This window comes from Dactylosporangium sp. NPDC051485, assembly GCF_040682015.1.
Taxonomy (GTDB): domain Bacteria; phylum Actinomycetota; class Actinomycetes; order Mycobacteriales; family Micromonosporaceae; genus Dactylosporangium.
Map to the genome: position 1 here is coordinate 1 of NZ_JBFAZW010000023.1, position 57,671 is coordinate 57,671.

Genomic DNA, 57,671 nt, shown 5'->3' on the forward strand with positions numbered 1-57,671 from the left:
TCCGCTTCGCGCAGGATGCCACCAGCCGGCGGCAGAAGGACCAGCTCGACCAGGACGCCCGCGACGGCAAGATCGCGGTCCTGGTCGGCAGGCGGCGTCGTCGGGCGCTGCCGGCCGCTGCGCGGCACGTTCGGGCTCATCTTGTCGGCGAGCACGGCGACCAGGGCGGCGGCCGCGGCGTCGCTGGCCCGCACGGCGGCGACCGACTGCCGGATGGTCTCGGCGATGGCCGTGTTCACGGCCCGGTTGACGCTGGTGCGGCGGGGGGTCTCGGCGATGGCGACCCGCAGGGCGGTGATGGCCTCGCCCAGCGTGTCGGCGTCGGCGACCCCGGCCCGGGCCAGGTCGGCCACGACGGCCGCGTCGCCCTTGCGGCCGTTGGCGCCCCCGCCGAGGATGCCCGGCTCGGGCAGCGCGTCGAGGATGGCCAGCGGGATGGCCTCGGCCGGGTCCGGGTAGGCCCGCAGGGCGGCCGGGTAGAGCTCGCGGAGGACCTCGCGCAGCGTGGCCGCGGTGCCCTGCCGGCCGGCGACGACCGCGGCGTGCGCGGCGAGCACCGGCTTGAGCGGCAGCATGTCGCGCGGCGGGCTCTGCCCGACGGCGGAGAGCACGCCGGCCTGCAGCGCCCGGGCGAGGCCGACCGCGCGGCGCTCGGCCGCGTTGGACTGGATCTCCTCGGGGGACTCGTCGTCGGCGAAGCGCTCGGCGTAGTCGTCGGCCGAGTCGTCGTCGGTGAAGGCGAGGTTCCGGCCGGCCGCGGTGAGCAGCTGGGTGACGACGTGGTCGTCGCTCTCGGCCGCGACCGCCACGGCGGAGGTGCCGCCGGAGCGCTGCGCGAGCAACGCGCTGAGTTCGGCGTAGCCGCCGGCGTCGTCACTCACCTCGCAGATGTCGATGAGTCGGCCGGCGTCGTCGACGACCGCGACGGTCAACCAGATGTCGGAACCCGACTGCGGCTCGGCGAGGTCAGCCGACGCCAGACCGCAGTACACCCGAACGAGCGCCACCGCGTCGTCCTCCTCTCGGGACATCGAGTTGAGCTTTCATCACGTCGGCGGGGACTGTCCCGGCTCCTCGCCGACGTGTTGCCGCAGGTCAAACTGAACGTCCTCTAGTGAACAGGTTGACGGGCGGTGACGCGATCCGCCGTTTCGGCTGAATGCCGCGCTGACTGATCGTCGTCCCCCGCCGCCATCCGTCCGGCTAGGGGCCGGGTTGGGCCCGCCGTGCCAAAATGCCCACGGCTTAGATCCTGTCGGTCACAAATCAATCACGCCAGTCCACGGCGGCAGAAATCTTGCCAATAATCGTCCGCCAGCCCAGGGCCGCCTGTTGTGCCCCGATTTTCTTCAGCCGGCGCTTGGCGAAGAAGCCGCCGACACCGCCCGCCGCCGCAGCTCGGAGGCCCTCGTCGAGGTCGTCGAGGGGCGAGCCCGCGTTGAGCGCGGTGCGGACCGGCTCGAGCCGCAGGGCGTAAGCAAGGTCACGCGCGACCTCGCCGGCGGCGAGCAGCAGATCGGTGTCCCACGCGTCCTGGCCGCCGCGGAGGTTCTCGACCACGAGGTCGAGCTCGAAGCGGTTCTCGTCGGTGGGCACGACCGCGGAGGCGCTGATCCGGGACTGGAGGCTCGACCAGGTGTCGAGCTGGACCATGTCGTGCTCGGCGTCGGACTTCACGAACTCGACGAGACCCTCGACGCTGCGGAAGAGCAGGAGCTTGCCGTGGTGGCTGAGGAAGGCGGGAACCTCCTCGGGCTCCTCCTCCTCTTCGTCCTCTTCCTCTTCCTCTTCTTCGGACTCGTCCTCGGCCTCGTCGGACTCCTTGTCAGACTCCTTGTCCTCGTCCGACTTCTCGGACTTGTCGGAACCCTCCGGCTCGTCGGCCTCGTCCGCGTCGTCGTCCTTGTCCGCGGTCTTCTTGCGCTTCTTCGCGGCCGGCTCGGCGGCGACCGGCTCGGGCTCGTCCTCGAACAGCTCGGCGTTCTCGAGGATCACGACGCGTTCGTCGTCCTCGTTCTCGTCCGCGCGGCGGTGGAGGATCGCGAACTCGTCCTCCTCCTCTTCCACCTCGGTCGGGGTCAGCTCGGTCGACAGGCGGTAGGCGCGCAGCGTGTAGCCGACGCCCTTGACCAGCGCGATCTCGACGGGCTCGATCCTGACGTCGCTCCACATCGCGTCGGCCTGGGCCGAGCGCTCGCTGCCGCCGTCCTCCTCGTCGAAGTCGGCGTCGTCGTCGAGGTCGGCCTCGACCTCGGCGTCCTCGGCGTCGACGTCCTCGACGGCGTCGAGGGCTTCCTCCACCTGCTCGGCCTTTTTGGCCGGTCGCGACGACGCGGACCGGGAAGACTGGGAAGACTGGCGGGCCACTGTGACCTCCGTAGTCGGGCTCGGCGTGCGGGCACACTAGGGCGTGATGTGGCCTCGCGCACAAACACCCTAGTGTGCCCGCTCTGCGGCGGTCAGACCCCCTTGGGGTGCCAGACCGTCTTGATCTCCAGGAGCGAGAGCATCCGGCCGAGGCCGGGGTCGGCCTGCCAGTCCGGATCGCTCGGGCGGATCACCCGCTTCAGGTTCTCCGCGGCGGCGACCTCGAGCTCCCGCGCGAGTGTGGAGTCCGTCACACCGGTGAGGTCGACGGCGTTGACGTCCATGTGGGCCGCGAGCCACGGCGCCATCTCGGCGACCGAGCCGGTGAGCAGGTTCACCACCCCGCCGGGCAGGTCGGACGTCGCCAGTACCTCACCCAGCGTAACCGCCGGCAGCGGCCGGTCGGTCGAGGCGAGCACGACGACCGTGTTCCCGGTCACGATGGCCGGGGCGATCACGCTCACCAGACCCAGCAGCGACGACCCGGCCGGCGCGACGATCCCGACCACGCCGGTGGGCTCGGGGGAGGAGAGGTTGAAGTAGGGCCCGGCGACGGGGTTGGCCCCGCCGTGCACCTGGGCGAGCTTGTCGGACCAGCCGGCATACCAGACCCAGCGGTCCACGGCGGCGTCGACGAGCGCGGCCGCCTCGGCCGGCGGCAGGCCCTCGGCCGCGGAGACCTCCGCGGCGAACTGCTCGCGCCGGCCCTCGAGCATCTCGGCGACCCGGTAGAGGATCTGCCCGCGGTTGTAGGCGGTGGCGCCGGACCACTTGGCCACCGCCGACCGGGCCGCCTTCACGGCGTCGCGGACGTCCTTGCGGGAGCCGAGCGCGGCGTTGGCGAGGAAGTCGCCGGAGGCCGAGTGCACCTGGTAGGACCTCCCGGACTCGCTGCGGGGGAAAGCGCCGCCGACGTACAACTTGTAGGTTTTCCGCACGGCCAGGCGCTGGGACTCAGTGCTCAAGGTAGGCCTCCAGCCCGTGGCGGCCACCCTCGCGGCCGTAGCCCGACTCCTTGTACCCGCCGAACGGCGAGGCCGGGTCGAACTTGTTGAACGTGTTGGCCCAGACGACCCCGGCCCGCAGCCGGTCGGCGATCTGCAGGATCCGGGAGCCCTTCTCGGTCCACACCCCGGCCGACAGCCCGTACGGCGTGTTGTTGGCCTTCTCCACGGCCTCGTCCGGCGTGCGGAACGTCAGCACCGACAGCACCGGCCCGAAGATCTCCTCGCGGGCGATCCGGTGGGCCTGGGTCACCCCGGTGAAGATCGTCGGGGCGAACCAGAACCCGCGGTCGGGCAGCTCGCACGGCGCCGACCAGCGCTCGGCGCCCTCCTGCTCGCCGACCTGGGACAGCTCGCGGATGCGGACCAGCTGGGCGGCCGAGTTGATCGCGCCCACGTCGGTGTTCTTGTCCAGCGGGTCGCCGACGCGCAGCTGGGCCATGCGCCGCTTCAGGGCGGCCAGGAACTCCTCGGCCACCGACTCCTGCAGCAGCAGCCGGGAGCCGGCGCAGCACACGTGGCCCTGGTTGAAGAAGATGCCGTTGACGACGCCCTCGACCGCCTGGTCCAGCGGCGCGTCGTCGAAGACGATGTTGGCGGCCTTGCCGCCGAGCTCCAGCGTGAGGCGCTTGCGCGTGCCGGCCACCGCGCGGGCGATGGCCCGGCCGACCTCGGTCGAGCCGGTGAAGGCGACCTTGTCGACGCCCGGGTGCTCGACGAGCAGCCGCCCGGTCTCCCCGGCGCCGGTGATGATGTTCACCACCCCCGGCGGCAGGTCGGCCTGCCGGCAGATCTCGGCGAACAGCAGTGCGGTCAGCGGCGTGGTCTCGGCCGGCTTGAGCACCACCGTGTTGCCGGCGGCCAGCGCCGGGGCGATCTTCCAGGCCAGCATCAGCAGCGGGAAGTTCCACGGGATGACCTGGCCGGCCACGCCGAGCGGGCGCGGATCGGGGCCGAAGCCGGCGTACGGCAGCTTGTCGGCCCACCCCGCGTAGTAGAAGAAGTGCGCGGCCACCAGCGGCAGGTCCACGTCCCGCGACTCGCGGATCGGCTTGCCGTTGTCCAGCGACTCGAGCACCGCGAACTCACGGGAGCGCTCCTGGATGATCCGGGCGATCCGGAAGAGGTACTTCGCCCGCTCCCGCCCCGGCATCGGCCCCCAGACGGTGTCGTAGGCGTGCCGGGCCGCGCTCACCGCGGCGTCGACGTCGGCGGCGTCGGCGCAGGCCACCTCGGCCAGCTGCTCCTCGCTGGCGGGGTTGATCGACTTGAACGGCTCGCCCTTGCCGTCGACGAACTCGCCGCCGATGAACAGCCCGTAGGACGAGCGGATGTCGACGATCGAGCGGGACTCGGGCGCCGGCGCGTATGAGAAGTCCATGGCTGCCTCAGTCCAGGGTGAAGTAGTCGGGGCCGCTGTATCGGCCGGTGGCGAGCTTGGTGCGCTGCATGAGCAGGTCGTTGAGCAGCGTGGACGCGCCGAAGCGGAACCGGTCCGGGTCCAGCCAGTCCGGCCCCGCGGTCTCGTTGACCATCACGAGGTACTTGATGGCGTCCTTGGCGGTTCGGATGCCCCCGGCCGGCTTCACGCCGACGATCCGCCCGGTCTCGGCCCGGAAGTCGCGCACCGCCTCCAGCATGACCAGCGTCACCGGCAGCGTGGCCGCGGGCTGCACCTTGCCGGTGGAGGTCTTGATGAAGTCGGCGCCGGCCAGCATGGCCAGCCACGAGGCGCGGCGCACGTTGTCGAGGGTGGCCAGCTCGCCGGTCTCCAGGATGACCTTGAGGTGGGCGTCGCCGCAGGCCTGCTTGACCGCCGCGATCTCGTCGTGCACCTGCGCGTACCGCCCGGCCAGGAACGCGCCGCGGGAGATCACCATGTCGATCTCGTCGGCCCCGTCGGCCACCGCCGCCCTGGTGTCGGCCAGCTTGACCGCCAGGGGCGCCTGCCCGGACGGGAAGGCGGTGGCCACGCTGGCCAGGTGGACGCCCGTGCCGCGCAGCGTCTCGGCGGCCACCCCGATCATCGCGGGGTAGACGCACACGGCGGCGGCGCTCGGGCAGGTGCCGTCGGCCGGGTCCGGGCGGACCGCCTTGGCGCACAGTGCCCGCACCTTGCCGGGCGTGTCGGAGCCCTCCAGGGTGGTCAGGTCGACCATGCGGATGGCCAGGTCGATGGCCTGGGCCTTGGCGGTTGTCTTGATCGAGCGGGTGCCCAGCATGGCGGCGCGCTGCTCGGCGCCGACCTGGTCGACTCCCGGGAGGCCGTGGAGGAAGGTTCGCAGGGCGCCTTGTGAGCGCGCGACCTCGGCGGTGAGGGTCATGTCCCAAATATTAGGCTGTCCGTTCGTGGACGTACTCGTGGTGGATCACCCTCTGGCCAAGTCGCGGCTGACCGCGCTGCGCGACGAGCGCACCGACAACGGGGCGTTCCGTGCCGCGTTGCACGAGCTCACGACGATGCTGGTGTACGAGGCCGCCCGGTCCTTCGCCACCGAGCAGTTCCCCGTGAAGACGCCGGTCGCGACGACCGAGGGCACGCGGCTGGCCAACCCGCCGCTGCTGGTGCCGGTGCTGCGGGCCGGCCTGGGCATGGCCGACTCGGCCCTGGCGCTGCTGCCGGAGTCCTCGATGGGCTTCGTGGGGCTGGCGCGCGACGAGCTCACCTATGAGCCGCGGGCCTACATGGAGTCCCTGCCGCGCGACCTGTCCGGTATCCCGGTGCTGGTCCTCGACCCGATGCTGGCCACCGGCGGCTCGCTGGAGCACTGCGTGCGGCTGCTGGTCGAGCGCGGGGCGAGCGACATCACCGTGCTGTGCGTGCTGGCCGCCCCCGCCGGCATCGAGCGGCTGGCCAACTCGGGCCTGCCGATGCGCCTGGTCACCGCGTCCATCGACGAGCGGCTCAACGAGCACATGTTCATCGTCCCGGGCCTCGGCGACGCCGGCGACCGGCAGTTCGGCGGCATGCCCCGCTTCGGCGACTCCTGAACTTCAAGGTTCGCTTAATTCCGGTCGCCGTAACGGGGGATTACGGCGGCCGTGGCCTTGAACGGGTGAACGGGTCCGGGCTTACGTTGGCCCGCGATGACATACCGAAAGCAACTGCTCCTGCTCGCGACGGCCGTGATCGTCCTGGGCGCCTCGGGCGCGATCGCCTCGACCGCGCTGGAGCCGCGCGCGCCCCAGCCCGACGGCGAGGCTCACCTGGGTCAGGCGCCCGCCGCCGTTGTTGCCCGGACGGGGACCAAAGCGCCGGAGAAGCAGAAGCCGTGCGTCGTGGACGCCAAGTTGGTGCCGACCTGCGGGCTGCTCTGGGGCGTGGCGCCCGGCGCGTTCACCACGTTCACGCCGGGCCAGGCGCTGCGCAACTTCGAGGGCACCACGGGCCGCCCGGCCGACATCCTGCACTCCTACCACCGCGGCGACGAGGCCTTCCCGACCGCCGAGGAGATTTCCGCGGTACAGCAGCCAAGAAAACGGATCCTGTTCGCCAACTGGAAGGTCGCCTGGAACACCACCTGGGCCGACGTCGCCGAGGGGCACCAGGACGCGCGGATCGACCGCGAGGCCGCCCGGCTGAAGGCGTTTCCCGGCACGATGTTCCTCGCGCTGCACCACGAGCCGGAGAACGAGGTGCGCGCCGGCGGCGGGATGACCGCCCGCGACTATGCCGCCATGTTCCGCCACACGGTGCAGCGGCTGCGGGCCGACGGGGTGCGCAACGTCGTGTTCGTGCTCGTGTACATGGCCTACCAGCCGTGGTGCGTGAAGGACTGGTTCGCCGACCTCTACCCGGGCGACGACGTCGTGGACTGGATCGGCATGGACCCGTACCTCTACGCCAAGCCCGGCGGCTACGGCTTCGGCGACTTCAGCTACCTGGTCGACCACACCTCCGACCCGGACCGCTGGCCCGGCTTCTACACCTGGGTGACCCGCGAGCACGGCAACAAGCCGCTGATGGTGGCCGAGTGGGGGGTCTACGAGCACGCGGCCGACCCGGCCCAGAAGGCGTGGATCTTCTCGACGGTGGCCCAGCAGATCGGGCGGTTCCCGGCGATTCGGGCGCTGGTGTACTTCGACTCGCCGAACGCGCCGAAGGGCGACACGCGACCGGACTCGTCGCAGCCCGCGCTGGGCGAGTTCCGCAAGCTCGCCGAGTCCGGCCTGTTCTCGGTGACGCTCTGAAGCGGCCGGCTGGCCTGTAGGCGATCAGCCGGGCGGCTCAGTCCAGGCCCAGGGCGACTGCGGTCTCCGCGCGCAGGGCGGCCAGCGCCGCCGCGGCGCGCTCCCGGGCCCCCGCCAGGTCCGAACCGTTCACCACCGGCTCGACCACCTCGAGGTACGCCTTCAGCTTCGGCTCCGTCCCGGAGGGGCGCACCACGACCCGCGTCGTGCCGGCCCGCAGGATCAGCACGTCCGCCTCGGGCAGGCGGTCCTCGATCGAGCTCACCGGCTCGTCGAGCAGCTCGACCGGCGGCCGGGCGCGGATCGTGGCCATCGCCTCGGCGATCTCGCCGAGGTCCTCGACCCGCACCGAGAGCTGGTCGGTGGCGTGCACCCCGTACCGCAGCGCCAGCTCGTCGAGCCGGTCGCCCAGCGTGCGCAGCTCGGCCCGCAGCCCGGCGGCCAGCTCGCAGACGAGCAGCGCGGCGGTGATGCCGTCCTTGTCGCGCACCATCTCCGGGGCGACGCAGTAGCCGAGGGCCTCCTCGTAGCCGTACACCAGGTCGTCCCCGGCCCGCACGATCCACTTGAAGCCGGTCAGGGTCTCGCCGTACGGCAACCCGCGCTCCCCGCACATCCGCGACAGCAGGGTGGAGGAGACGATGGTGGTGGCGTAGCGGCCGTGCACCCCGCGCCGCATGAGGTGGTCGGCGAGCAGCACCCCGACCTCGTCGCCGCGCAGCTGCCGCCACACCCCCTCGCGGCGGTAGGCGACCGCGCACCGGTCGGCGTCGGGGTCGTTGGCGATCGCGATGTCGGCGCCCACGCGGTCGGCCAGCGCGAGGAGCCGGTCCGTCGCGCCGGGCTCCTCCGGGTTGGGAAACGCCACGGTGGGGAAGTCCGGGTCGGGCTCGGCCTGCTCGGCCACGACGAACGGGGTGCCGTAGCCGGCCGCCTCCAGGGTGGCGACGAGGACGTCCCGGCCGACGCCGTGCATGGGCGTGTAGGCGACGGCGAGCTCGCGCGGCACCTCGGGGTCGAGCACGCCGAGGGCGGCGTCGACGTACTCGCCGACGATGGCCTCGTCGAGCACCTCGCCGGCCCCGCCCAGCGGCACGTCGGCGAGCGGCCCGACGCCGCGGATGGCCCGCTCGATCTCGGCGTCGGCCGGCGGGACCAGCTGGGCGCCGTCGGCGAGGTACACCTTGTAGCCGTTGTCCTGCGGAGGGTTGTGGCTCGCGGTGACCATCACCCCCGCCGCGGCGCCGTGGCGGCGCACCGCGTAGGCGAGCACCGGGGTGGGCAGGGGGCGCGGCAGGAGCAGCGCCCGGCGGCCGGCGCCGGTGGCCACCCGGGCGGTCTCGATCGCGAACGCGTGCGAGCCGTGCCGGGCGTCGTACCCGATGACCAGCGGCCGGTCGGCGGCCTCGGGCTGCTCGGCGAGCCAGCGCACCAGGCCCGCCGCGGCGCCCCGCACCACGGCGAGGTTCATCCCGTTGGGGCCGGCCCGCAGCGGGCCCCGCAGCCCGGCGGTGCCGAACTGCAGCGGCCCGGCGAACCGGTCGGCCAGCTCGCCGGGGTTGCCGAGCACGGAGCGCAGCTCGGCCTGGCTGGCCGGGTCCGGGTCGTCGGCGATCCAGGCCTCGGCCGCCCTACGAAGGGCCAGATCTCCGCCCAACGCGGCCGATGCACCAACAGCGCCGTGCTCCGTGGAGGTCATCTGCCCTTCATAACACGGCTCAGGGGCCCGTCGACGGGGGAGTCAGCTTGAAGGAGCCGACCATCTCGTCGAAGATCGCCTTGCTCTCCTCGAAGCGGGTGTCGGGCACGGTGACGAAGAAGTGGTACGCCTTGCCGCCGACCACGACCGCGTTCCACAGCGCGTGACGCAGGTGCTCGCCGGAGCCACAGGTGTACTCCAGCACCGCCCCGGCCTGCCCGTCGAGCTTGTTGTCGCTCATGTTGACGTGGGTGTATGGCGGCTCGCAGCTCGACGCCGTGGACTTGAGCCGGTTCTCGGCCGACTCGAGGAAGGTCCGCGGGCTGGCCGAGGCCTTCTCGACGTTGATCCGGATGCGCCGGTTGCTGTCGGCCGGGTCGGTGATGTCGAAATACGGCGCCTCGGCCTTGCCCTGCCTGATCTGCTTCCAGCCCTTGGGCACGTTGACCGTGATGCCGCCCGGGTGCGTGAACGCCTCGACCTCGAAGGCCGGCTTGGCCGGGCCGCTGGAGGTGGTGCTGGTCGGCTTCTGGCTCTGCGGGGCGCCCCCGGAGAACAGTCCGGCGGCCGCACCGATGCCGAGGAACAGCACCACGGCGAGGCCGGCCGCGACGGCGCCCTTGGCCCAGGTCGGCGCCGCCTTTGCCTTGCCCACGAACTGCCGGGCGAGGTCGCCGGTGCCGGGCTTGGCCGGTGGGGCGGGCGGGGCCTGGGTCCAGTCGTCCTGGGTGTACTCGGGCGCGTACGCGTTGTACTGGTCGGCGCCGGTGCGCTCCAGCTCGGCCGCCGGCACGTTGGAGGCCGGCGGGTTGGCGGCGGGGGCGTCCGAGTGCATGCGCCGCAGCGCGCCGCTGACCGTCTCGCCGGGGGCCATCATGGCCCGGCCGCCGATCTGGCCGGGCGGCTGCTGCGGGTGGACCACCGTCGGCTGGTGGACCGGGCGGACCACCGCGTAGGGGTCGGTCATGTGCGCCGGGGCATTGCTGGCCAGCGGGCCGGCGAGCAGGTCGCGTAGCACGGCCCGGCCGGTCTCGATGTTCCAGCGCCGGTTCGGGTCCTTCTCCAGCAGCCCGTAGAGCACGCCGGCGAGCGGCCCGGCGCGCATCGACTGCGCCGGCGGCTCCTCGACGACGGCCCGCATGGTCTCGAACGGGTCCCGCTTGTCGAAGGGCGGGCGCCCCTCGACCGCGGTGTAGAGCGTGACGCCCAGCGAGAACAGGTCGCTCGGCGGCCCGAACTTGGCGCCGATCGCCCGCTCCGGAGAGATGAAGTGCGGCGAGCCGAGCACCATGCCGGGCGTGGTCAGCTCGCTGTCGGTGGGCATCCGGGCCACGCCGAAGTCGGTGAGCACGCAACGGCCGTCGCCGCAGATGAGCACGTTGGCCGGCTTCACGTCGCGGTGCAGCACGCCGGCGGCGTGGGCCACCTCGAGCGCGCCCAGCAGCGCGATGCCGATCTTGGCCACCGCCCGGGCGGCCAGCGGCCCGTCCTCGACGATCATCTCGGCGAGGCTGCGGGCCTGTAGCAGTTCCATGACGATCCACGGCCGGCCGGCCTCGGTGACGACGTCGTACACCTGCACGACCGACGGGTGCGACAGCGCCGCCGCCGCTCGGGCCTCGCGCAGGGTCCGCTGGTACATCGAGTCGCGGTCGCTGGGGGCCAGTCCAGGCGGGAGGATCACCTCCTTGACGGCCACGTCGCGGCGCAGCAGCGTGTCGCTCGCGCGCCACACGGTGCCCATGCCGCCGTGTCCGATGGCGGTGCGCAGCGCGTAGCGCCCGCCGATCACCACTCCGGGGGCGGCGCGCTGCCCCGGCACCGGCGGCGAGGTCGAGCCCGGCTCGCGGGTGGGGACGCCCGGCTCGCGGGCGGGGACGTTGGAAGTTGCGTCGGGGCCGCGCGCAGGATCGCGCCCGGCTCCGGCTGAAGCCAGAGCACCGGTGGGTGGCTGGGGCTCGCCATGCCACGTCGGAAGCTGAGTCACAGGCAGTAAACCGTCACGGGAGGGGAAGGTTGACTTCTCGCCCCACTATCTTGCGTGCTCGTGCTCGGTTAAGAAAGGTGGGGTTCGCCCCTTCACCGTACCGTGACCCACGACCAACCGATCGTGATGATCTTGTCGCCCTGCGGACGGGCGGAGGATTGATTTCGTTCATCCGGGGAACCTTGGCAGGCGGTCGAAGCGTCTGGACAGGTGACGGAAACGCCGGGAAACGCGTCCGGAACATCGTCGAACTAGGTTTCCTGGATTTCCGAGTCCGCTCGCCGATGGTCGGACGAGGGGTGCGTCGCCGGGTCTCGGGATCATGCCACCCTGCGACATCTCTCGTCACTGTGTGTTGAACGGTGGCGACTCCACTGTACGGCGCCGCTGCGAAAAGTTATCGCGACAGCACGTGACCGTGGCGCCAGTCACCCGTTAAGAGGAGGTGAGGGGTACGTGTCTGGGGCTGAACCCGCCATCCCGGCCGTGCCTGCTGCTTTGCGCCTTCCTGAGGGTTTGAGTGACGCTCAGCTATATCAACATCACGAGAATGATGTTGCGCTCTGTCACCTTGACCCGGTTAGTCTGTCCATGGCACGCATGGGGCGGGCCGCTCCATTAGACCGAAATAGAGAACTCACCGTGACGAGAGCGCTGACGCTCCCCGAAGCCGCCGCCACGACGGCGCGAACGGGTGGCAGATTGACGTCGTCCGGGTCGTCCAAGGTCGAGCAACTGTCCGAAGGATGGCCCGAGACCCCGCCCGGGGCCGATCCGCTACCGGGTCAGCTCGACCGCTGGCTCGCCGCCCGCGGCGCCGAGCTCGTGGCCATCCGGCGTCACATCCACGCGCACCCGGAGCTGTCCGGCCAGGAGTTCGAGACCGCCGCGCTGGTCGCCCGCGAGCTCACCCGGGCCGGGCTGTCGCCCCGCATGCTGCCCAAGGGCAACGGCCTGATGTGTGACATCGGCTACGGCGAGCGCGTCATCGCGCTGCGGGCCGACCTGGACGCGCTGCCGCTGCCGGACACCAAGGACGTGCCCTACCGCTCCACCGTCGACAACGTCTGCCACGCCTGCGGCCACGACGTGCACACCACCGTCCTGCTCGGTGTCGGGCTGGCCCTGGCCCAGCTGGCCGAGCGCGGCGAGCTGCCGGGCCGGGTCCGCCTGCTGTTCCAGCCGGCCGAGGAGACCATGCCCTCCGGCGCGCCCGAGGTCATCGCCGCGGGCGGGCTCAAGGACGTCGCCGCCATCTTCGCGCTGCACTGCGCGCCGCACCTGCCCGTCGGGCTGGTCGGGGTGCGCTCGGGGCCGTTCACCGCGGCCGCCGACAAGATCGAGGTCCGGCTGACCGGCCGGGGTGGGCACACCGCGCGCCCGCACCTGACCGCCGACCTGGTGCACGCCCTCGGCCGCATCCTCGTCGACGTGCCGTCGCTGCTGGACCGCAAGCTCGACGCGCGGGCCGGGGTCTCCATGGTGTGGGGCGCGGTGCGGGCCGGCGAGGCCGCGAACGCCATTCCGATCGAGGGGATTGCCCGCGGCACGATCCGCGTCCTGTCCCGCGACGCCTGGCGCGACGTGCCCGAGCTCGTCACCAAGCTGGTCCACGACGTCATCGCGCCGACCGGCGCCGAGTGCGAGGTCACCTACACCCGGGGCGTCCCGCCGGTGGTCAACGACCGGCTCGCCACCGCGATCATCGCCGGGGCGGCCGGCGCCGCGCTGGGCCCCGACCGGGTGGTCGAGGCCGAGATCAGCATGGGCGGCGAGGACTTCGCGTTCTACCTCGACGGCGTGCCCGGCTCGATGATCCGCCTCGGCGTCGGGGTGCCCGGCGCGGAGACGAAGTTCGACATCCACCAGTCCTCGTTCGACGTCGACGAGCGGGCCATCGGCCACGGCGTGCGCGTCATGGTGCACACCGCGCTCGCGGCGCTCGGGGCGGGGGCCTTCTAACGCCGCCCGGGACGTTTCCAGCAACTTTTCGGACTGCGGAATCGACGCGCCTCTGGTAACTCAGAGGCGTGGTCACCGAGCTGCGCGTGCACGGCGTCACCGGCTCCCCGGCCGAGGACGTCCTGGACCGACCGCTGCTGCGCCGGGTCGCCGGCGACACCGACGCGGGCTTCTTCCGCCCACGCGCCGAGTACGGCGCGGTCACCGGCCCCGGCGGGGCGATGCTGGAGGCGTACCGGTGGGGCAACCTCACCGCCGGCGCCGCCGCCCGCGCGCTGTGGCTGCTGCTCCTGCCGTTCATGCTCGCCAACGTGGCGATGTGGCTGCGCCCGGCCACCGGGCCCGGCCCGCGGGCGGTCATCCGCGCGCTGACCCGCGTCTACGCCCTGAGCATGACCGGCTCGTTCGCGCTGTCCTTCGTCCAGGTCTCGATGGACCTCGTCGGGTGGCAGTGCGCGGCCGTGCCCCGCTGCCTGCAGGACCGCTGGTGGCTGGGTCTCTTCGCCGACGGGTTCTTCGCCACCACCTCCCGGCGGCTGGCCCTTGCCGCGCTGCTGCCGATCCTCGCCATCGCGTTGCTGTGGTTCCTGGGGCGGCGGACGTGGGTGCGGTACGAGGCCTTCCCCGCCCAGACCGAGGGCGACGGCGACGGGCTCGCCCACCCGTACTTCTGGAACGGCAAGCCGCTGGTCGGGCGGCTGCGCTCGATCCACATCGCCTTCGCCTACGGCTCGCTGGACGCGGTCCTGCTGGGTGTGCTCGTGCCGCAGGACCGCGACCGTGGCTACGGCCCGGCCGGCTGTGCGCTCGCCGTCGCGGTCGCGGCGGTCCTGGTGCTCTGCGTGGTCGCGGTGACGGTCACCCCGGTGGTCGACCGGGACAACCCGGCCCGCTGGGCGCGGCCGTTCACCCGGCTGCTGAGCCACCTCTCCGTCGCGCTCACCGCGCTCGTGCTCGGCTACGCGCTGCTGGCCCGCGACCCGTGGCCGGCGGCCGGCAAGATGCCGGTCCTCGGCGGCACGGTGACCGGGCTCTTCGCGGTGCAGGTGGTGCTCATGCTGGTGCTCGGCGCCGTGGTGCTGGCCAGCCGCCCGCGCGGCACCTACCTGCAGGGGCTGGCCGCCCCGCTGGTCGCCAGCGCCGGCCTCGGCGTGGCGGTGGCGTTCTCCGCCGGGCTGTCCTACCGGGTCGCCGACTACCTCGACCGCCGCTCCCAGCCGTCCACTCCGGACTACGCGAGCTGGCAGCCGCTGCAGCCGCCGGCCGCCTACGAGTGGGGCGCCGGCGGCTTCGTGCTGCTGCTCCTGCTGGTCGTCCTGGTCGCCCTGATCGGCGGGCTGCCGCTGGTGCGCCGGCTGCGCCGCGACGCCCGGGCGGTCACCGCCGCCGACTTCCCCGGCGGCCGCGAGCGCAACGCCGAGCAGGCCCGCCACGTCGACCACGCCGTCGCCGACGCGCGCGTCACCGACCACATCGGACGGATGCTGGTCTGGGTGTTCATCCCGGCCGCCGTCGCCGCCGTGATCGCGACCGGCTTCGCGCTGGCCGGGCGGCGCCCGATCCGGCTGGCCCCGTCCGGCTCGCCGGCGGCCGAGGTCATCTCGTTCGTGGTGAATCTCGGGACGTACCTCATCGGCCTCTCAGCGGTGCTGCTCGTCCTCGTGGGCGTGCTCGCGTACCGCTACCAGCGCTTCCGGCGCATCGTCGGGGTGCTGTGGGACCTGGGCACGTTCTGGCCGCGGGCCGCGCATCCGCTCGCGCCGCCCTGCTATGCCGAGCGGGCGGTGCCGGAGCTGGCCCGCCGGGCCGCGTGGCTCGCCGCCGAGGAGGGTGGGGTCATCCTGTCCGGGCACAGCCAGGGCAGTGTGCTCGCCGCCGCGACGGTCCTGCAACTGCCGCCGCAGGTGCGGGCCCGCACCGCGCTGCTGACCTACGGTTCGCCCTTGCGGCGGCTGTACGCCCGGTTCTTCCCCGCCTACGTCAGCGACACGCTGCTGGAGCAGGTCGGCGCGGTGCTGGCCCAGCCCCGGCAGGAGCTGGGCCAGCACACCCCCCGTTGGGTCAACCTGTGGCGAGACACCGATCCGATCGGCGGCCCGGTGGAGTCGGCGGCGGCCCGTGACGAGCGGCTCGTCGACCCGCCGGAGTTCGACATGCCGCCGGGCGACACGGTGTTCCCCAAGGTTGACGGTCATTCCGGCTACCAGTTGCGGCCGGAGTTCGGTGCGGTGATCAGCGGGCTGACGGCAGCTCTGACGGAGCCTCAGGTGCCCGCGTAGGCTCCGCCTCTGCCCCCTCGGCGACGGCTGAAACCGGCGGTTTGCGCGGCGTTGCGCGGTACCGCCGCCAGATCCAGGTCAGCAGATAGATCGGAAGCCCGAGGAAGACGATCCAGGGCAGCAGCCAGCCGAGCACCGTCAGCGCCACGCGCAGGGAGGCCACGAAGGCGCCCCAGCCGTTGCGCAGGCCGACCGTGATGCCGGTGTCCTTCGTGGACACCGCGGGCGCCTTCGGGCCGTGCAGGACCACGGTGATGGTGGACAGTGCGGTCAGCCCGTCGAGGCGGCGCTTGCGGGCCTGCAGCGACTCGAGGTCGGACTCGCGCCGGGCCAGCTCCGACTCCAGCGAGGTGATCTCGCCGATGGTCTGCGCCTTGGCCATGAGCTCCCGGATGCGGTTCACGCTGGCCTGCGCGGTCTTGAGCCGCGACTCGACGTCGGCGACCTGGTCGGTGACGTCCTGTGCGGACAGCTGCCGGTTCTCCTCCTCGCCGATCGTTTTGACCTGCTCCAGCGTGCTGTTGAACTTCTCCGCCGGCACCCGCAGGATCAGCGTGGCGGTCGAGCCGTCGCCGTCGATCTGACGGTTGTCGCTGCCCACGAAGCCGCCGGCCGCGGCGGCGAAGGCGAGTGCTTTCGTCGCCGCGTCGTTGACGTTCTTCGCCTCCAGGGTGATCGTGCCGGAGTAGATGATCGCGCGGTCGTCGGCGATCTCGGGGGCCTTCTGCTGGGCGGGATCCTGCTGCTGCCGGGGTACGTCCGCCGCTGGGCCGGCACCGGCGGCCGCATTGACCTCGGTGCCCTGTTGGGGGGCCGCCGCGCCGCTGCTGGGGGTGTCGCTGCTGGCGGCGGAGCAACCGCCCAGCGCAAGCACCGCCAGCACCGCCGCCGTGAGCAACAGGCCGGTGCGCCTGACTGACATGACGCCTCCTGGGTAGTGTCGATCCGGAACCCGGAACTGCCACCTCGGACGCGGGCCGCCACCGTTGTGGTTCCATCCACCCGGGTCACGGTTGTGCCACGAGGAGGTCACCGGATGCGCATCACGAAGTACACGCACGCCTGCCTGCGGCTCGAGCACGAGGGCGGGGTGCTCGTGATCGATCCCGGGGTGTTCAGCGAGCCGGAGGCGCTGCAGGACGCCGACGCCGTGCTCATCACCCATGAGCACATGGACCACATCGACATCGACCGGCTGCGCGCCGCGGCCGCCCGCCGCCCCACGCTGACCGTGCACGCCCACCCCGACGTCGAGGCGCAGATGACCGACCTCGACGCGGACATCTTCACGGCCACGCCGGGCGAGCAGTTCGTGGCCGCGGGCATGACCGTGCGGGCCCACGGGGGCCAGCACGCGATCATCCACCCCGATATCCCGCGGATCGTCAACATCGGCTTCGTGATCGAGTCGCCCGACGGCCCGATCTACCATCCGGGCGACTCGTTCCACGTGCCCGATGAGGAGGTCGCCACCCTGTTCGTACCGGTGTCCGCGCCGTGGCTCAAGCTGGCCGAGGCGATCGACTTCGCCCGGGCGGTCAAGCCGGAGCGGGCCTTCGCGCTGCACGACAGCCTGCTCGTGGACGCCGGCCAGCAGATGGTGACCGGCCACATGACGCGCCTGTCGGGCACGCACTACGAGCGCTTGGATCCCGGTACCTCGATCTGATGGACGACGTGATCGCCCGTCTCTACGCCGCCCCGCCCGAGGACTTCATCCGGCTGCGGGGCGAGGAGGTCGCCAAGGCCCGGCAGGCGCGGGACACGGGCCTCGCGGCCGCGCTCGGGAAGCTGCGCAAGCCGACCGTCGCGGCCTGGCTGGTCAACCGGCTGGCCCACGAGCGGCCGGATCTCGTGTCCTCCCTGCTCGAACTGGCCGAGCAGCTGCGCTCGGCCCAGCGCGAGCTGCGCGGGGCCGACCTGCGCGAGCTCTCGGTGCGCCGCCGCTCCACCGTCTCGGCGCTGGCCCGGGAGGCGGTGCGGCTGGCCGGGCCGGGGCGGGGCAACCTGCCGGTGACCGAGGTGGAGGCGACCTTCGCCGCAGCGCTCGCGGATGCGGAGGTGGCCGCGGCGGTACGGCAGGGGCGCCTGACCAAGGCCCTGGAGTACACCGGCTTCGGGGAGACCCCGCGGCCCAGCCTGCGGCTCGTCCAAGGCGCCAGCAGCGGCTCCATTGCCACCGGCTCCACCGCCACCGTCACCCCGATCCGCTCGGCGCCCGACGCGCAGGAGAAGGAGCGGCGGGCCGAGGCGCGGCGCCGGGAGGAGGAGCGGCGGCGGGCCGAGGAGGAGCACGCACAGGCGGTGAAGCAGGCGCGGCGCGAGCTGATGACGGCCCTGCAGCAGCTCTCCGACGCGGAGGCGGCCAAGGCGGAGGCCGAGCGGGCGGTGGCCGCGGCCGCGAAGGCCATCACGCAGGCCGAGAAGCGGGTCAAGCTCGCGCAGGACGCCTTGGCCGATCTTGGCTGACCTCAGCTGATCCGTCGGTCTGCGCTCTCACACGGTTACTCCTCGAATGGGTGCCTTCACCGTGATCCATGGTTGGCGGCAGAATGAGCCGGGTGACTCCCGAGCAGGCGGCCGCCGCGGCGAAACAGGCGGTGCTGTCCCTGGGCGGCGCCTTCAGCGACGACCCGAAGACGATGCGGCGCGCCCGCCAGATCGGCCTCACCGGCTGGGCGTTCTACGTGGCCGGCCGGGGCGGCGCCCTGGGCGAAGTGCGGGCCGACACCGTGGCCGCCGCCCTTGGCTTCATCGCCCCGGAGGCCGTGCAGGACGGCTGGGACGCCGCCCGCAAGGTGGCCCCGCCGGAGCAGATCGCCGCCGACAACCTCGAGGAGTGCTGCCGGTGGGGCCGGGAGCACCTCGAGAGCTTCTACGCCCTGCCGAAGCTGGTCGAGCTGTCCGAGCGGGTGGTGGTCAGCGCCGAGACGGCCGGGATGCCGCTCTTCGCGGCCTGGCGGGCGATGCCGCTGCCGGACGACTCCCCGGGCGCCCGCGCCGCCGTCCTGGCCCACCTGCTGCGCGAGCACCGCGCCGCCGCACACCTGCTCGCCGTCCGGGCCAGCGGCCTGACCCCGCTGGAGGCAATCATCTCCGGGCCGGACGGCGAGGCCGAGGCGACGGCCTTCGGGTGGCAGCCGCCGTTTCCGCCCTTCGAGCCGCTGGTGCGCCGCCGCAGCTGGGCCGAGGCCCTCACCGACCGCATCGCCGGGGAGGCCTTCCGGGCGCTGGCCCCGACCGAGCGGGCCGAGCTGGTCAACCTCCTCGAGGCGGCGGTGGAGTCGGTGAAGGAGGCGCTGCCGTCGTGATTTCTGTCGTACTCGGGCCATAGGCTCGGTGGCATGACGGAGCTGCTGGTCCGGGGTGTGACGTTGCGGGATGTGGCCGCGATCCTGACCGTCACGCGGGCCAGCGACATCGCGGCCCTCGGGGAGCCGGACTGGACCGAGGACGAGGTGGTCGCCACCCTGACGGCGCCCAACCATGACCCGGCGGTGGACTCCTGGCTGGCCTCCGGGCCCGACGGGGCGCCGCTGGCCTGGGCCTACGTGGACAATCCCACCCGCGGGCCGCGGGACAACGTCGAGGTCTACGCGGTGCCCGGCGTCGCCGCCCACGGCACGCTGCTCGACCTGGCGCTGCCCCGGGTCGCCGAGCGGGCCCGGGCGGCCGGCCGCGCCGAGGTGACGCTGCGGGCCGGCGTGGTGCCCTCCGAGACCGCCTACGTCGAGGCGCTGGTCGAGCGCGGCTTCGCCGTCCGCAAGCGGCATGCCCGGATGACCCGGGAGCTGACGGGGCAGGAGCGACCGGCGGAGGGGGTCCGGGTCGCGCGGGCCGCGGAGATGCGGCGGTTCCACGAGGTGCTGCAGGCGGCGTTCGCCGACACCCCCGACTTCCAGCCGGTCTCCTACGAGGACTGGCGCTCGTCGCTGCCGGCGAGCAGCCCGGACGAGTGGCTCGTGGCCGAGGACGACGGCCGGATCGTGGGGGTGCTGCAGTCCTCCGACCAGGGGCTGGAGCGGGGCGAGGGATGGGTGAAGAACCTCGCCGTGCTGCGGGAGCATCGCCGGCACGGGGTGGGGGGAGCGCTGCTGCGCACGGCCTTCTCGATCTATGCCGCCAAGGGGCGCACGACCGCCGGGCTGGGGGTCGATCTCACCAATCCGACGGGGGCGTATTCGCTCTACACCGGCGCGGGGATGAGCGTGGCCTTCGCGGTCGACGTGTACGAGCGGGTGCTGCCCGCCGCGGACTAGGGCCGCCAAGGGGCCAGGGCCGTCGGCCGGCGAGGCTGCTCGCCGGCCGGGGTCGGTCGGCCGGTTAAGGCATGGCCGTCTTGGTCGGGCGGGCGCGCAGGGCCTCCAGGTAGTCGGCCGGGGCGCCGGCCTTCGCGGCGGCGTTGGCGATCTCCGCGAGGTACCAGGCGGTGGGCAGGCCGCCCTCGTACCCGTTGAAGACGTAGACCCAGGCGGTCTCCTCGCCGTCCAGGGTGGCCACCCGCAGGTGCAGCTTGCGGTAGGTGCCGGCCAGCGCGCCCTCGACCTCGTCGAGCTGCTTCTCGTCGTTGGGGTGCACGTCGTAGAGCGCCACGAAGACGCGGTCGCCCGGGGACTCGACGATCGTCGTGACAGAGCCTTCCCAGCCGAGCACGTCCTCCCCGGCGAAGGTCAGCCGCCAGCCTTCGAGCCAGCCGGTCCCGATCATCGGCGAGTACGGACAGTAGGCCCGCATGCGGGCAGGGTCCAGGTTCGAGCCATACGCGGCGTAATGACGCACGGCGATGACGATAAACCCGACCGGGTGTGCGAGAGAATACTGCGGTGCGTGTCGGATTCGGATCCACTCGTCGGCGCGGCATGCACCGTTCGGATGGGGTGAGGCCGGGGTGGGGTCCGGGCGGCCCGGCGGGACGAGGGAGAATGGGTTGCGGATAGCCGGGAAGGGGTGGCTGGCGTGGGCCGGATCGTGATCATCGGAGGTGGCCCGGCGGGCTACGAGGCGGCGCTCGTCGCGGCGCAGCTGGACGCTCAGGTCACCGTGATCGAGGCCGAAGGGGCCGGTGGGGCGTGCGTGCTGCACGACTGCGTCCCCTCGAAGACGTTCATCGCCAGCTCATCGGTGGTCACGGCGCACCTGGACACCGAGGAGTTCGGGGTGATCGGGCCGGCCGGGCCCGACGTGCGGGTGGACGGGCCAGCGGTGCACGAGCGGGTCAAACGGCTCGCGCACGCCCAGTCCGGCGACATCCACGCCAAACTGGTCAAGGCCGGCGTCGAGTTCGTCACGGGCACTGCGCGCCTCGGTGAGGATACGCTCGGTCACACTCACGCGGTGCAGGTGACCCCGGCCGACGGTGACGCTCCGTATGCGATTGCCGCCTCGACGGTGTTGATCGCCACCGGTGCGACGCCCCGCGTGCTGTCGACGGCGGCCCCGGACGGCGAGCGGATCCTGGACTGGCGCCAGGTGTACGACCTGCCGAAGCTCCCCGAGAAGCTCATCGTGGTCGGCTCGGGCGTGACCGGGGCCGAGTTCGCCTCGGCGTATCTGGCCATGGGCGTCGACGTGACCCTCGTCTCCAGCCGCGACCGGGTCATGCCGCACGAGGACCCCGACGCCGCCATGGCGATCGAGCGGGTCTTCCGCGCCCGCGGCATGACGATCCTCAACAACTCCCGGGCCGCCGCCGCCCGCCGCACCGCCGACGGCGTCGTGGTCGAGCTGGCCGACGGGCGGTCGGTGGAGGGCTCCCACGTGCTGATGTGCGTGGGTTCGGTACCGCAGACCAGGGCCCTTGGCCTCACCGAGTACGGCGTCGAGGTGGCCCCCGGCGGCTACGTGACGGTGGACCGGGTCTCGCGCACGAACGTGCCCGGCATCTACGCCGCCGGCGACTGCACCGGCCTGCTGCCGCTGGCCAGCGTGGCCGCCATGCAGGGGCGCATCGCGATGTGGCACGCGCTGGGCGAGGCCGTGGCCCCGCTGAAGCTGCGCACCGTGGCCGCCAACGTCTTCACCGACCCGGAGCTCGCCTCGGTCGGCATCACCCAGTCCGACATCGACAGCGGCCGCGTGCCGGCCCGCGCCGTGATGCTGCCCCTGGCCGGCAACGCCCGCGCCAAGATGGACGGCCTGGACGACGGCTTCGTCAAGATCTTCTGCCGCCCGGCCTCGGGTCTCGTCGTCGGCGGTGTGGTGGTCGCCCCGAAGGCCAGCGAGCTCATCATGCCGATCGCGATGGCGGTGGAGAACCACCTGAGCGTCGACCAGCTGGCCCACACCATCACGATCTACCCGTCCATCTCCGGCTCGATCGCCGAGGCCGCCCGCCAGCTCATGCAGCACGAGGAGGACTGACCGCCGCCGGGTGGTAGGTCCGGAGCCCCGGCGGGCGGGCCCGCGGCCGATCAGGGGATCTCGTGGAAGATGTCCCGCGCGTAGTCGGCGACGGCCGCGCGGGTCACCGTGGCCTCGATGGGCAGGGACTCCAGGCAGCGGCGAAGCGCCTCGGTCAGCAGCGGCCGTGGCACCCGCATCGACACGGTCGAGTGCGGCACCCACTCGCCGGGTGTGTAGAGCGGCAGCGACGCCATGCCGGCCGCGGTCAGCAGGCCGTGGACCCGGGACTGGTGGGCGACGAGCTCCGGCGTCGGGGCCGGGCCGAGGAAGACCACGCGGCCGACGAAGACGCCGGCGTACTGGAAGTTGATCCGCAGCGGCTCGGCCACCCGCACGCCGGCGAGGGCCTCGGCGACCGCGTCCGGGTCGAGCTGCCGGGCCACGGCCAGGGTCACGTGCGGGCGGTGCCGGCCGTCGTGCGGGGTGCGCAGCGACTGGACCCCCAGCTCCTCCAGCTGGTCCCACAGCACCCGGATGCGCCGGGAGGAGCGCTCGTCGAGGTACATCTCGACCGAAGCGACCATCAGCGGGCCTTCTGGCAACGGGGGCACCAGTAGGCGTTGCGGGCGTTCAGCTGCGCCGTGCGCACCGGGGTGGCGCAGACCAGGCACGGCTGCCCGGTCCGGCGGTACACGTAGACCTCGCCCCCGTGCCGGTCGACGCGCGGCGGGCGGCCCATGGCCTCGGGGGTGTGCGCGCTGCGGACGGTGTCGATGCGGCCCTCGGCCACGCCGGCCCGCATGAGGACCCGCAGGTCCTGCCAGATCTCGTTCCACTTGCGCCGGCCCAGCCTCGTGCCCGGCGTGGTCGGTGGCAGGCCCGCGCGGAACAGGGACTCGGTCACGTAGATGAGCCCGGCCCCGGCGACGACGGACTGGTCCATGAGCAGGGCCATGAGCGGGCGGCTGGAGTCCTTGATGATGCGGTACGCCGACCCGCCGTCGCTGCCCTCGTCCAGCGGGTCGGGGCCGAGGCGGGCGCGCAGGGCGTCCAGCTGGGCCGGGTCGAGCGGCTCGCAGGCCGCAGGGCCGCGCAGGTCGAGCCAGTGCTCGCCGTTGGCCATCCGCATGCGGATCTCGCCGACGGGGGCCGGGGGCTGTCCGTCGCCGTCGGAGAACTTGCCGTACAACCCCAGATGGACGTGGATCGTCGGGCCGTCCTCGTAGTGGTGGAACAGGTGCTTGCCGTGGGCGGAGGTGTCCTGGAGCACGCGCCCGTCCACGCGCGGGGCGTCGGCGGCGAAGCGGCCCTGCGGGCTGGAGACCTCCACCGGGCGGCCCGCGAACAGCTTGCGGTGGCGCTCGGCGAGGCGGTGGATGGTGTGACCTTCGGGCACCGGGCATTTATACCCGGCCCTCCGGCGGGCGCCGAGCTATTCTTGCGGGCGTGAGTCGCAGCGCACTGTTCACGACGACGCCGGGCCTTCCCCGGCGGCGCTGATCGACGTCAGCATTCTTCGCTCCGGGGCGCCGCGCTCCGGAGCTTTTTTTGTGCCCCCGACGCGCGCTCCGCACCGTTAAGGAGTCCGTCATGCAGGATCACCGCAAGCTCGGCCGTGAGCTCGAGCTCTTCCACTCCGACCCGCTCGTCGGCGCCGGGCTGCCGATCTGGCTGCCCCGGGGCGCGGCGGCGCGGCGGGCGGTCGAGGAGTACCTGCTCGATCTCGAGCGCCGGCACGGCTACCAGCACGTGTACTCCCCGCCCCTGGCCAAGGCGGAGATGTACTACCGGTCCGGCCACCTGCCGCACTACGCCGACGACATGTTCCCGCCGATGGTCCTCGGCGACGACGACGCCTTCGTGCTCAGACCGAGCCTGTGCCCGCACCACGCGGCCGTGTTCGCCGCCCGCGGGCGCTCCTACCGCGAGCTGCCGCTGCGCATCGGCGAGATCGGCGGGCAGTACCGCGCCGAGCGCTCCGGCGTGCTCGGCGGCCTCTCCCGGGTGCGGGCCATCTCCCTCAACGACGGCCACGTCTTCTGCGCCGAGGACCAGGTCGAGGCCGAGATCCTGGCCGCGCTGCGGGTCATGCGGGAGGCCCACGCGGCGCTGGGGTTCCAGCCCGCGTCGTGGCGGCTCTCGCTGCGCGGGGAGGGGCCGAAGTACGTCGACGACCCGCCGATGTGGGCCCGCGCGACCGCCGTGCTGCGCGGCGCCCTGGAGGCGGCCGGCGTCGCGTACGTCGAGGCCGAGGGCGAGGCCGCGTTCTACGGCCCGAAGATCGACATCCAGCTGCGCGACTACGCCGGCCGGGAGAGCACCCTCGCCACCGTCCAGGTCGACTACTTCATGCCGGCCCGCTTCGACCTGTCCTATGTGGACGTCGACGGGTCCCGGCGCCGCCCGGTCATGGTGCACCGCAGCGCGGCCGGGAGCATGGAGCGGCTGTTCGCGCACCTCATCGAGGTGCACGACGGGGCGTTCCCGGCCTGGTTCGCGCCCGTGCAGGTGGAGGTGCTCCCGGTCGGCGAGGCCTCCGGGCGGGCCTTCGCCGACGAGTGCCGCGCGATCGGGATCCGGGTGCGGGATTCGTACTCCGGGAGCCTCGCCGCGCGCATCCGCGAGGCGTCGCTGCGCCGGGTGCCGTTCGTGGCCGTCCTGGGGGCGAACGAGCTGGCCTCCGGCTCCGTCTCCCTGCGCTCGCGGGACGGCTCGGTCTCATCGCTGCCGGTCGCCTCCGCGCTGGCGTTGCTGAGCGCCGCCTGCAGCAGCCCTCAACGTCCGGCGAGGAGGTGATGCGGCAGTCCTAAACGTCCGGCGGCGGAAGGCTCGTCTGTCCCCGTGTGAGCGTCCTTCGTATTCTCGGCGCGGGGCTTGCGGTGCTCAGCCTGGCCGCCTGTTCCGCGCCACCCGCGCATGCGTTGCCGGAAGCGCCTGCACTTGCGGAAGCGCCGGTGCCGTCCGCGTCCTCGGTGCCCGCCTCCCGTCCGCCCGTGACGGTCGCCATCCCGCCGATCACCTACCCCGCGGCCGGGCGTGGCGGCTACGAGTACGCGCCCGCCGGTGGGCCGGTCGCCGGGGCCGGCGGGCAGCTGCTGACGTACCGCATCGCGGTGGAGCGGGACATCGCCGGGATCTCGGCCGCCGGGTTCGCCGACGCGGTCGAGACCGTCTTCGCCGACCCGCGCAGCTGGCCGGGGACCGGGCAGTGGCGGCTGCGGCGGGCCGGGGCGGGGGAGCGCTCCGACTTCACCATCTACCTGGCCACCCCGGCGACCCGCGACGTGCTCTGCCACAGCTCCTACGACCGGTACACGAGCTGCCGCAACGGCGACAGCGTCGTCGTCAACGTGGCCCGCTGGGTCCGCGGGGTGCCCGACTACGGGGCCGATCTGGTGACGTACCGGCAGTACGTCATCAATCACGAGACCGGACATCGGCTCTATCACGGGCACGAGCTGTGCCCCGGCCCCGGCCACCCGGCGCCCGTCATGCAGCAGCAGACCCTCGGCCTGCACGGCTGCGTGGCCAACGCCTGGCCGATCGTCGACGGCCGGTCGTACACCGGCCGCTCGGGCCAGTACGACGACCCGACCCCGCGCGACCCGTAAACGCGACGGCCCCCGCCCCTCGTCTAGGCGATTGGGATCGTTCGCGCGATGGGGAGGCCTATGAGTGGCGTCGAGTTCACCGAGTTCGTGCTCGGCCGGTCGCCGGCGCTGCTGCGCTTCGCGTACCTGCTGACCGGCGACCGCCACCTGGCCGAGGACCTGACCCAGGAGGGCCTGGTGCGGGCGCATCGGCGCTGGTCGGGCATCGTCAGCGCGGAGGGGCCGGAGCCGTACGTGCGCAAGGCCATCCTGCGGCAGTACCTCTCCTGGCGCCGGCGCCGCTCGTTCGCCGAACGGCCCGTCGCCGAGCCGCCCGACGCCGTCGCCGCCGACGCCACCGGCCGCTTCGACGAGACCGACGCGATGTGGTCCCTGCTCGCCACCCTGCCGCGCTCCCAGCGCGCCGTCATGGTCCTGCGCTACTACGAGGACCTTCCCGACGCGGAGATCGCCCGCCTGCTGGGCTGCTCCGCCTCGACCGTTCGAGTCCACGCGTTCCACGCCCTGCAGAAGCTCCGGGCGGCCCTGGCCACGACCAGGGAGCCCGCCCCCGCGCCGGGAGGCCAGCCATGAACACCGACGACATCGAGGACCGGCTCCGCGAAGCCATGCTGCTGCACGCCGCCGAGGCCCCGCCCGGCGCCGCCATGCTCTCCACCATCACCACCGAGTCGGCCCGCCGTGGCCGCCGGGCCCGTCTCACGTCCCTGTCCGCCGGCGTCGCCGTGCTGGTCAGCCTGGGCCTGGCCCTGCCCTTCGCCCTGCGCTCCGGCGGTCCGCACGGCGACGACCACGTCGTCGCCGCCCCTCCGGCCGTCGCGGCCTCCCCGTCGCCCGCTCCCACGCTCGTCCCCGCGACGGTGCCCGCCGCGATCACGTTCCCGTTCACGCCCTCCGCGGCCTACGGTGCCCCGGCGGTCATGCTCGCCGGCGGCCACCCGACGGCGATGCAGCGCCACGCCGGCGGCACCGCGACCCTGACCCTGCTCGACGCCCGCCCCGCCGCCCCGAGCTCGAAGACGTTCGCCACCCCGTCCGAGGTCGGCGGGCGGCCGGCGACGCTCTACGAGTGGCACTACTCGGACGACGATCCCGGCCTGCCGTACACGGACCTGCAGCGCACGCTGGTCTGGCAGCCCACCCCCACGACGTGGCTGACCCTGCGGATGACCCCGACGCCGCCGGCGACCGACCTGGTGTCGTACGCCGGCGCCGTGCGGCCGGGCGCGCTGTCCTCCCCGTCCCCGTTCGCGTTCGGCCTCATGCCCGCCGGCTGGACGGTCGACAACATCTCGGCCGCGGCGGTGACATTCCGCCCTCCCGGGGTAGAGCCGGGCGAGGGTTACGACAACAAGATTGCCGTCATGCTCGACGAGTCGCCCGCCACCGAGCCGCCCGCCGGGGACGTGCCCGCCGCCCGGGTGAAGGTCGGCCAGCGCACCGGCTGGCTGACGACGACCCCGGACGTGCAGTTCCTGCGCGTCCCGACCGGCGACGGCCACTCGCTGCTGCTGCAGGTCGCCCCGAAGGCGTCACTGCCGCAGGACGAGCTGATCCGCTTCGCGGCGGCGATCACGGTGAGCCCGGCCGCCGAGGTGAGCCGGGGCTGACGGGGCTACTTCGCGCCGGGGGCGCGGGTCAGGTAACGGATGATTCGGGCCAGATCGCCGCGAAGCCCCATATATCTGCATACGATCATTTCGTGCTGGTAGTAACGACTGAGGGCCTCCCCGGGTACGAGATCACCCACGTGCTCGGTGAGGTGCTGGGGGTGGTCGCCACCTCACGAAACCCGTTCGCCGCGGGCATCCGATCGACGGAGGGCGGCCCGGGCCAGGACATGTCACAGTTCCTGGTGCAGACCCGGTCCCGCGCGGTGGGGCAGATGGTGCAGGCCGCGGAGCACCGTGGCGCCAACGCCATCGTCGGCATGCGCTTCGACCACCGCGATGTGACCAATACCTGGGTGGAGCTGTGCGCGTACGGCACCGCGGTGGTCGCCGTGCCCATACACGCCCGCACCGGCGCCCACGCGGCGGCCTGACCGGCCCGCCGCCGGGAGCTACTTGATCTCGGCGACGACCGTCCCCGCCGAGACGACCTCGCCCACCTGGGCGGCCAGGGACGTCACCTTGCCCGACTTGTGGGCGTTCAAGGGCTGCTCCATCTTCATGGCCTCCAGCACGACGATCAGGTCGCCCTCGCTGACCTCGTCGCCGTCGGCCACGGCGATCTTCACGATGGTGCCCTGCATGGGGCTGGTCAGGGCGTCGCCGCCGGCCGCGCCCGACTGCTTCTTGGCCGCGGTGCGCTTCCTGCCGGGGGCGGGAGCGGCGGCGGGCGAGGCCGAGGACAGGCCGGCCGGCAGGGTCACCTCCAGGCGCTTGCCCGCCACCTCGACCACCACCGTCGTGCGCGGGTCCGGGTCGGACAGGGCGCCCGCCGCGGCCGTGAACGGTGCGACGTCGTTGGTCCACTCCGTCTCGATCCAGCGGGTGTGGACCCGGAACGGGGCGTCGGTGAAGGACGGGTCGCGGACGACCTTGCGGTGGAAGGGCAGGGCGGTGGCCATACCGTCGACCACCATCTCGTCGAGGGCGCGGCGGGCGCGCTCCAGGGCCTGCTCCCGGGTCTCGCCGGTGACGATGAGCTTGGCCAGCAGGGAGTCGAAGTTGCCGCCGATCACGCTGCCGGACTCGATGCCCGTGTCCACCCGGACGCCGGGGCCCGTCGGGAGGGTCAGCACCGTCACCGCGCCGGGGGCCGGGAGGAAGTTGCGGCCCGGGTCCTCGCCGTTGATGCGGAACTCGATGGAGTGCCCGCGCGGGGTGGGGTCGGCGTCGAAGCGCAGCTTCTCGCCATCGGCCACGCGGAACTGCTCCCGGACCAGGTCGATGCCGGTGGTCTCCTCGCTTACCGGGTGCTCCACCTGGAGGCGGGTGTTGACCTCCAGGAAGGAGATGGTGCCGTCGTTGCCCACGAGGTACTCCACCGTGCCGGCGCCGTGATAGCCCGCCTCGCGGCAGATGGCCTTGGCGGACTCGTGGATCTGGCCGCGCTGGGCGTCCGTGAGGAAGGGGGCGGGGGCCTCCTCGACCAGCTTCTGGTGGCGCCGCTGCAGGGAGCAGTCCCGGGTCCCCACGACGATGACGTTGCCGTGCTGGTCGGCCAGGACCTGGGCCTCCACGTGGCGGGGCTGGTCCAGGTAACGCTCCACGAAGCATTCGCCGCGGCCGAAGGCGGCCACGGCCTCCCTCGTCGCGGACTCGAACAGGGCCGGGATCTCCTCCAGGGTGCGGGCGACCTTCAGGCCGCGGCCGCCGCCGCCGAAGGCGGCCTTGATGGCCACCGGGAGCCCGTGCTCCTGCGCGAAGGCGACGATCTCGGCGGCGTCGGCGACCGGCTCCGGCGTGCCGGGGACCAGCGGGGCGCCGGCGCGCTGGGCGATGTGGCGGGCCGTGACCTTGTCGCCGAGGTCGCGGATGGCCTGCGGGGTCGGGCCGATCCACGTCAGCCCGGCGTCCATGACGGCCTGGGCGAAGTCGGCGTTCTCCGACAGGAAGCCGTAGCCCGGGTGCACGGCGTCCGCGCCCGACTTCGCCGCGGCGTCGATCAGCTTGTCGATGCGCAGGTAGGAGTCGGCGGCCGTGTCGCCGCCCAGGGCGTAGGACTCGTCGGCGAGGCGGGCGTGCAAGGCATCGCGGTCCGAGTCGGCGTAGACGGCCACGCTCGCCAGGCCCGCATCGCGGCAGGCCCGGATGACGCGGACGGCGATCTCGCCCCGGTTGGCGATGAGTACCTTGCGCACTGAACGCTCCTTTGGTCGGCCCCTCGGAGTCTATGCCCAGCTTCTGAAGCGGTTCTTGCCAACAAAGTCACTGGACGCATTAGTCAAGTTTTCCTATTACGCTTGTGACGTGTCCACTACGCGTCTTCTCATCCTCGGGCTGGTCTCCTACCTGCAGCCGGTGCACGGCTACGACATCCGCAAGGAACTGGTCAGCTGGCACGTCGAGAGCTGGGCCAACGTGCAGCCGGGGTCGATTTACCACGCCCTGCGCAAGATGTCCGAGGAGGGGCTGCTCGACGAGGTCGGCACCGAGCAGGTGAACAACCGGCCGGCCCGCACGCAGTACCGGCTCACGCCGGTGGGCACCGCGCAGTACCAGGAGCTGCTGCGTAAGTACTGGTGGGAGTACCAGGAGCCGACCGACCCGTTCCTGGCGGCGTTCGCGTTCCTGCCGGAGCTGCCCCGGGCGGAGGCGGTGGGCGCGCTGCGGGCCCGGGCCCGGCTGCTCGAGGGCTGGAATGCAACCTATCGCGATAGTGCCGAGGACTGGACGCAGTACAAGCCGCCGCACGTCGGCTGGCAGTTCGAGCTCACCATGGCCCGCTGCGAGGCGGAGGCCCGCTGGTGCCACGACATCGCCGCGCGGATCGAGGCCGGGGAGGGTTGGCACGTCAACGAGGAGGGCGACGGCACCAGCGCGGAGGACTGGCGCATGGCGATCCGGGCCGAGTACGGCGAGCCCGTCGACGACGAAGACGAGTAGTACGCGACATACTAAAACTTGACCGCCAAAACTATATCGCGTTATGGTCTCCCTGCTGATACACCAGACAGGGGAGACGGACATGATCGAGACGAGGGGGCTGCGGAAGTTCTTCCGCTCCCGCGCCGGTCGCGAGACGAAGGTCGTCGAGGCCGTGCGCGGCGTCGACCTCTCCGTCAAGGAGGGGGAGATCTACGGGTTCCTCGGGCCGAACGGCGCAGGCAAGACCACCACGCTGCGAATGCTCGCCACGCTCATCACGCCCGACGGCGGTGAGGCCCGCATCGCCGGCGCCGACCTGCTCAAGGACCCGGGCGAGGTGCGCCGGCGCATCGGCTACGTCGCCCAGGGCGGCAGCACCTGGGACGAGAGCACCGCGCGCGAGGAGCTGGTGCTCCAGGCGCGGTACTACGGCATCGCCAAGTCCGACGCGCAGCGCCGGGCGGTCCGGGCGCTGGACGCGTTCCAGCTGACGGAGTACGCGGACCGGCGCTGCAAGACGTACTCGGGCGGCCAGCGCCGCCGGGTCGACATCGCGCTCGGGATCATCCACGACCCCAAGGTCGTCTTCCTGGACGAGCCGACCACCGGGCTCGACCCGCAGAGCCGCGCCCACATGTGGGACGAGGTGCGCCGGCTGCGCGAGGAGGGGATGACCGTCTTCATCACCACCCACTACCTCGACGAGGCCGACGCGCTGTGCGACCGGATCGCGATCATGGACCACGGCGAGATCGTCACCGAGGGGACCGTGGACGCGCTCAAGCGCGAGGTCGCCGGGGACGTGGTCACGGTCGGCGTCAACGGGAGCCTGGAGACGGCCGAGGGGCTGCTGACCAACCAGGACTACGTGCGCAACGTCGAGAGGGTCGAAGGGCGCCTGCGCCTGTACGTCACGGACGGCGCCACCGCGATCCCGCACATCCTGCGCCTGCTCGACCACGCGGGCGTGACGCTCGGCGAGATGGAGCTGCACCGGCCGAGCCTCGACGACGTGTTCCTCACCAAGACCGGCCGTTCCCTGAGGGAGAGCTGAGCGATGAAATTCTTCCGCGACACCTGGCTGGTCTTCCAGCGCCAGATGCAGCTCATGCTGCGCAACCCGGTCTGGCTGATCGTCGGGATCATCCAGCCGCTGTTCTACCTCCTGCTGTTCGCCCCGCTGCTCAAGCCGGCCCTGGGCGTGAGCTCCAACGCCGACGCCTACAAGCTCTTCGTGCCGGGCCTGCTGGTGCTGCTGGCGATGTTCGGCTCGCTGTTCACCGGCTTCGGGCTCATCGCCGAACTGCGGGCGGGGGTCATCGAGCGCAGCCGGGTCACGCCGGTCAGCCGGTTCGCCCTGCTGGTCGGGCGCTCGCTGCGCGACGTCGTGTCGCTGCTGTTCCAGGCGCTGCTCATCGTGCTCATCGCGGTCGCCTTCGGGCTGAAGGTCAACGTGCTGGACATGCTGGGCGCGTTCGCCCTCATGGCCGTGATCTCGCTGATGCTGTCGGCGTTCTCCTACGCGATCTCGCTGAAGCTGCGCAGCGAGGACGCGCTGGCGCCACTGCTGAACACCATCTCGCAGCCGCTGCTGCTGACCGCCGGAATCCTGCTGCCGCTGACCTTCGCGCCGAAGTGGCTGAAGACCGTCTCCAACTGGAACCCGTTCTCCTGGGCCGTCGACGGGGTGCGCGCGCTCTTCGACGGCCACCCCGGCGCGGACTCGGTGTGGCAGGCCGCGGTGGTCATCGGCGGCCTGACGATCATCACCGTGATCTGGGCGTCCCGGGCCTTTGCCAAGGGCGTCCGGTAACGACCGTCACCGCAACGGCCCCTTCCCCTGCGGGAGGGGCCGTGACAGCGTGCTGGGGTGCCGAGACTCGTTCGTGACCGCCCCACCTGGGTGATGTACGTCCAGCTGGCCCTCTGGGTGTACTTCCTCTACGGCTTCGGGCCGGTCGCCCCGCTCCTGCGCGACGAGTTCCACGTCAGCCGCACCCTCACGAGCCTGCACGGCACCGCGTTCGCGGCCGGGGGCGTGTTCGGCGGCGCGGTCCTGCCGATGCTGACCCGCCGGCTCGGCCGTCATCGGCTCATCTGGGGCGGGCTGGGGCTGATCAGCCTCGCCGCGATCGGCATGTTCGCGGCCCACCACATCGCGCTGACCCTGACCTGCGCGCTGCTGGGCAGCCTGGGCGGGGCGATGGCGGTCAACGCGATCAACGCGGCGCTCACCGACCACCACGGCACCGCCGCGCCCGCCGCGATCAGCGAGGCCAACGCGGCCGCGGCCGGGGTCGGGGTGGTCGCGCCGCTGATCGTCGGTGCGACCTACGCGGCCGGGTGGGGCTGGCGCTCCGGGCTGGTCCTGGTGGTCGTGCCGGTGCTGGTCCTGGCCTGGTACGCCCGCACGGCGGCGGTCCGCCCGCCGGAGCCGGCCCGCCCGGGCGGCCAGCACGCGCCGCGCCGGCCGCTGCCGCAGACCTTCCCGCTGGCGCTGGCCAGCCTCTTCGCCACCGGCTCGATCGAGATCTGCCTGGCCCTGTGGGGCAGCGAGGTACTGCGCGACCACGCCCACGTCTCGGCCGGCGTGGCCACCGCCGCGGTCTCGACGCTGATCGCCGGCATGCTGTTCGGCCGGCTGCTGGGCGGCCGGCTGGTGCTGCGCTTCCGGCCGACCCGGATGCTGCTGGCGGCGCTGGCGGTGACGCTCGTCGGCTTCGCGCTCTTCTGGGCCGCGACCCAGCCGGCGCTGGCGATGGCCGGGCTGGTCGTGGCCGGGCTGGGGATGGGGCTGCACTATCCGCTCGGGATCGGCCTGGCGCTGGCCCACTCCGACGGCCAGCCGGACCTCGCCGCGGCCCGGTCGTCGTTCGCGGTCGGCATCGCGTTCGCCGTCGCGCCGTTCGTGCTCGGCGCGCTCGCCGACCGGGTCGGCCCGCACGCGGCCTTCCTCCTGGTGCCTGCCTTCGCGCTCGTGTCGGCCCTGGCGATCGTCCGCCTGGACCGCCTGACCCTGGCTCCGGCTCCGGCTCCGGCTCCGCAGGCCCGGTAGCAAAATCCGGCTGGACCGCCTGGCCCCGGCTCCGCAGGCCCGATGAGTGACGTTCGACTGGACCGCCCGACCGCGGCCGGTGGGCCCGGTGAGCATCGTCGGCCGGGCCGCCCGGCTCTTGGCATCGCGGGCCCGGCAGACAGGGCCGCCAGGCCCGACCGCTTCGCCCGGTCCGGCTCGATGAAGCTCTGATCGACCCGGACCGGGCGCTGACGGGAGCAACGGTCCCTGGTTGCGCGGACCGGAGCGCCAAAGTCGCTGCTACAAGCGCCGGGCGATGGTCAGCCCGTCGGCGATGGGCAGCAGCACGGACTCGACCCGCGGGTCCTCCAGCACGCCGCGGTTGAAGGCGGCCATCGCGACGGTGCCCGCGTCGTCCGGCGAGGGGTCCACGATGTGGCCGTGGCGCAGCACGTTGTCCACCAGGATCAGGCCGCCCGGGCGCATGCGCGGGACGAGCAGCTCCCAGTACCGGGGATAGCCGGTCTTGTCGGCGTCGATGAACGCGAGGTCCAGGTGCGGCTCGGCGGGCAGCTGGGCCAGGGTCTCGGCGGCCAGGCCGATGCGCAGCTCGATGCGGTCGGTCAGGCCGGCCCGCGCCCAGTAGCGCCGCGCGATGCCCGTGTACTCCTCCGACACGTCGAGGCAGGTCAGCCGGCCGCCCTCGGCCAGGCCGCGGGCGATCGCGATGGAGGACAGGCCGGTGAACGTGCCGATCTCAACCGCCTGCCGGGCGCCGGCGATGCGGGTCAGCAGCGTCATGAACGCCGCCTGCTCCGGCGCGATCTGCATGCCGGCCTCGCCGGGCAGGACGCGGGCCGTCTCCTCGATGAGGTCTCGCACGATCTCGTCGGGCGTGGCGCCGTTGGCCACGACGTAGTCGCGCAGCTGTTCGCTCAGCGCGAGCGTCTGTCTCGTCATGGGTCCATCCTGCCGCGCGTCCACAGCGACGTGATGGGAACACCGAGGCGTGCCAGCAGCAGCCGCAGCGTCGGCACCGAGAGGCCGACCACGTTCGTGTGGTCCCCCTCGATGCCGGCCACGAACGCGCCGCCGAGCCCGTCGATGGTGAACGCGCCGGCCACCTCGAGCGGCTCGCCCGAGGCCACGTAGGCGGCGATCTCGTCGTCGTCGGGCTCGGCGAAGTGCACGGTCGTGGCCACGACGGCCTCGGCGGCCTCGCCGGTCGCGGCGTCGATCAGGCAGTGCCCGGTGTGCAGCACGCCGGAGCGGCCGCGCATCGCCTTCCAGCGGGCGGTGGCCTCGGTGGCGCCACCGGGCTTGCCGAGGATCTCGCCGTCGAACGCGAGGACCGAGTCGCAGCCCAGGACGAGCGCGTCGGTGGCGGAGACGGAGGCGAGCACGGCTCGGGCCTTGAGGCCGGCGAGCGTGCCGGCCAGGGTCGCCGCGTCGCCCGCCTCGACCGCCGACTCGTCGACGCCGCTGACGACGACCTGGGGTTCGATGCCGGCGTGGGTGAGCAGGCTGCGCCGGGCCGGGCTGGCCGAGGCGAGGATGAAAGTTCTCACGCAACGCAACGTTAGCGAACGGTCCGTACCATCAGCGCGTGCGCAAGCTCTGGGCGGAGTTCAAGGCCATCGCCATCGGGGGCTCGGTCCTCGACCTGGCGCTCGGTTTCATCATCGGCACGGCGTTCGCGACCCTGGTCCAGTCCTTCGTGACCAACGTGTTCCTGCAGCTGGTCGCGGCGGTGGTGAGCGAGCCGGACTTCAAGGACCTGTCCGTCAGGATCCACGACACGCCGATCAAGTACGGCCAGTTCCTCAACGACCTGCTGCAGTTCGCGCTGCTGGCGGCGGGCCTGTTCGTGGTGATCAAGCTGATGACGCTGATCGGCGTGGAGCGGGGCCGCTCGCTGGAGTCGCGCCCGTGCCCCTACTGCCTGGACCGCATCCCGTCCGGCGCGCTGACCTGCCGCTCCTGCGGTCAGCAGCTGGTCGCCGACCTGCCCGGCCCGCAGGAGGCGGAGCGGCTGCAGCGCGAGCGCGAGGCCCGCAAGTGGCCGACGCTGCCGCCGATCACGATCCCGCGTCGGCGCGCCAGTGCCGGGGGCGGCCCGGACGAGCGCTCTGCGCCCAGCGCGAGCGCGGCGCCGCCGGGGCCGGAGGCGTCGGCGCGAGACTGAACAGGGCGCCCACGACCGCCGCCACCTCTTCGGCGGTCGGCGTGCCGCGCACCACCCGGAACAGCGGCTCCTCCGTCATCTCAGCCTCCCGCACATGTTCGCGAAACGTTGCCGTCCTGCGAGCATACGCACACCCTGGCAGCGCATACTCGACTGGAACGGGAGTCGATGGCGAATTGGGGGGCGCATTGACAAACGTCCGAGTTCGCCCAATGTGTGCCGCGATATCGATATTCTTCGCTGCCGTGCTCGCGGCCGGCGCCACTCCCGCCTTCGCGCGGGAGGGCGAGCAGCCGGCCTCCGTCTCCGCCTCGCTGCACTACCAGATCACGTTCGTGGCCCGGGCCTGCCAGACCTACCAGAGCGTCATGGGCAACCGGGTGCGCGACGACCACGCCGAGAACGCGGCGCCAGTCGGCATCGACAGCGCCTACCGCGACGGCGGGGAGGTCGACCCCGCGGTCGAGGCGGCCAACTCGACCGGCTGCTCGGCGCTCAACGGCTGGCAGTTCGCCCTGGGCAGCGGCCACGAGAAGAAGGGCGCGCTGTCGCGGGTCACCACGGCGGCGACCGGCTCCGGGCCGACCGCCGCCGCCGTGGCGCTGCTGGACCGCACCGGCATCAAGACCGGTAAGACCATCGACGGCGCGGTCACCGTGGTGCTCACCGACGAGCAGGCCAAGCTGGCCGCCCGCCATCAGCTGTGGGCGCAGGGCGGCAGCCCCGGCGACCCGCTGCTGTCCGGGGCGCAGCCGGGCCAGGCCGGCTACGGCTTCGGCGCGCTGCGCTGCGCGCTGGACGGGCACAGCGGCGGCAACGTGCAGTGGATCGGCTTCCCCAGCGGCGCCCGGCACGTCTTCTGCTTCGCCTACTACGTCAAGGGCGCCCAGCCCACCGGGACGCTCGTCGTGCGGGCCCGCACCACGCGGGCGCCCGGCTATCCGCAGCGCTTCGCCTTCGACGCGAGCCCCAGCTACGCCGCCGACCACCGGGTCGTGGTGGACACCGCGACCGACGCCACGTTCGTGCGCAGCTCCGGCGGCCAGCCCGGCACGGTCGTGGCCCGCCCGCCGGCCGGCTGGACGCTCGCCGACCTTGCCTGTGCCAAGAGCGGCGCCGGGCAGAGCCTGACCACCACCGACGTGCCGACCGGCCAGGCCACGGTCACGCTGGCCCCCGGCGAGACGGTCACGTGCACGTTCACCTTCGACCCGCCGCCGTCCCCGCCCGGGATGACGCTGCGGCTGTACTCCGACAGCCCCGGCGGCGCCTGGGGCCTCTCGGTCGCCGACCCGGCCGGCGGCCCGCCCCGGCAGCTCAGCGCGACCGCCGCGGGCGACGGCTCGGCGACCGTCGCGACCGGGACCGACCTGAGCCTGCTGCTCCCGGGGGCGTATGCGGTGACGCTGACCCCACCGGCCGGCGACGCCGCGGCCTGGAAGCTCACCGGCGCCGGCTGCGGCGACAAGGAGCTCAAGCCCGACAGCATGACCGTCACGGTCACCGTCGCCGCCGACGCCCCGGCCGACTGCGCGCTGCGGGTCAGCCGCAAGGCCGGCGCGCTCGAGCTGCGCGGGGTCACCGTCGGCGGCACCGGGGCCGCCTCCTTCGCCGTCACGCCTCGGGCCCAGGGCGTGCCCGGCTGGTCCGGGGTGGCGACCACGACCGGGCTCGGGGTCGCGGCGCTGGCCCAGGGGGACGTGCCGGGCTCGCTGCCGTTCGGGGAGTACCTGGTCACTCCGGTGCCGCCGGTCTCCACCGTGGACGGCAGCTGGCGGCTGAGCTCCTTCGCCTGCGACCCAGGGGAGTCGCAGGACACGCCGAACGTGGGGGCCGACGTGGTGCCGCTGAGCGCCGGCTCCGCGTCCGCGAAGTGCACGGCCTCGTACATCTTCGAGCCGGCCCGCCAGCTGCAGGTCACGGTGCGCTTCGCCGGCAACGTCACCGGCCGGGCCGGCGCCGTCGTGCTCGACGTCGACTGCGAGGACGGCTCGACCGGCCGGGTGGTGCTCGCCGCCGACGACAACGGCGAGGCCCAGCTGCCCACGCCCCTGGGCTTCCTGGGTCCGACGAAGTGCACGGTGCAGAAGCCCGTGGCACCGGTCGCCAAGGGCGCCGAGGCCGACATCGTCGCGATCGTCGATCCGGCGCCGGGCGGGCCCCGCCTCACCATGCCGGGCGTGGTCGACATCGGGGCCGACAACGCGGCGGCCGACACGCAGGAGTACGACGTCACCGTGACGGTCACGTTCAGCACCGCCGACGCGGGCCCGACCCAGCAGAAGGTCCTCGACACCTTCCGGGTCCTGCCGGTCGCCCTCATCGGCGCCGGCCTGGTCGGGATCGGCCTGCTGATCCTCTTGATCATGGTGCTGCGCTCGCGCGCGGACTGACGCACGATCTTCACCGAATCCGGGGTGTTTCGCAGGTGCCCGGGTTCGGTAACTTGCTTGGTGATGACGCAGCCCAAGGCCCTGATCGCCGATCGCTACCGATTGATCGAGTCGCTCGGCGCGGGTGGCATGGGCCGGGTGTGGCTGGCCCGCGACGAGATGCTGCGCCGGGACGTGGCCGTCAAGGAGGTCATTCCGCCGGCGAGCCTGACCCAGCAGGAGCGCGACGAGCTGCGGCTGCGCACCCTGCGCGAGGCCCGCGCGGCGGCCCGCCTCAACGACGCCAACGTCGTGCGGATCTACGACGTCGTGCACACCGAGCTGACGCCGTGGATCGTCATGGAGTACGTCCCGTCGCGCTCGCTGCACCAGGTGATCACCGACGACGGGCCGCTGCCGCCCGAACGGGTGGCCCGCATCGGCCTGGCCGTCCTCGGCGCCCTCCGGGCCGCGCACACCGCCGGCGTGCTGCACCGCGACGTCAAGCCGGGCAACGTCCTGCTGGCCGACACGGGAAGGGTCGTCCTCACCGACTTCGGGCTGGCCGTCTTCGAGGGCGGGGACGGGGCCGTCACGCGGCCGGGGCTGATCCTCGGCTCGCCGCAGTACATCTCGCCGGAGCGGGCCCGCGAGGGCACCTCCGGGCCGGAGTCGGACATGTGGTCGCTGGGGGCCACGCTGTACGCCGCCGTCGAGGGGCGCTCGCCCTATGCGCGCTCGACGACGTACGCCACCCTGACCGCCCTGGCCACCGAGGAGCCCGACCCGCCGGTCCGGGCCGGCGTGCTGAAGCCGGTCCTGACCGCGCTGCTGCGCAAGGATCCGAAGGTCCGGGCCGGCATGGCCGAGACCGAGCGGCTGCTGGAGCGGGCCGCCGCGGGGGAGGGCCGCGGCTGGTCGTGGTCGATGCCGCCGCTGCCGCGCCCCCGCCGGCCCCGGGAGAGTCACTCCCGCGGCTCCCTGCGCAACGTCGCCCTCGACCCGGTCGCCCCGGTGAGCGCGGCGCCGGCCGCGGCCTCCGACCGCTCGCCCGAGGCCATCACCGGCCCGCCGGGCGCGTTGCCGCACATCGAGTACCCGGGCCGGCCCAAGGGCAGCGCCGCCGTGGACCCGGCCGCCGGCTCCGGCCTGGTCGCGCTCAACTCCGTCGACGACGGGCTGGACCGGACCGTCCCCTCGGCGCAGCGGTGGCGCTGGATCGCCGCCGGGGTGGCCGTGCTCGCCCTGGCGGTGGCGGCCGCGCTGTTCTTCTCGGACTCGGGCTCGGACCCGCGCTCGGACGGCGACGCCGGCGCGCTCGCCCAGTCCGCGTCGCGGGCCCCGTCGCCGGGCGCCTCGCTCGTCCCGTCGGCCGGTGCTACGCCCTCGCCGGTGGTGCAGGGCTCGATCGGCCGGGACGTGATCCAGCTGCCGCCGGGCTACGAGTGGGTGGAGAACAAGGAGTGGGGCTGGCGGGTCGGCCTGCCGATCGGCTGGCAGCCGGTCCCGCACGGGACCTCTCCGTCGATGATCTACTACGTCAGCAACACGGACCCGCGCATGCGCGTCGGCTTCGACGCGACGGTCACCCCGCCGCTGGGCGACCCGAAGGCCGACTGGGCGGACCAGGAGCGCCGGCGCAAGAAGGACTACGCCAACTACGTGCGCATCCACATCGACGACGTCACCGGCTATCTGGGCGTGTGCGCGGACTGGCAGTGGTACTACGACTCGACCCAGGGCCACATGCGCGTGTCGAACCTGGGCTGCCGCATCCGCCCGAACCTGGGCCAGGCCATCTACTGGGAGTGCCCGGCCGACATGTGGGACTCCCTGCCGGTCCAGCAGATCTACAACATCATCAAGGGGTCGTTCCAGCCCCGGGCCGCCTGACGCGAAGGCGCCGGCGGCCCGGGCCGGGCTGGGCCGCCTACAGGGGGATGTTGCCGTGCTTCTTTGGCGGCAGGGTCTCGCGCTTGGTGCGCAGCAGCCGCAGGGCCCGCACGATCTCGATGCGGGTCGTCGACGGCGGGATCACGCTGTCCACGTAGCCCCGCTCGGCCGCCACGTACGGGTTGGCCAGCGTGTCCTCGTACTCCTGCACGAGCTCGGCGCGCCGGGTGGCCGGGTCCGCGGCCTCGCGCAGCTCCTGGCGGTACAGGATGTTCACCGCGCCCTGGGCGCCCATCACGGCGATCTGGGCGGTCGGCCAGGCGAAGTTGAGGTCGGCGCCCAGGTGCTTGGAGCCCATGACGTCGTACGCGCCGCCGTAGGCCTTGCGGGTGATGACCGTCACCTTCGGTACCGTCGCCTCGGCGTAGGCGTAGATCAGCTTGGCGCCGCGGCGGATGATGCCGTCCCACTCCTGGCTGGCGCCCGGCAGGAAGCCCGGGACGTCGACGAAGGTCAGGATCGGGATGTTGAAGGCGTCGCAGGTGCGCACGAAGCGGGCCGCCTTCTCCGAGGCGTCGATGTCCAGGCAGCCCGCGAAGTGCATCGGCTGGTTGGCCACGATGCCGACCGGGTGGCCCTCGACGCGGCCGAAGCCGACGAGGATGTTCTGCGCGAAGAGCGGCTGTACCTCGAGGAAGTCCTCGACGATCGACTCGATGACCGTGTGCATGTCGTACGGCTGGTTCGCCGAGTCCGGGATGACGGCGTCGAGCGCCAGGTCCTCGTCGGTGACCTCCAGGACGGCCGGCGCGGGCACGACCGGGGCGTCGTCCATGTTGTTGGCCGGCAGGTAGGACAGCAGCGCGCGCACGTAGTCGATGGCGTCGTCCTCGTCGGCGGCGAGGTAGTGGGCGTTGCCCGACTTGGTGTTGTGCGTGCGGGCGCCGCCGAGCTCCTCGAACTCGATGTCCTCGCCGGTGACGGTCTTGATGACGTCGGGGCCGGTGATGAACATGTGCGAGGTCTGGTCGACCATCACGGTGAAGTCGGTGACGGCGGGGGAGTACACGGCGCCGCCGGCGCAGGGGCCCATGATCAGCGAGATCTGGGGGATGACGCCCGACGCGCGGACGTTGCGGAAGAAGATCTCGCCGTACAGGCCGAGGGAGACGACGCCCTCCTGGATGCGCGCGCCGCCCGAGTCGTTGATGCCCACGATCGGGCAGCCGATCTTCATGGCGAGGTCCATGACCTTGACGATCTTCTCGCCGAAGACCTCGCCGAGGCTGCCGCCGAAGACCGTGAAGTCCTGGGCGAACACGCAGATCTGGCGGCCGTCCACGGTGCCGTATCCGGTGACGACGCCGTCGCCGTACGGCCGCGTCTTCTCCAGCCCGAAATTGGTGGAGCGGTGTCTCGCCAGCTCGTCGAGCTCGACGAACGAGCCGGGATCCAGCAGGAGTTCGATTCGCTCGCGGGCGGTCTTCTTGCCGCGCGCGTGCTGTTTCTCGACGGCGCGGGCCGAACCCGCGTGGACCGCTTCTTCGGTGCGGCGGACCAGATCGGCGAGTTTTCCGGACGTCGTGTGGATGTCAGCCCCGACACCAGTCTGCTCAATCGTCACTCTCGGCATCCTATTCGCGTCGGCATAGGGTCGAGCTGTGAACATTTCCACCGGTGCGTACTCCGACCTCGATCGTCCCCCGCTGCGGGAGGCGGCCCTGCGCAGGGCCCTGGTCGTCCCCGGCGGGCTGTGGACCGACCTGCGCGTGCTCCCGCAGACGGGTTCGACCAACGCCGATGTCGTGGCCGCGGCCCGGGAAGGGGCGCCGGAGGGGCTGGTGATCATCGCCGAGCGGCAGAGCGCCGGGCGCGGGCGGCTCGGCCGGCAGTGGGAGTCTCCCGCCCGGGCCGGGCTGGCGCTCAGCGTGCTGCTGCGCCCTCAGCTGCCGCCGGCCCGGCTGGGCTGGCTGCCGCTGCTGGCCGGGGTGGCCCTGGCCGAGTCGGTGCGCCGGGTCGCCCGCATCGACGCCTACCTCAAGTGGCCCAACGACCTGCTGCTGCAGGGCGACCGCAAGACCGCCGGCATCCTGGCCGAGGCGGCCGACGGGGCCGTGGTCGTGGGCATCGGCCTCAACACCACCCTGCGCCAGGAGGAGCTGCCGCGCCCCGACGCCACGTCGCTGGCCCTGGCCGGGGCGGCCGTCAGCGACCGCGATCCGCTGCTGCGCGCCCTGCTGCGTTCCTTCGCCGAGTGGTACGCCAGGTTCCGCGACCACGCCGGGGACCCCGACGCCTCGGGCCTGCGCGAGGCGTACGTCTTGCACTGCGGCACCATCGGCCGCCGGATCCGGGCCGAGCTGCCCGGCGGGCAGGAGCTGGAGGGCCTCGCGACCGGCATCGACGCCGACGGCCGGCTGGAGGTCGCCGACCGGTTCGAGAAGGTGCACACGATCGCCGCCGGGGATGTCGTGCACGCCAGGTTGGATACGTCCGGGTAGGTAATGCCGCCGGGTGGCGTCCAGGGTCTAGCCTCACCTCCGACATATCTGGAACGAGGAGGGGTTGGCGTGGGGTTCCCGGAAAGCGTCCTGACCAAGGACGAGCAGGTGGTGTTGAACCTGCACCCCCACTGGAAGGCGCTGTTCCTGCCGGTGGTCTGGGCCGTTCTGGCCGTGGCCGCCGTGGCGGCGGCGGCGATCTTCACAGACTGGAGCGCGCTCGTCCTGCTGATCCTGGCCGGCGTCGCGCTCGCGGTGATCCTGGTGGTCACCGGGTGGCCGTGGCTCAAGTGGAAGACCACCCACTACGTCTTCACGAACGAGCGGGTGATCATGCGCAGCGGCGTCTTCTCGCGCAGCGGCCGGGACATCCCGCTGGGGCGCATCAACGACGTGTCGTTCTCGCACTCGATCTTCGAGCGGATGCTCGGGTGCGGCACGCTCACCATCGAGTCGGCCGGCGAGCGTGGGCAGGTGCAGCTCACCGACCTGCCGCACGTCGAGAAGACGCAGAGCGTGCTCTACGAGCTGGTCGACGAGGACCGGCAGAAGCACACCTTCGGCGACGACGACCGCGAGGCCCTCGTCCACGAGATCAAGAAGGACTGAACCGAAGCTTCCCGGCCCCCGCGTCAGCGCTTCGCGGCGGGGGTCCCCAGCTCGTCGGTGTGCTTGCGCGGGGCCGGCGGCTCGGCGTAGGCCGCCTCCAGGGCCTCGATCTGCCGCTCGTCCGGCGCGACCGGCGCGTCGTCGGCGAAGGCCTCCTCGAGCCCCGCGATCTCGCGGGCCCCGCTCGCCTCGCCGCTCGTGGCCTTGAAGACCCAGGTGCGGTACGCCCAGAAGCGGAACACCATCGCGAGCCCGATGCCGGCGGCGTTGGCGATGTTGAAGGCCAGCCGGTCCGCCGGGTTGGCCTCGCTGAAGTGCAGCCCGTACTTGGCCACGGCCAGGACGGCCTCCTGGATCAGCAACCCGACGCCGTTGAGGGCGAAGAACAGCACATACTCCCGGCGCACACTGGAGCGGTCGCTCTGCGCGTAGGTCCACTGCCGGTTGAGCACGTAGGAGACGGTGGTGGCCACGACCGCCGCGACGATCTTCGCCTTCAGCGGGCCGATGAACAGCAGCGCATTGACGAGGGCGAAGTCGATGACCGTGTTGATCCCGCCGACCGCCGCGAACTTGAACAGCTCGGTGGCCAGGGCGCGATACCGCTCAGGGACGTAACGGTCGCGGAGACTGCTGGCGAAGCGCACCCGCCAACCTTACGGTAAGCGACCACGCCCCGTCCGTCCCCGCGGGCCGGGTGCGCCCGAGGTCACCCTGCGCTCATCGCGAGGTTCACCCGGCCGCTTCATCCCGTGGTCTCGGGCTCCGGGTGCTTGCGGAAGACGACGTAGCGGTAGGACAGGAACCGGAACGTCGTGCCCAGGACCAGGCCGACCCCGTTCTTGGCGACGTTGTCGGCCAGCTGGGACGTGAACCCGAGCACGTAGTGGCTCAGCCCGAGGCAGGCCAGGGCGATACCCAATCCGCAGAGGTTGAACAGGAAGTACAGACCGTATTCACGGCGCAGGTCGGTGCGCGCGCGATCGCGCCACGTCCAGTAGCGGTTGCCCAGGAACGCAAGCGTCGCCGCGATCGCCATCGACACGGTGCCGGCGACGAGCGGGGGCATGTGGTGATACAGCAGATTGAAGACGGTGGCGTCGACGATGAACGTCGCGAGGCCGATGGTGCCGAACTTGCCCAGCTCGCGGACGAGCCCCTCGAAGCGGGCAAAGAGCCGGGACAGCAGCGGCGGGTGCGGTGGCGACTCCAGATCGGTCACCCTCGTCAGGGTAGAGCACATGGCGGATTGCGCAGTAATGCGCACAGCGCGAAAAGTTCGCGCGAATTCCTGCGTCCGGGCGGAAAGTCCTCCGGCGTTTGTGCAGGTTTTCACAATGTCTCGCTGTGTGGGTCCCGGGTGACCGGCTTAGGCTGAGAAATACCGGCCGGAGATTGCACGACGCGCTTGCCCCATCGCGCGCCGTACTGTCGTGCACCCTCCGGCGCCGCCGCGGCCCTGCTCGTTGCAACGGGCCGCCGAGGTCAACGCCGACCACGAGGAGTTACCGCATGTCTGCCCCGGTTACCGTGCCCGGCCTAGATCAGGCGCCGACCGCCCACCCCCGGCTGCTCGCCTGGGTGCGCGAGGTCGCCGAGCTCACCAGACCCGAGCGGGTGGTCTGGTGCGACGGCTCGGAGGAGGAGTGGCGCCGCGTCACCGACGAACTCGTCGCCAGCGGGGCGCTCGTGCGCCTCGCCGCCCGCCCGAACTCGTTCTGGGCCCGCACCGACCCATCCGACGTGGCCCGCGTGGAGGAGCGCACGTTCATCTGCTCGGCCGACGAGGCCGACGCGGGGCCGACGAACAACTGGATGGCGCCGGACGAGATGAAGCGGCGCATGACGCAGTTGTACGACGGCTGCATGCGGGGGCGCACGATGTACGTCGTCCCCTTCTGCATGGGCCCGCTGAGCGCCGAGAGCCCGATGTTCGGCGTGGAGCTCACCGACTCGCCGTACGTGGTCGCGTCCATGCGGATCATGACCCGGATGGGCACGGCCGTGCTGGCCAAGATGGGCGATGACGCGCCCTTCGTGCCCTGCCTGCACTCGGTCGGGGCGCCGCTGGAGCACGGCGACGAGGACGTCGCGTGGCCGTGCAGCGACACGAAGTACATCTCGCACTTCCCCGAGACCCGCGAGATCTGGAGCTACGGGTCCGGGTACGGCGGCAACTCCCTGCTCGGCAAGAAGTGCTACTCCCTGCGCATCGCCAGCGTCATCGGCCGCGACGAGGGCTGGCTGGCCGAGCACATGCTCATCCTGAAGCTCACCTCGCCGCAGGGCGTGGTCAAGTACGTCGCCGCGGCCTTCCCGAGCGCCTGCGGCAAGACCAACCTGGCGATGCTGGAGCCCACCATCCCCGGCTGGAAGGTCGAGACCCTCGGCGACGACATCGCCTGGATGCGCTTCGGCGAGGACGGCCGCCTCTACGCCGTGAACCCCGAGTTCGGCCTGTTCGGCGTGGCGCCCGGCACCGACTGGAAGACCAACCCCAACGCGATGCGCACGCTGGCCCGGGGCAACTCGGTGTTCACCAACGTGGCCCTCACCGACGACGGCGACATCTGGTGGGAGGGCATGGGCGAGCCGCCGGCCCACCTGACCGACTGGCGGGGCCGGGACTGGACGCCGGCCTCGGACGAGCCGTCGTCGCACCCGAACTCGCGCTTCTGCACGCCGATCACCCAGTGCCCGATCCTTGCCCCGGAGTACGACGACCCCCGCGGCGTGCCGATCGACGCCATCCTCTTCGGCGGCCGGCGCAAGACGACGATCCCGCTGGTCACCGAGGCCCGGGACTGGGTGCACGGCGTCTACCTCGGCGCCACGCTCTCCAGCGAGACGACGGCCGCGGCGGTCGGCCAGGTCGGCGTGGTGCGCCGCGACCCGATGGCCATGCTGCCCTTCATCGGCTACCACGGCGGGGACTACTTCGCGCACTGGATCGAGATGGGCAAGGGAACGGCCGGCGACGCGTCGAAGCTGCCCCGCATCTTCTACGTGAACTGGTTCCGCCGCGGCGCGGACGGCCGTTTCCTGTGGCCGGGCTTCGGCGAGAACTCGCGGGTGCTGAAGTGGGTCGTCGAGCGGATCGAGGGCACGGCCGCCGCCGTCGAGACGCCGATCGGGGCCGTTCCGGCGCCCGGCTCGCTCGACGTGTCCGGGCTCGATCTCGACGCCGAGGATCTGGCGGAGGTACTGCGGGTGGACCCGGACGAGTGGCGCGAGGAACTGCCCCAGATCGCGGCGTGGTTCGAAAAGTTCGGTGAGAAATTGCCCGGCGTTCTCTGGGCCGAACTCGACGCGCTGCGGGCCCGCCTCGGCGCCGCCTGAGTCCCATAACCGCAGCTCGGCGGCCGGTCTGTCCCCCGACCGGCCGCCCGCTGCGTTTCCTGTTCGGTACTGTCCGGTGCCCGGCTGACGGTGTTGCTTCGCCCGGGAGGTCGCTACTCTTTCCAGCCGTGGGCTTGCGTGACCTGGTTTATTCGCTGTACGAGAAGCGTCTCGCCCGGCGGCTGCTCGGCAAGCCGAAGCCGGACCACGTCGGCGTGATCGTCGACGGCAACCGCCGTTGGGCCCGGGAGATGGGCTACGTCGATCCCAACGACGGCCACCGCGTCGGCGCCGAGCGCATCAAGGAGCTGCTGCGCTGGTGCGACGGCTCGGGCGTGAAGCACGTCACCCTGTGGCTGCTCTCGACCGACAACCTCTCCCGCCCGGCCCAGGAGCTCGACCCGCTCCTGCAGATCATCGAGAACCTGGCCGCGGACCTCGCCGCCGAGCGCAACCCGTGGCAGCTGCGCATCGTCGGCGCCCTGGACCTGCTGCCCAGCGCCAGCGCCCACGCCCTGAAGGCGGCCGAGGAGAAGACGGTCGACCGCACCGGCGGCGCCCAGGTGAGCCTGGCCGTGGGCTACGGGGGCCGCCGCGAGATCGCCGACGCCGTGCGCTCGCTGCTCCACGAGCACGCCAAGGCCGGCACGACGATCGAGGAGATGGCCGAGATCCTGGACGTCGATCACATCTCGGATCACCTGTACACCCGCGGGCTGCCCGACCCGGACCTGGTCATCCGCACCTCGGGGGAGCAGCGCCTGTCCGGCTTCCTGCTGTGGCAGAGCGCCCACTCCGAGTTCTACTTCTGCGACGTGCACTGGCCGAGCTTCCGCCGCACCGACTTCCTGCGCGCCCTGCGCTCGTACGCCAACCGCCAGCGCCGCTACGGCGCCTGAGTGGATCTCCACCCGTTCGGCTGATGTGCGACATGCCGGGCACGACGCGCTGTGGCATGCCGGGCGCAACGCGCTGTGACATGTCGGATTTATACCGCGACGGGCGGCTTATCGCCTGCCGGGGTGCAACTGTGTCGCGCTGCGCCCGACATGTCGGTTTATACCCGTATACTGCCGTCCGGCCCGATGCGCGGCGGCGGTGCCCACCGCGTCGTCCATCGGCAGTGAGCAGTCGGTGTCAGCGGGTGACAGCACAGCTCTAGTGGATTTTGCTCGTACCGGATAGCGTCATTGCTGTGGCGGGGGCTTTCCCCACCATCCGAGGCCCGGACCGAGCGACCACAGTGAAGCCACGGGGCCAAGCACCCGACCCCGTGCGGGCGTCGGAGGACGCGAGTGCGGGCGGCGAGGTGCCCGTCCCCGGAGATCCCGTGACCGTTCGCCGTAGTCCCTCAGCAGACTCCTCTGCCTCCACCTCCTCGGAGCCGGCGCCAACGCCCGTCAAGGCCGTCCGCCGCACCCGCAAGAAGGCCGGGGAGGCCACCGTCCCCCAGCGGCGCACCTTCGTGCTCGACACATCGGTCCTGCTGTCCGATCCCGGGGCGTTCCTGCGCTTTGGGGAGCACGACGTCGTGCTGCCACTGGTCGTCATTTCCGAGTTGGAGGGCAAGCGGCACCACCCCGAGCTGGGCTACTTCGCGCGGCGCTCGCTGCGTTTCCTCGACGAGCTGCGCGCCAAGCACGGGCGGCTCGACGAGCCCCTGCCGCTGACCGACGCCGGGGGCACGCTGTGGGTCGAGCTCAACCACGCCGACCAGCACGTGCTGCCGGCCGGGTTCCGGGCCGACACCGACGACGCGCGCATCCTCGCCGTCGCGCTCGCGTTGCAGGCCGAGGGCAAGGACGTCCTGCTGGTCACCAAGGACATGCCGCTGCGGGTCAAGGCCGGTTCCGTGGGCCTGGCCGCCGACGAATACCAGCCGGGTCCCGCGGCCGATCACAGCTGGACCGGCATGGTCGAGCTGGGCATCGGCGAGACCGAGGTCAAGCAGCTGTACGCCGGGGAGGCCATCGACCTCGACGGCGCCGGGGACCTGCCCGTGCACACCGGGCTGGTGCTCTCCTCGCCGAACGGCTCCGCGCTCGGCCGGGTGGGCGTGGACAAGTCGGTGCGGCTGGTCCGGGGCGACCGGGAGGCCTTCGGGGTCCGCGGCCGCTCGGCCGAGCAGCGGGTGGCCCTGGACCTGCTGCTGGACGAGTCGATCGGGATCGTGTCGCTGGGCGGGCGGGCCGGCACCGGCAAGTCCGCGCTCGCGCTGTGCGCCGGCCTCGATGCGGTCATGGAGCGGCGCAGGCACAAGAAGGTCATCGTGTTCCGGCCGCTGTACGCCGTCGGCGGCCAGGAGCTGGGTTACCTGCCCGGCAGCGAGGCCGAGAAGATGTCCCCGTGGGCGCAGGCCGTCTTCGACACGCTGGGCGCGCTGGTGCACGACAACGTGATGGAGGAGGTCGCGGCCCGCGGGATGCTCGAGGTGCTGCCGCTGACCCACATCCGCGGCCGCAGCCTGCACGACGCCTTCGTGATCGTCGACGAGGCCCAGTCGCTGGAGCGGGGCGTGCTGCTCACTGTGCTCTCACGCATCGGCAGCAACTCGCGGGTGGTGCTCACGCACGACGTTGCGCAGCGTGACAACCTCCGGGTGGGCCGGCACGACGGCATCGCGGCGGTGATCGAGGCCCTCAAGGGCCATCCGCTCTTCGCACACGTCACCCTCACCCGTTCGGAGCGTTCTCCGATCGCCGAGGTTGTCACCGATCTGTTGGAAGACTTGCCATTCGAGCGGTAGCCAACGACCAAGTTGAGGAATTTTATCCGAATTGTGCCGTGATTAGAATCACATAAGATCGCGTTTGGCTTCTCACCCACTCATGCACTAAGCGATGGTGAGTTCCGAGCGCGTGACGCCAGCTGAGTCGGCATCAGGCGCTCACGGTGCGTAAGGGGAACGGGCGGGCAGGTCCCGCCCGTTCTTTCGAGCCGCCAGTCCCTGTCCCCGACGAATGGATGACTACGTGATCCGGCTGTGGCAGCGGGTCGGCAAAATCCGGGCTTTCTCCGCACTCGCGGTGCTTCTCGCGGCGCTCGTGGGCGGGCTCGTGATCGCCAACCGACAGACCCAGCACGACGCGTCCAGGACTCCGGTCTCCGTTGACGCCGCTGCGATGCCCTTCTCGTCGTCGTCCGCGACGCCGTCGGTATCGCGTTCACCTTTCACTCTCGATGAGGCCGACGCCCTGGCCAAGGCCAAGGACGCCGCCTCCGACGCGTCGGCCCAGGCCAAGGCCGCCGACGACGAGGCCCGCCGCAAGGCCGAGGAGGCCGCCAGCCGGGCCAACACGCGCACCACCACGGCGCCGCCGCCACCGCCGACCAACTCGGCGCCGAAGTACCCGGTGCCGAGTTCCTGCGACGTCTACTCGGGCAACAAGAAGACCGGCTGCGCGGTGCTCGTGGGCTACGGCTTCGGGCTCGACCAGATGCCGTGCCTGGAGAAGCTCTGGGACCGGGAGAGCCACTGGAACGCGTCTGCTTTGAACAAGGGCAGCGGCGCGTACGGCATTCCCCAGGCCCTCCCCGGCAGCAAGATGGCCACGGTCGGCGCCGACTGGAAGACCAACCCCGAGACGCAGATCCGCTGGGGCCTGAACTACATCAAGGGCAAGTACAAGACCCCTTGCGGCGCCTGGTCGCACAGCCAGTCGACCGGCTGGTACTAAAGCTGACCGACAGGTTCGCACCGTCGCCGTATGGCGGCGGCGGTGCGAACCTGTTACGACATTGGTCGTGGCGATCGACTCTGATGGGCGGTCCGACCCGACCCGCTTCGGCACCGAGGCGTTCTACGCCTCCATCGGGCGCGCATTCGTGGCAATGTGCGCGTTTGTCCCCGTGCTGTTCCTCATCGAGCTCTTCGACCGGCTCACGGGCAACCGGCTCTCCCGCGACGGCGGCATCGACCCGCACCGCATCGACGGGCTCGACGGCATCGTCTTCGCGCCGTTCCTGCACGCCAGCTTCGAGCACGTGCTGGCCAACAGCATCCCGCTGATCCTGCTCGGCACCTTCGTGCTGGCCGACGGCGGCGCCCGGTTCTGGCTCACCACCGCGTTCATCGCCATCGTGTCGGGCGTCGGCGTGTGGTTCTTCGGCGACGGTCTCACGGTCGGCGCGAGCGGGGTGATCTTCGGGTACCTCGGCGTCATCCTCATGCGCGGCGTGATCAGCCGCAGCTGGTGGCACATCGCCGTCGGCCTGCTGGTCGGGCTCCTCTACGGATGGCAGATCGTCGGCGTGCTGCCCAACGACCCGAACGTCTCCTGGCAGGGGCACCTGTTCGGGTTCATCGGCGGCCTGGTCGCCGCGATCCTGTTCCGCCGGCGCCGCCCTCGCCCGGTCGAGCACGCCGACCCCCTGGCCCTCGGCCCGGAGCTGCCGTAGCGTTCGCCCCATGCGGGAAGTCGACCTTGCCATCGTTGGCGCGGGACCGGCCGGGCTGTTCGCTGCCTACTACGCGGGCTTCCGTGGCCTGTCGACCGCGGTCATCGACGCGCTGCCCGAGCCCGGCGGGCAGGTCACGGCGATGTACCCGGAAAAGATGATCTTCGACGTGGCCGGCTTCCCCGGCATCCGCGGCCGCGACCTGGTGGCCAACCTCGTGGAGCAGGCCGCCCAGTTCGCGCCGGAGTACCTGCTGGGGATCCGGGCCGAGGGCCTGTCCTATGTGGATGAGCGGCCGGTGCTGACGCTGTCCGACGGGCGCTCGCTGCGCTGCGGCGCGGTGCTCGTCACCGGCGGCCTGGGCAGCTTCACCGCCCGGCCGCTGCCGGCCGCCGACGGGTTCGCCGGCAGGGGGCTGGTGTTCTTCGTACCGCACCTGGCCGACCTCGCCGGGCACGACGTCGTCATCGTCGGCGGCGGCGACTCCGCCTTCGACTGGGCGCTGGCCCTGCAGCCGGTCGCCCGGTCGGTCACCCTCGTGCACCGGCGCGACAAGTTCCGCGCGCACGCCTCGACCGTCGCCCGGGTGCGGGCCCTCCCGATCGAGATCATCGTCAACGCCGAGGTGGCCAAGCTGCACGGCGATGTGCGCGTCTCGGCGGTCGACGTGGCCGTCCGCGGCGGGGAGGTGCGCACGCTGCCGGCCGACACGGTGGTGGCCGCGCTCGGCTTCACCGCCGACCTCGGGCCGCTCGCCGAGTGGGGCCTCGAGCTCGACAAGCGGCACATCCGCGTGGACAGCACCACCGCGACCAACCTGCCGAGGGTCTTCGCGGCCGGGGACATCAGCGAGTACCCCGGCAAAGTCCGCCTCATCGCCGTGGGCTTCGGCGAGGCGGCCACCGCCGTCAACAACGCCGCCGTGATCATCGACCCGGCCGCCCACCTGTTCCCCGGACACTCCTCCGACAACGGCTGAGCACCGGGCCGGCAACTTCTCAGAAACCCTCGCCAGCCGCCGATGGACCATGCGTGGCAGGCGTCCGTCTCCAGGTCCTCGGCGTGGTGCTCCTTGGCATGCTGGTGTCCGGCGGCGCGGGGCTGCTGATGCACCGCGTCGAGCGCGACGGCGCCGCCCAGGCCCTCGACCGGCGCACCGCGGCGGCCCAGGACGCCGTCGCCTCGGCCGCCCAGCGGTACGTCGACGCGCTGCAGCTGGCCGCCGGCGCCCTGGAGGCCCTGCCCACGCTGGACGCGACCGCCTTCGCCACCGCCACCCAGCCGCTGGGCCAGCTGTGGCTGCCTGGCGCCACCGCGGCCGACTACGTCGTCGCGGTGCCCGACCTGGAGGTCGCCGCCACCCAGGCCGCCTGGCGCAAGCTCGGCGCGGCGGGCCTGACGCTGGCGCCCGCCTCGGGGGTCACCGAGCACTACTTCACGGTGCTCACGCGCCACCTTGACAGCCGCTCGCCGGCAGGGCCCGGCGCCGGCCGCGACGTCGCCGCCATCCCGCAGGTCGGCTCGGCGATGGAGCGGGCCGCCGACACCGGGCTGCCCTCGACGTCGGAGCCGTACGTGCAGCTGAGCGACGCGGACCGCCCGGCCGGCGAGCAGCCGCAGACCGTGACGCTGGCCCAGCGGGTGCTCGACCGGACCAGCGGCGCCGTGCGCGGGTTCCTCCAGCTGACCGTCCGGGTGCAGGACTTCTTCGGCGACACCATGCTGCAGCCGGCCCGGGAGCTGCTCGACGTCAGCCTGGCCGCCTACGCCGGCACCGAGCTGCGCACGATCGCCGCCATCCGCCGCCGCGACCCGGGCGACGCCGGCCTGCGCCGTGCCGTCGAGGTGCAGGTCGGCGACCGGCGGTGGCGGCTGCGCGTGGCCACCGACGAGGACGCCCTGGTCGGCGCCGACGGCCACCTCGACGACGGGATGTTCTTCGGTGGCGCGGCGCTGACCCTGGTGACCGCGCTGCTCGTGTACACGCTGGCCACCTCCCGGCGCCGGGCCGAGGAGCGGGTCGCCACGGCCACCGCCGAGCTGCGGGTCACCGGGGCCACCGCGCGGCAGCAGGCGACGCTGCTCGGCGCCGTCATGGACTCGATCGCCGACGGCGTCGCGGTCATCGACGGCGACGGCCGGGCGGCCTGGCTCAACCCGACCGCCCGGGCCATCCTCGGGCCGGAGGCGGCCGGGCGGCCGACCTCGGAGTGGCCCGCGCTGCTCGACATGCGCGAGGCCGACGGCGTGACCCCGTACCGGTCGCGGCGCGCCGGCGAGCATGGGCCGGAGACGTACGTCGAGTGCCTCATGAGCGGGCGGCGGATGGAGGTACGGCTGCGGACCCTCACCCAGGAGGGGGAGCCCCCCGGGGCGGTGGCGGTCATGCGGGACATCACCGACCGGCACGCGGCCGAGGAGAAGCTGCGCTCCTCCGAGGAGCTGCTGCAGATCCTGCTCGACGGGGCCCGGGACTACGCCATCTACATGCTCGACCCCGACGGGCGGATCGTGAGCTGGTCGGTGAACGCCGAGCGGCTCAAGGGGTACAGCAGCGAAGAGGTCATCGGCCGGTCCGACTCGATCTTCTGCACGCCCGAGGACCGCGCCGCCGGCACGGACGAGAAGATCCTGGCCCGGGCGCGCGAGACGGGCCGGGCCGAGATCGACGGGCCCCGGTTGCGGCGCAACGGCACCCGCTTCTGGGCCCACGGGCTGCTGACCGCCGTGCGCCACGCCGACGGCTCGCCCCGCGGGTTCGTCATGGTGACCCAGGACATGACCGCCCGCAAGCAGGCCGAGCAGGTCATCGAGCGGCTCAACGCGGACCTGGAGCGGCGGGTCGCCGAGCGCACCGCGGACCTGCGCGAGGCCAACGCCGAGCTGGAGTCGTTCTCCTACAGCGTCTCGCACGACCTGCGGGCCCCGCTGCGCGCGGTCGACGGCTTCGCCAAGATGCTCGCCCTGGACTGCGACGCGGCGCTGGACGAGCAGGGCCGCCGTTACGTCGGGCGGATCCGGGCCGGCGCGCAGCAGATGGGCGAGCTCATCGACGGGCTGCTGGCCTTCTCCCGGCTGCAGCGGCAGGAGATGGCCAGCCGCCGGGTCCAGCTCGACCTCGTCGTCGCCGAGGTGTGGGAGGAGCTGGCGATCGAGCGGGGCGACCGGGCGGTCGAGCTGGTCGTCGGCGAGCTGCCGGACGCGCTGGGCGACCCGCGGCTGATCCGGCACGTGGTGGCCAACCTGCTGGGCAACGCGGTGAAGTACACCCGCGAGGCCCGGCCGGCCCGCATCGAGGTCGGGCACAGGGTGACGGCCGGCGGCGAGGCGACCTACTTCGTCAGGGACAACGGGGCGGGGTTCGACATGCGGTACGCGGACAAGCTCTTCAAGGTCTTCCAGCGGCTGCACCGCGCCGAGGAGTACGAGGGCACCGGCATCGGCCTCGCGCTCGCCCATCGCATCGTGCACCGGCACGGCGGCCAGATCTGGGCCGACGCGGTGCCGGGGGAGGGCGCCACCTTCTACTTCACGCTGCCGCTGTTCACCCACCCCGCGGACGTGGCCGAGCTGGAGGCGGTGCGATGAACCGGGTGCTGCTCGCAGTCAACAACATCGGCGTGTACTGGCTGGGCCTCAACCTCACCGACGCGCACTCATGAAGATCCTGCTGCTGGAGGACAACCCCGACGACGCCGAGCTGCTCACCTTCGAGCTGCGGCGCACCGGCCTCGCGCCCGACTTCCAGCGGGTCGAGGGGCGGGAGGACTTCCGGGCCGCGCTGGACGCCGCCGGCGGCCTGCCCGACGTCATCCTGGCCGACTACTCCCTGCCGCAGTTCAACGCGCTGGAGGCGCTCGAGCTGCTGCGCGCGGGCGGGTACGAGATCCCGGTCATCGTGGTCAGCGGAGCGCTCGGCGAGGAGGCCTGCGTCGAGGCGCTGCGCCACGGCGCGGTGGACTACCTGCTCAAGGACCGGCTCGGCCGGCTCGGGCCGGCGATCGAGCACGCGCTGTCGCAGCGGCGCCTGCTGGCCGACCGGCGCCGGGCGGAGCTCACCTTCCGGGCCGCCTTCGACCACGCGCCGGTCGGCATGGCCGTCACCGACCTGGCCGGCCGGGTGTTGCAGGTCAACCAGGAGCTCTCCCGGATGACGGGCCTGACGCGGGCCGGTTCGCTGCTCGACATGATCTGCGACGACGACCGGGCGCTGGTCGCGGAGCGGCTCGAGCGGCTGGTGGCGGGGGAGACCGGCAAGGTCACCAAGGAGCTGCGGCTGTGCCGGCCCGACGGGGGGATGGTGTGGGGCCAGTACTCGGCCTCGCTCATCGGCGGCGGGGCGTCCAGCGTCGTGCACCAGTTCGCCGACGTCACGGACCGCCGCCGGGCCGAGGAGGCGCTGCAGCGGCAGGCCGAGAAGCTCGCCCGGACCAACAGCGAGCTGCAGGAGCTCGACCGGCTCAAGAGCGAGTTCGTGGCCACGGTGTCGCACGAGCTGCGCACGCCACTGACGAGCATCCGGGGGTACACCGAGATCCTGGCCGACAGCGACACCACCGGACTCGGTCCGACCGAGCGCCGGATCGTCGGCATCATCGACCGCAACGGCCGGCGGCTCCTCGACCTCATCGAGGACCTGCTCACGTTCTCCCGCATCGAGTCGGGCACGCTCACCCTCGCGCCGGGCCCGGTGCGCATCCGGCAGCTCGTCGACGCCGCCTGCGAGGCGATCCGCCCGGCGATCGAGGCGGCCGGCCTGCACCTCACCCTCGACGTCGACGACCACATCCCGGTCGTGCGGGGCGACGGCGAGCAGCTGGAGCGGGTCGTGCTCAACCTCCTGGACAACGCCGTGAAGTTCTCCGACCCGAACGGCGGCACCGTGACCGTCACCGGCCGGGAGCGCGACGGCGAGGTCGTGCTGTGGGTCCGCGACACGGGCGTCGGCATCCCCGACAACGAGCAGGGGATGATCTTCAACCGCTTCTTCCGTGCCGCGGACGCTCAGAAGCGCGCGGTCAAGGGCAGCGGCCTGGGGCTGGCCATCTCCAAGGCCATCGTCGAGGCCCACGGTGGCTGGATCGCCCTGGAGTCGATCGAGGGCAGCGGCACCACCGTGGGCTTCGGACTGCCTATGCCTTGAGGCTTCCGGTCGGCTGGCGCAGCCGCTCGTTCTGCCTGTGCCTTGAGGCTTTCGACCAGCCAGCGCGGCCTGTCTACGCCTTGAGGCTTTCGGCCAGTTGGCGCAGCTGCTCGTCCTTGCCCTGGCCGAAGACGATCACCGTGCGGGAGCCGGTCGTCTGCAGGATCGCGCGCTCGCCCGGGCGGCCCGGGGTCCAGCGCTCCCACTGCGATCCGTTGACCGTGACCTCGCCGGCGGCCTGGGAGTCCTTGCCGAGGATGGCGGGCACCAGCTCGGCCCTCGGCTTGGCGCTCTCGGCCACCTGCATGGCACCATCGCCGGGCGCGGTGATCCCGATGCGCAGCACGCCGTCGGTGTGGGTGAGCGAGACGATCCGCCAGCCGCTCGGCAACTGCTCCGGCTTGAGGGCCTCGAACTGCCCGGCGCGCTGCACCGACCCGTAGACCTCCTCCGTGTCCAGCGGCGGCGGCGTCTCGTGCCCGAGGAAGCGGTAGAGCCCGACCACCAGGAACACCGGCACGATCAGGACCAACATCGACAGCGCCATGTCGCGCGGGCGCCGCGCCCTCGTCTCGCGGGGTGATTGCTGTGTCGGAGTTGCCACGCTCCCATCTTGACAGGCGCCGCACCCTCGATGCCTGTCAGGATTGGTCGCAGAAAACACACCCACGCAAGGACGCGCGAGGAGTGCACAACGATGAGTGGTGAGATGGACCGGAACCTGGCCCTGGACCTGGTGCGGGTCACGGAGGCGGCCGCCCTGACCGCGGGCCGCTGGGTCGGGCGGGGCGACAAGAACGGCGGCGACGGCGCGGCCGTGGACGCGATGCGCCTGCTGATCAATTCCCTGCCGATGCGCGGCACGGTGGTGATCGGCGAGGGCGAGAAGGACAACGCCCCGATGCTCTACAACGGCGAGAGCGTGGGCGACGGCACCGGCCCCGAGGTCGACGTGGCGGTCGACCCGGTGGACGGGACCACGCTGATGAGCAAGGGCATGCCCAACGCCCTGGCCGTGCTCGCGGTGGCCGAGCGCGGGGCGATGTTCGACCCGTCGGCCGTCTTCTACATGCAGAAGCTGGCCGTCGGCCCGGACTGCGCCGACGTGGTCGACATCGAGGCCGGCGTGGAGGAGAACCTGCGCCGCATCGCCAAGGTGAAACGCTCGAGCGTCTCCGAGCTGACCGTCTGCATCCTCGACCGCCCCCGCCACCAGGACCTCGTCCACGAGGTGCGCCAGACCGGCGCCCGCATCCGCTTCATCTCCGACGGCGACATCGCCGGCGCCATCAGCGCGGCCCGCGACAACAGCGAGACCGACGTGCTCATGGGCATCGGCGGCACCCCGGAGGGCATCATCGCCGCCGTCGCGCTCAAGTGCATGGGCGGCGCCATCCAGGCCAAGCTGTGGCCGCGCGACGAGGCGGAGCGCGACAAGGCCCTCGCCGCGGGCCACGACCTGTCCCGCGTCCTGGACACGGACGACCTGGTGAGCGGCGACAACATGTTCTTCTGCGCGACCGGCGTGACCAGCGGCGACCTGCTCAAGGGCGTGCGCTACCGCTCGGGCGGCGCCTACACGCAGTCCATCGTGATGCGCTCGCGCTCGGGCACGATCCGCTGGATCGACTCCTTCCACCGGCTGGAGAAGCTGCGCGCCTACTCATTGGTCGACTTCTCTTAACCCGCCCAGCTACCCGCGCACGGCGGCGGCCTTCCACCACTTGGGAACCCCCGGGTTGGTGAGGGCCGCCGCGGCCTGACTGGGGTGGAGCCCGAGCGGCCGGAGCACGTCGGCCGCGATCTCGACCCGATACCACCCGTGCCAGCGCCCGTCATGCCCGGGCCCGCAGGCCAGCTGGATGCGGACATGGTGGCCCTCGAACGGCATCCAGTCGATCCCGCGCTCACACAGTCAAAGCTGGACGGCCACCAGCGGGGCGGGAGCCCCCTTGACGTTCTCGTACCGCGCACTCGTCCATGCCCGATTATCCGCCCTGGCGCGTTTCTCGGGTGGCCCGCATCGGTGCTGCCGGGGTTCTGTTTGCGCCATTTGCCATTGTGCGTTGCTGTTCGGGGCCGTGATTTCGGCTGGATTCTGGGATAGTGAGATGCATGGGGCAGCTCCAATTGTTCACCAGGGCGGAATTGGCTGCCATGCGCGATAGAACCAGGTCGCGTCGGTATTCTCCGGCGATGGAGCAGTTTCGCCAGGACCATGCGAGGCATCGATCCTGG

51 protein-coding genes and 2 pseudogenes (1 of these 53 running past the window's edge) are annotated in these 57,671 nt (G+C 72.2%); 32 read left to right on the forward strand and 21 right to left on the reverse strand.

The features are described 5' to 3' along the window. The 5 genes and pseudogenes from AB0M46_RS15680 to deoC form a co-directional block, all read right to left on the reverse strand. Positions 1-1,031 (reverse strand): annotated as a pseudogene (locus AB0M46_RS15680) (transposase); the annotation flags it as partial. A 235-nt stretch (positions 1,032-1,266) separates the two neighbouring features. Beyond that, the gene (locus AB0M46_RS15685; protein ID WP_363336387.1) at positions 1,267-2,301 is read right to left on the reverse strand and encodes a DNA primase; all 1,035 of its coding nucleotides are present in this window, start codon (positions 2,299-2,301) and stop codon (positions 1,267-1,269) included. 158 nt (positions 2,302-2,459) lie between these two features. Beyond that, entirely contained in the window at positions 2,460-3,332 is an 873-nt protein-coding gene (locus tag AB0M46_RS15690; protein WP_363336389.1) for an aldehyde dehydrogenase family protein, read from the reverse strand. Next, a complete protein-coding gene (locus AB0M46_RS15695; RefSeq protein WP_363336391.1) occupies positions 3,322-4,752 on the reverse strand; it encodes an aldehyde dehydrogenase family protein in 1,431 nt (476 codons plus the stop codon). The genes AB0M46_RS15690 and AB0M46_RS15695 overlap by 11 nt, the downstream gene beginning before the upstream one ends. A 7-nt stretch (positions 4,753-4,759) precedes the next feature. Next, on the reverse strand, positions 4,760-5,695 hold the full coding sequence (gene deoC / locus AB0M46_RS15700; RefSeq protein ID WP_363336393.1) for a deoxyribose-phosphate aldolase: 936 nt from the start codon (positions 5,693-5,695) through the stop codon (positions 4,760-4,762). A 25-nt stretch (positions 5,696-5,720) separates the two neighbouring features. On the opposite strand from deoC, the gene upp reads away from it, so the two are divergent. Further along, a complete protein-coding gene (gene upp / locus AB0M46_RS15705) occupies positions 5,721-6,362 on the forward strand; it encodes a uracil phosphoribosyltransferase (RefSeq protein ID WP_363336395.1) in 642 nt (213 codons plus the stop codon). 96 nt (positions 6,363-6,458) lie between these two features. Then, entirely contained in the window at positions 6,459-7,562 is a 1,104-nt protein-coding gene (locus tag AB0M46_RS15710) for a glycosyl hydrolase (protein ID WP_363336397.1), read from the forward strand. A 37-nt stretch (positions 7,563-7,599) separates the two neighbouring features. Here the strand turns inward: AB0M46_RS15710 and AB0M46_RS15715 are convergent, their stop codons facing one another. Together AB0M46_RS15715 and AB0M46_RS15720 are read right to left on the reverse strand one after the other, a co-directional pair. Beyond that, positions 7,600-9,261 carry a phospho-sugar mutase gene (locus AB0M46_RS15715; RefSeq protein ID WP_363336399.1) on the reverse strand — a complete coding sequence of 554 codons (1,662 nt, stop codon included), beginning with the start codon at positions 9,259-9,261 and terminating at the stop codon, positions 7,600-7,602. Between the two features lie 19 nt (positions 9,262-9,280). Next, a complete protein-coding gene (locus AB0M46_RS15720) occupies positions 9,281-11,083 on the reverse strand; it encodes a serine/threonine-protein kinase (protein ID WP_363336401.1) in 1,803 nt (600 codons plus the stop codon). A gap of 807 nt (positions 11,084-11,890) precedes the next feature. On the opposite strand from AB0M46_RS15720, the gene AB0M46_RS15725 reads away from it, so the two are divergent. Both AB0M46_RS15725 and AB0M46_RS15730 read left to right on the forward strand, forming a co-directional pair. Then, complete coding sequence (locus AB0M46_RS15725) at positions 11,891-13,210, forward strand: amidohydrolase (RefSeq protein WP_363336403.1); 1,320 nt, start codon at positions 11,891-11,893, stop codon at positions 13,208-13,210. Between the two features lie 68 nt (positions 13,211-13,278). Next, a complete protein-coding gene (locus tag AB0M46_RS15730) occupies positions 13,279-15,489 on the forward strand; it encodes a hypothetical protein (RefSeq protein ID WP_363336405.1) in 2,211 nt (736 codons plus the stop codon). On the opposite strand, the gene AB0M46_RS15735 is transcribed toward AB0M46_RS15730, so the two are convergent. Then, entirely contained in the window at positions 15,443-16,411 is a 969-nt protein-coding gene (locus AB0M46_RS15735; protein ID WP_363336407.1) for a DUF4349 domain-containing protein, read from the reverse strand. The genes AB0M46_RS15730 and AB0M46_RS15735 overlap by 47 nt on opposite strands. A 114-nt stretch (positions 16,412-16,525) precedes the next feature. Here AB0M46_RS15735 and AB0M46_RS15740 point away from each other — a divergent pair, with 114 nt between their 5' ends. The 4 genes from AB0M46_RS15740 to AB0M46_RS15755 all read left to right on the forward strand — a co-directional run bounded on the left by AB0M46_RS15740 (position 16,526) and on the right by AB0M46_RS15755 (position 19,748). Further along, positions 16,526-17,158 (forward strand): MBL fold metallo-hydrolase, encoded by a 633-nt coding sequence (locus AB0M46_RS15740; RefSeq protein ID WP_363336409.1) that lies wholly within the window; start codon positions 16,526-16,528, stop codon positions 17,156-17,158. Further along, on the forward strand, positions 17,158-17,958 hold the full coding sequence (locus AB0M46_RS15745) for a hypothetical protein (protein ID WP_363336411.1): 801 nt from the start codon (positions 17,158-17,160) through the stop codon (positions 17,956-17,958). Before AB0M46_RS15740 ends, AB0M46_RS15745 begins: the two co-directional genes overlap by 1 nt. A gap of 92 nt (positions 17,959-18,050) precedes the next feature. Beyond that, complete coding sequence (locus AB0M46_RS15750; protein ID WP_363336412.1) at positions 18,051-18,800, forward strand: hypothetical protein; 750 nt, start codon at positions 18,051-18,053, stop codon at positions 18,798-18,800. 33 nt (positions 18,801-18,833) lie between these two features. Then, entirely contained in the window at positions 18,834-19,748 is a 915-nt protein-coding gene (locus AB0M46_RS15755; protein ID WP_363336414.1) for a GNAT family N-acetyltransferase, read from the forward strand. Between the two features lie 64 nt (positions 19,749-19,812). On the opposite strand, the gene AB0M46_RS15760 is transcribed toward AB0M46_RS15755, so the two are convergent. Then, a complete protein-coding gene (locus AB0M46_RS15760; RefSeq protein ID WP_344616602.1) occupies positions 19,813-20,268 on the reverse strand; it encodes a gamma-glutamylcyclotransferase family protein in 456 nt (151 codons plus the stop codon). 177 nt (positions 20,269-20,445) lie between these two features. Here AB0M46_RS15760 and AB0M46_RS15765 point away from each other — a divergent pair, with 177 nt between their 5' ends. Next, positions 20,446-21,849: an NAD(P)H-quinone dehydrogenase gene (locus tag AB0M46_RS15765; RefSeq protein ID WP_363336417.1), complete on the forward strand. Its 1,404-nt coding sequence runs from the start codon at positions 20,446-20,448 to the stop codon at positions 21,847-21,849. 50 nt (positions 21,850-21,899) lie between these two features. On the opposite strand, the gene AB0M46_RS15770 is transcribed toward AB0M46_RS15765, so the two are convergent. After that, positions 21,900-22,415 (reverse strand): 2'-5' RNA ligase family protein, encoded by a 516-nt coding sequence (locus AB0M46_RS15770; protein WP_363336419.1) that lies wholly within the window; start codon positions 22,413-22,415, stop codon positions 21,900-21,902. After that, the gene (locus AB0M46_RS15775) at positions 22,415-23,227 is read right to left on the reverse strand and encodes a DNA-formamidopyrimidine glycosylase family protein (RefSeq protein ID WP_363336421.1); all 813 of its coding nucleotides are present in this window, start codon (positions 23,225-23,227) and stop codon (positions 22,415-22,417) included. The genes AB0M46_RS15770 and AB0M46_RS15775 overlap by 1 nt, the downstream gene beginning before the upstream one ends. A gap of 152 nt (positions 23,228-23,379) precedes the next feature. Here AB0M46_RS15775 and thrS point away from each other — a divergent pair, with 152 nt between their 5' ends. From thrS to AB0M46_RS15800, 5 genes are all read left to right on the forward strand, one after another. Continuing rightward, entirely contained in the window at positions 23,380-24,627 is a 1,248-nt protein-coding gene (gene thrS / locus AB0M46_RS15780; protein ID WP_363336423.1) for a threonine--tRNA ligase, read from the forward strand. Positions 24,628-24,824: 197 nt separating this feature from the next. Further along, entirely contained in the window at positions 24,825-25,442 is a 618-nt protein-coding gene (locus AB0M46_RS15785; protein WP_363336425.1) for a DUF3152 domain-containing protein, read from the forward strand. A gap of 60 nt (positions 25,443-25,502) precedes the next feature. Then, entirely contained in the window at positions 25,503-26,015 is a 513-nt protein-coding gene (locus AB0M46_RS15790) for a SigE family RNA polymerase sigma factor (protein WP_363336427.1), read from the forward strand. Further along, a complete protein-coding gene (locus AB0M46_RS15795) occupies positions 26,012-27,052 on the forward strand; it encodes a hypothetical protein (RefSeq protein ID WP_363336429.1) in 1,041 nt (346 codons plus the stop codon). Before AB0M46_RS15790 ends, AB0M46_RS15795 begins: the two co-directional genes overlap by 4 nt. 92 nt (positions 27,053-27,144) lie before the next feature. Continuing rightward, positions 27,145-27,486: a YbjQ family protein gene (locus tag AB0M46_RS15800; protein WP_363336430.1), complete on the forward strand. Its 342-nt coding sequence runs from the start codon at positions 27,145-27,147 to the stop codon at positions 27,484-27,486. 18 nt (positions 27,487-27,504) lie between these two features. Here AB0M46_RS15800 and AB0M46_RS15805 read toward each other — a convergent pair whose 3' ends face one another. Continuing rightward, positions 27,505-29,250 carry an acetyl/propionyl/methylcrotonyl-CoA carboxylase subunit alpha gene (locus AB0M46_RS15805; RefSeq protein ID WP_363336432.1) on the reverse strand — a complete coding sequence of 582 codons (1,746 nt, stop codon included), beginning with the start codon at positions 29,248-29,250 and terminating at the stop codon, positions 27,505-27,507. A gap of 109 nt (positions 29,251-29,359) precedes the next feature. Here AB0M46_RS15805 and AB0M46_RS15810 point away from each other — a divergent pair, with 109 nt between their 5' ends. The 4 genes from AB0M46_RS15810 to AB0M46_RS15825 all read left to right on the forward strand — a co-directional run bounded on the left by AB0M46_RS15810 (position 29,360) and on the right by AB0M46_RS15825 (position 33,032). Further along, positions 29,360-29,995, forward strand: coding sequence for a PadR family transcriptional regulator (locus AB0M46_RS15810; RefSeq protein WP_363336434.1), 636 nt, complete (start codon positions 29,360-29,362; stop codon positions 29,993-29,995). Between the two features lie 82 nt (positions 29,996-30,077). Further along, the gene (locus tag AB0M46_RS15815; protein ID WP_363336436.1) at positions 30,078-31,031 is read left to right on the forward strand and encodes an ATP-binding cassette domain-containing protein; all 954 of its coding nucleotides are present in this window, start codon (positions 30,078-30,080) and stop codon (positions 31,029-31,031) included. Between the two features lie 3 nt (positions 31,032-31,034). Beyond that, positions 31,035-31,790, forward strand: a complete 756-nt coding sequence (locus tag AB0M46_RS15820) for an ABC transporter permease (protein WP_363336438.1) — start codon at positions 31,035-31,037, stop codon at positions 31,788-31,790. 57 nt (positions 31,791-31,847) lie between these two features. Beyond that, positions 31,848-33,032 (forward strand): MFS transporter, encoded by a 1,185-nt coding sequence (locus AB0M46_RS15825; protein ID WP_363336440.1) that lies wholly within the window; start codon positions 31,848-31,850, stop codon positions 33,030-33,032. Between the two features lie 261 nt (positions 33,033-33,293). Here AB0M46_RS15825 and AB0M46_RS15830 read toward each other — a convergent pair whose 3' ends face one another. Both AB0M46_RS15830 and AB0M46_RS15835 read right to left on the reverse strand, forming a co-directional pair. Beyond that, a complete protein-coding gene (locus tag AB0M46_RS15830; RefSeq protein ID WP_363336442.1) occupies positions 33,294-33,953 on the reverse strand; it encodes an O-methyltransferase in 660 nt (219 codons plus the stop codon). Continuing rightward, entirely contained in the window at positions 33,950-34,561 is a 612-nt protein-coding gene (locus tag AB0M46_RS15835) for a Maf family protein (protein WP_363336444.1), read from the reverse strand. Before AB0M46_RS15835 ends, AB0M46_RS15830 begins: the two co-directional genes overlap by 4 nt. Positions 34,562-34,599: 38 nt before the next feature. Here AB0M46_RS15835 and mscL point away from each other — a divergent pair. Next, positions 34,600-34,884, forward strand: a pseudogene (mscL, locus tag AB0M46_RS15840) (large conductance mechanosensitive channel protein MscL); the annotation flags it as partial. Positions 34,885-35,071: 187 nt separating this feature from the next. Here mscL and AB0M46_RS15845 read toward each other — a convergent pair. After that, positions 35,072-35,257: an acyl-CoA carboxylase subunit epsilon gene (locus tag AB0M46_RS15845; RefSeq protein WP_363336446.1), complete on the reverse strand. Its 186-nt coding sequence runs from the start codon at positions 35,255-35,257 to the stop codon at positions 35,072-35,074. A 166-nt stretch (positions 35,258-35,423) separates the two neighbouring features. Between AB0M46_RS15845 and AB0M46_RS15850 the strand changes: the two genes are divergently transcribed. Together AB0M46_RS15850 and AB0M46_RS15855 are read left to right on the forward strand one after the other, a co-directional pair. Further along, positions 35,424-37,571, forward strand: coding sequence for a hypothetical protein (locus tag AB0M46_RS15850; RefSeq protein WP_363336448.1), 2,148 nt, complete (start codon positions 35,424-35,426; stop codon positions 37,569-37,571). A gap of 63 nt (positions 37,572-37,634) precedes the next feature. Further along, positions 37,635-39,443 (forward strand): serine/threonine-protein kinase, encoded by a 1,809-nt coding sequence (locus AB0M46_RS15855; protein ID WP_363336450.1) that lies wholly within the window; start codon positions 37,635-37,637, stop codon positions 39,441-39,443. A 37-nt stretch (positions 39,444-39,480) separates the two neighbouring features. Here the strand turns inward: AB0M46_RS15855 and AB0M46_RS15860 are convergent, their stop codons facing one another. After that, the gene (locus AB0M46_RS15860; protein ID WP_363336569.1) at positions 39,481-41,061 is read right to left on the reverse strand and encodes an acyl-CoA carboxylase subunit beta; all 1,581 of its coding nucleotides are present in this window, start codon (positions 41,059-41,061) and stop codon (positions 39,481-39,483) included. A 49-nt stretch (positions 41,062-41,110) separates the two neighbouring features. On the opposite strand from AB0M46_RS15860, the gene AB0M46_RS15865 reads away from it, so the two are divergent. Then, on the forward strand, positions 41,111-41,944 hold the full coding sequence (locus tag AB0M46_RS15865) for a biotin--[acetyl-CoA-carboxylase] ligase (protein ID WP_363336571.1): 834 nt from the start codon (positions 41,111-41,113) through the stop codon (positions 41,942-41,944). Positions 41,945-42,013: 69 nt separating this feature from the next. Continuing rightward, complete coding sequence (locus AB0M46_RS15870) at positions 42,014-42,553, forward strand: PH domain-containing protein (RefSeq protein ID WP_363336452.1); 540 nt, start codon at positions 42,014-42,016, stop codon at positions 42,551-42,553. Between the two features lie 23 nt (positions 42,554-42,576). Here the strand turns inward: AB0M46_RS15870 and AB0M46_RS15875 are convergent, their stop codons facing one another. Continuing rightward, positions 42,577-43,200: a GtrA family protein gene (locus AB0M46_RS15875; RefSeq protein WP_363336454.1), complete on the reverse strand. Its 624-nt coding sequence runs from the start codon at positions 43,198-43,200 to the stop codon at positions 42,577-42,579. 98 nt (positions 43,201-43,298) lie between these two features. After that, a complete protein-coding gene (locus AB0M46_RS15880; protein WP_363336456.1) occupies positions 43,299-43,775 on the reverse strand; it encodes a GtrA family protein in 477 nt (158 codons plus the stop codon). 290 nt (positions 43,776-44,065) lie between these two features. Between AB0M46_RS15880 and AB0M46_RS15885 the strand changes: the two genes are divergently transcribed. The 8 genes from AB0M46_RS15885 (at position 44,066) to AB0M46_RS15920 (ending at position 55,433) form a co-directional block, all read left to right on the forward strand. Continuing rightward, the gene (locus AB0M46_RS15885; RefSeq protein WP_363336458.1) at positions 44,066-45,892 is read left to right on the forward strand and encodes a phosphoenolpyruvate carboxykinase (GTP); all 1,827 of its coding nucleotides are present in this window, start codon (positions 44,066-44,068) and stop codon (positions 45,890-45,892) included. Positions 45,893-46,020: 128 nt separating this feature from the next. After that, on the forward strand, positions 46,021-46,791 hold the full coding sequence (locus tag AB0M46_RS15890) for an isoprenyl transferase (RefSeq protein ID WP_363336460.1): 771 nt from the start codon (positions 46,021-46,023) through the stop codon (positions 46,789-46,791). A 566-nt stretch (positions 46,792-47,357) separates the two neighbouring features. Beyond that, positions 47,358-48,638, forward strand: a complete 1,281-nt coding sequence (locus AB0M46_RS15895) for a PhoH family protein (RefSeq protein WP_363336573.1) — start codon at positions 47,358-47,360, stop codon at positions 48,636-48,638. Positions 48,639-48,864: 226 nt separating this feature from the next. Further along, a complete protein-coding gene (locus AB0M46_RS15900) occupies positions 48,865-49,569 on the forward strand; it encodes a lytic transglycosylase domain-containing protein (protein ID WP_363336462.1) in 705 nt (234 codons plus the stop codon). 67 nt (positions 49,570-49,636) lie between these two features. Beyond that, entirely contained in the window at positions 49,637-50,290 is a 654-nt protein-coding gene (locus AB0M46_RS15905; RefSeq protein ID WP_363336463.1) for a rhomboid family intramembrane serine protease, read from the forward strand. Positions 50,291-50,300: 10 nt separating this feature from the next. Beyond that, positions 50,301-51,269 (forward strand): NAD(P)/FAD-dependent oxidoreductase, encoded by a 969-nt coding sequence (locus AB0M46_RS15910; RefSeq protein ID WP_363336465.1) that lies wholly within the window; start codon positions 50,301-50,303, stop codon positions 51,267-51,269. 53 nt (positions 51,270-51,322) lie between these two features. Beyond that, positions 51,323-53,878, forward strand: a complete 2,556-nt coding sequence (locus tag AB0M46_RS15915) for a PAS domain S-box protein (protein WP_363336467.1) — start codon at positions 51,323-51,325, stop codon at positions 53,876-53,878. Positions 53,879-53,948: 70 nt separating this feature from the next. Next, the gene (locus tag AB0M46_RS15920; protein ID WP_363336469.1) at positions 53,949-55,433 is read left to right on the forward strand and encodes an ATP-binding protein; all 1,485 of its coding nucleotides are present in this window, start codon (positions 53,949-53,951) and stop codon (positions 55,431-55,433) included. Positions 55,434-55,506: 73 nt separating this feature from the next. On the opposite strand, the gene AB0M46_RS15925 is transcribed toward AB0M46_RS15920, so the two are convergent. Continuing rightward, a complete protein-coding gene (locus AB0M46_RS15925) occupies positions 55,507-55,980 on the reverse strand; it encodes a DUF4245 domain-containing protein (protein WP_363336575.1) in 474 nt (157 codons plus the stop codon). Between the two features lie 150 nt (positions 55,981-56,130). On the opposite strand from AB0M46_RS15925, the gene glpX reads away from it, so the two are divergent. Continuing rightward, on the forward strand, positions 56,131-57,117 hold the full coding sequence (gene glpX, locus AB0M46_RS15930) for a class II fructose-bisphosphatase (protein ID WP_363336471.1): 987 nt from the start codon (positions 56,131-56,133) through the stop codon (positions 57,115-57,117). 9 nt (positions 57,118-57,126) lie between these two features. Here the strand turns inward: glpX and AB0M46_RS15935 are convergent, their stop codons facing one another. Further along, positions 57,127-57,324: a hypothetical protein gene (locus AB0M46_RS15935; protein WP_363336473.1), complete on the reverse strand. Its 198-nt coding sequence runs from the start codon at positions 57,322-57,324 to the stop codon at positions 57,127-57,129. A 97-nt stretch (positions 57,325-57,421) separates the two neighbouring features. Continuing rightward, a protein-coding gene (locus tag AB0M46_RS15940; protein ID WP_363336475.1) for a hypothetical protein crosses the window boundary here: on the reverse strand, positions 57,422-57,671 show its end. Its footprint extends 392 nt past the window's final position; 250 of the gene's 642 nt are visible here — the last part of the coding sequence; its start codon lies beyond the right edge, outside the window; the stop codon is at positions 57,422-57,424.

Bases quoted from the DNA above. Each gene is read 5' to 3' on its own strand.
- AB0M46_RS15695 (WP_363336391.1), bottom strand. From the start codon at position 4,752: ATGGACTTCTCATACGCGCCGGCGCCCGAGTCCCGCTCGATCGTCGAC.
- deoC (WP_363336393.1), bottom strand. From the start codon at position 5,695: ATGACCCTCACCGCCGAGGTCGCGCGCTCACAAGGCGCCCTGCGAACC.
- AB0M46_RS15710 (WP_363336397.1), top strand. From the start codon at position 6,459: ATGACATACCGAAAGCAACTGCTCCTGCTCGCGACGGCCGTGATCGTC.
- AB0M46_RS15715 (WP_363336399.1), bottom strand. From the start codon at position 9,261: ATGACCTCCACGGAGCACGGCGCTGTTGGTGCATCGGCCGCGTTGGGC.
- AB0M46_RS15735 (WP_363336407.1), bottom strand. From the start codon at position 16,411: ATGTCAGTCAGGCGCACCGGCCTGTTGCTCACGGCGGCGGTGCTGGCG.
- AB0M46_RS15740 (WP_363336409.1), top strand. From the start codon at position 16,526: ATGCGCATCACGAAGTACACGCACGCCTGCCTGCGGCTCGAGCACGAG.
- AB0M46_RS15745 (WP_363336411.1), top strand. From the start codon at position 17,158: ATGGACGACGTGATCGCCCGTCTCTACGCCGCCCCGCCCGAGGACTTC.
- AB0M46_RS15755 (WP_363336414.1), top strand. From the start codon at position 18,834: ATGACGGAGCTGCTGGTCCGGGGTGTGACGTTGCGGGATGTGGCCGCG.
- AB0M46_RS15770 (WP_363336419.1), bottom strand. From the start codon at position 22,415: ATGGTCGCTTCGGTCGAGATGTACCTCGACGAGCGCTCCTCCCGGCGC.
- AB0M46_RS15790 (WP_363336427.1), top strand. From the start codon at position 25,503: ATGAGTGGCGTCGAGTTCACCGAGTTCGTGCTCGGCCGGTCGCCGGCG.
- AB0M46_RS15795 (WP_363336429.1), top strand. From the start codon at position 26,012: ATGAACACCGACGACATCGAGGACCGGCTCCGCGAAGCCATGCTGCTG.
- AB0M46_RS15815 (WP_363336436.1), top strand. From the start codon at position 30,078: ATGATCGAGACGAGGGGGCTGCGGAAGTTCTTCCGCTCCCGCGCCGGT.
- AB0M46_RS15820 (WP_363336438.1), top strand. From the start codon at position 31,035: ATGAAATTCTTCCGCGACACCTGGCTGGTCTTCCAGCGCCAGATGCAG.
- AB0M46_RS15830 (WP_363336442.1), bottom strand. From the start codon at position 33,953: ATGACGAGACAGACGCTCGCGCTGAGCGAACAGCTGCGCGACTACGTC.
- AB0M46_RS15845 (WP_363336446.1), bottom strand. From the start codon at position 35,257: ATGACGGAGGAGCCGCTGTTCCGGGTGGTGCGCGGCACGCCGACCGCC.
- AB0M46_RS15855 (WP_363336450.1), top strand. From the start codon at position 37,635: ATGACGCAGCCCAAGGCCCTGATCGCCGATCGCTACCGATTGATCGAG.
- AB0M46_RS15885 (WP_363336458.1), top strand. From the start codon at position 44,066: ATGTCTGCCCCGGTTACCGTGCCCGGCCTAGATCAGGCGCCGACCGCC.
- AB0M46_RS15910 (WP_363336465.1), top strand. From the start codon at position 50,301: ATGCGGGAAGTCGACCTTGCCATCGTTGGCGCGGGACCGGCCGGGCTG.
- AB0M46_RS15920 (WP_363336469.1), top strand. From the start codon at position 53,949: ATGAAGATCCTGCTGCTGGAGGACAACCCCGACGACGCCGAGCTGCTC.
- AB0M46_RS15925 (WP_363336575.1), bottom strand. From the start codon at position 55,980: ATGGCGCTGTCGATGTTGGTCCTGATCGTGCCGGTGTTCCTGGTGGTC.
- glpX (WP_363336471.1), top strand. From the start codon at position 56,131: ATGAGTGGTGAGATGGACCGGAACCTGGCCCTGGACCTGGTGCGGGTC.
- AB0M46_RS15935 (WP_363336473.1), bottom strand. From the start codon at position 57,324: ATGCCGTTCGAGGGCCACCATGTCCGCATCCAGCTGGCCTGCGGGCCC.